This is a genomic window from Pseudomonas sp. H11T01 (genome assembly GCF_048515765.1).
Classification (GTDB): domain Bacteria; phylum Pseudomonadota; class Gammaproteobacteria; order Pseudomonadales; family Pseudomonadaceae; genus Aquipseudomonas.
Genome location: NZ_JBLYED010000009.1, coordinates 170,974 through 226,477, shown reverse-complemented (window position 1 = coordinate 226,477; position 55,504 = coordinate 170,974). Strand labels below are relative to the sequence as shown.

At 56.7% G+C, this 55,504-nt stretch carries 55 protein-coding genes and 1 pseudogene (2 of these 56 running past the window's edge); 22 read left to right on the top strand and 34 right to left on the bottom strand.

The genetic code is table 11. The features are described 5' to 3' along the window. On the top strand, nt 1-115 hold the final stretch of the coding sequence (locus ACN1C3_RS14650; protein WP_419116523.1) for a thiopurine S-methyltransferase. 542 nt of this gene lie to the left of the window's left edge; only the last 115 of its 657 coding nucleotides appear in the window; its start codon lies beyond the left edge, outside the window; its stop codon occupies nt 113-115. An 82-nt stretch (nt 116-197) separates the two neighbouring features. Here ACN1C3_RS14650 and htpX read toward each other — a convergent pair whose 3' ends face one another. Together htpX and ACN1C3_RS14640 are read right to left on the bottom strand one after the other, a co-directional pair. Beyond that, entirely contained in the window at nt 198-1,085 is an 888-nt protein-coding gene (htpX, locus tag ACN1C3_RS14645) for a protease HtpX (RefSeq protein ID WP_419116522.1), read from the bottom strand. Nucleotides 1,086-1,402: 317 nt separating this feature from the next. Then, nucleotides 1,403-2,614, bottom strand: coding sequence for a pyridoxal phosphate-dependent aminotransferase (locus ACN1C3_RS14640; RefSeq protein ID WP_419116521.1), 1,212 nt, complete (start codon nt 2,612-2,614; stop codon nt 1,403-1,405). A gap of 223 nt (nt 2,615-2,837) precedes the next feature. Between ACN1C3_RS14640 and msrB the strand changes: the two genes are divergently transcribed. The 3 genes from msrB (at nt 2,838) to ACN1C3_RS14625 (ending at nt 4,317) form a co-directional block, all read left to right on the top strand. After that, nucleotides 2,838-3,233 (top strand): peptide-methionine (R)-S-oxide reductase MsrB, encoded by a 396-nt coding sequence (msrB, locus tag ACN1C3_RS14635; RefSeq protein WP_419116520.1) that lies wholly within the window; start codon nt 2,838-2,840, stop codon nt 3,231-3,233. Between the two features lie 140 nt (nt 3,234-3,373). After that, nucleotides 3,374-3,859, top strand: a complete 486-nt coding sequence (locus tag ACN1C3_RS14630; RefSeq protein ID WP_419116519.1) for a glutathione peroxidase — start codon at nt 3,374-3,376, stop codon at nt 3,857-3,859. Next, nucleotides 3,856-4,317 carry a MarR family winged helix-turn-helix transcriptional regulator gene (locus tag ACN1C3_RS14625; protein WP_419116518.1) on the top strand — a complete coding sequence of 154 codons (462 nt, stop codon included), beginning with the start codon at nt 3,856-3,858 and terminating at the stop codon, nt 4,315-4,317. Before ACN1C3_RS14630 ends, ACN1C3_RS14625 begins: the two co-directional genes overlap by 4 nt. On the opposite strand, the gene ACN1C3_RS14620 is transcribed toward ACN1C3_RS14625, so the two are convergent. Next, nucleotides 4,301-6,622, bottom strand: a complete 2,322-nt coding sequence (locus ACN1C3_RS14620) for a response regulator (protein WP_419116517.1) — start codon at nt 6,620-6,622, stop codon at nt 4,301-4,303. The genes ACN1C3_RS14625 and ACN1C3_RS14620 overlap by 17 nt on opposite strands. Nucleotides 6,623-6,787: 165 nt before the next feature. Between ACN1C3_RS14620 and ACN1C3_RS14615 the strand changes: the two genes are divergently transcribed. Continuing rightward, nucleotides 6,788-7,678: an ATP-binding protein gene (locus ACN1C3_RS14615; protein ID WP_419116516.1), complete on the top strand. Its 891-nt coding sequence runs from the start codon at nt 6,788-6,790 to the stop codon at nt 7,676-7,678. Further along, complete coding sequence (locus tag ACN1C3_RS14610; protein ID WP_419116515.1) at nt 7,675-8,157, top strand: GAF domain-containing protein; 483 nt, start codon at nt 7,675-7,677, stop codon at nt 8,155-8,157. Before ACN1C3_RS14615 ends, ACN1C3_RS14610 begins: the two co-directional genes overlap by 4 nt. A 62-nt stretch (nt 8,158-8,219) precedes the next feature. Here the strand turns inward: ACN1C3_RS14610 and ACN1C3_RS14605 are convergent, their stop codons facing one another. The 7 genes from ACN1C3_RS14605 to ACN1C3_RS14575 form a co-directional block, all read right to left on the bottom strand. Further along, nucleotides 8,220-11,864: a transporter substrate-binding domain-containing protein gene (locus tag ACN1C3_RS14605; RefSeq protein ID WP_419116514.1), complete on the bottom strand. Its 3,645-nt coding sequence runs from the start codon at nt 11,862-11,864 to the stop codon at nt 8,220-8,222. An 8-nt stretch (nt 11,865-11,872) separates the two neighbouring features. Next, complete coding sequence (locus ACN1C3_RS14600) at nt 11,873-12,499, bottom strand: response regulator (protein ID WP_419116513.1); 627 nt, start codon at nt 12,497-12,499, stop codon at nt 11,873-11,875. A gap of 344 nt (nt 12,500-12,843) precedes the next feature. After that, entirely contained in the window at nt 12,844-13,230 is a 387-nt protein-coding gene (locus ACN1C3_RS14595) for a response regulator transcription factor (RefSeq protein ID WP_419116512.1), read from the bottom strand. A gap of 302 nt (nt 13,231-13,532) precedes the next feature. Continuing rightward, on the bottom strand, nt 13,533-14,864 hold the full coding sequence (locus ACN1C3_RS14590) for a deoxyguanosinetriphosphate triphosphohydrolase (RefSeq protein ID WP_419116511.1): 1,332 nt from the start codon (nt 14,862-14,864) through the stop codon (nt 13,533-13,535). A gap of 202 nt (nt 14,865-15,066) precedes the next feature. Beyond that, nucleotides 15,067-15,408 carry a hypothetical protein gene (locus tag ACN1C3_RS14585; protein WP_419116510.1) on the bottom strand — a complete coding sequence of 114 codons (342 nt, stop codon included), beginning with the start codon at nt 15,406-15,408 and terminating at the stop codon, nt 15,067-15,069. Then, complete coding sequence (locus ACN1C3_RS14580; RefSeq protein WP_419116509.1) at nt 15,405-15,794, bottom strand: phage holin family protein; 390 nt, start codon at nt 15,792-15,794, stop codon at nt 15,405-15,407. The genes ACN1C3_RS14585 and ACN1C3_RS14580 overlap by 4 nt, the downstream gene beginning before the upstream one ends. A 1-nt stretch (nt 15,795) precedes the next feature. Next, the gene (locus ACN1C3_RS14575) at nt 15,796-16,110 is read right to left on the bottom strand and encodes a DUF883 family protein (RefSeq protein ID WP_419116508.1); all 315 of its coding nucleotides are present in this window, start codon (nt 16,108-16,110) and stop codon (nt 15,796-15,798) included. 335 nt (nt 16,111-16,445) lie between these two features. Here ACN1C3_RS14575 and ACN1C3_RS14570 point away from each other — a divergent pair, with 335 nt between their 5' ends. Further along, on the top strand, nt 16,446-17,654 hold the full coding sequence (locus ACN1C3_RS14570) for an ammonium transporter (protein ID WP_419116507.1): 1,209 nt from the start codon (nt 16,446-16,448) through the stop codon (nt 17,652-17,654). A gap of 38 nt (nt 17,655-17,692) precedes the next feature. On the opposite strand, the gene ACN1C3_RS14565 is transcribed toward ACN1C3_RS14570, so the two are convergent. Next, entirely contained in the window at nt 17,693-19,648 is a 1,956-nt protein-coding gene (locus tag ACN1C3_RS14565) for a monovalent cation:proton antiporter-2 (CPA2) family protein (protein WP_419116506.1), read from the bottom strand. A gap of 222 nt (nt 19,649-19,870) precedes the next feature. Here ACN1C3_RS14565 and ACN1C3_RS14560 point away from each other — a divergent pair, with 222 nt between their 5' ends. The 3 genes from ACN1C3_RS14560 (at nt 19,871) to ACN1C3_RS14550 (ending at nt 21,538) form a co-directional block, all read left to right on the top strand. Then, a complete protein-coding gene (locus ACN1C3_RS14560; protein WP_419116505.1) occupies nt 19,871-20,107 on the top strand; it encodes a glutaredoxin family protein in 237 nt (78 codons plus the stop codon). Nucleotides 20,108-20,246: 139 nt separating this feature from the next. Further along, a complete protein-coding gene (locus ACN1C3_RS14555) occupies nt 20,247-20,555 on the top strand; it encodes a transcriptional regulator (protein ID WP_419116504.1) in 309 nt (102 codons plus the stop codon). A 92-nt stretch (nt 20,556-20,647) separates the two neighbouring features. Beyond that, nucleotides 20,648-21,538, top strand: coding sequence for a pseudouridine synthase (locus ACN1C3_RS14550; protein ID WP_419116503.1), 891 nt, complete (start codon nt 20,648-20,650; stop codon nt 21,536-21,538). Between the two features lie 115 nt (nt 21,539-21,653). On the opposite strand, the gene ACN1C3_RS14545 is transcribed toward ACN1C3_RS14550, so the two are convergent. Continuing rightward, nucleotides 21,654-21,875 carry a YgdI/YgdR family lipoprotein gene (locus ACN1C3_RS14545; protein ID WP_419116502.1) on the bottom strand — a complete coding sequence of 74 codons (222 nt, stop codon included), beginning with the start codon at nt 21,873-21,875 and terminating at the stop codon, nt 21,654-21,656. Between the two features lie 69 nt (nt 21,876-21,944). Further along, nucleotides 21,945-22,553 (bottom strand): molybdenum cofactor guanylyltransferase MobA, encoded by a 609-nt coding sequence (mobA, locus tag ACN1C3_RS14540; protein ID WP_419116501.1) that lies wholly within the window; start codon nt 22,551-22,553, stop codon nt 21,945-21,947. Between the two features lie 79 nt (nt 22,554-22,632). Here mobA and moaB point away from each other — a divergent pair, with 79 nt between their 5' ends. Beyond that, nucleotides 22,633-23,172, top strand: coding sequence for a molybdenum cofactor biosynthesis protein B (gene moaB, locus ACN1C3_RS14535; RefSeq protein ID WP_419116500.1), 540 nt, complete (start codon nt 22,633-22,635; stop codon nt 23,170-23,172). Nucleotides 23,173-23,194: 22 nt separating this feature from the next. Next, nucleotides 23,195-24,382 carry a gephyrin-like molybdotransferase Glp gene (gene glp, locus ACN1C3_RS14530; protein WP_419116499.1) on the top strand — a complete coding sequence of 396 codons (1,188 nt, stop codon included), beginning with the start codon at nt 23,195-23,197 and terminating at the stop codon, nt 24,380-24,382. A 173-nt stretch (nt 24,383-24,555) separates the two neighbouring features. On the opposite strand, the gene ACN1C3_RS14525 is transcribed toward glp, so the two are convergent. Continuing rightward, nucleotides 24,556-24,711: a hypothetical protein gene (locus ACN1C3_RS14525; RefSeq protein ID WP_419116498.1), complete on the bottom strand. Its 156-nt coding sequence runs from the start codon at nt 24,709-24,711 to the stop codon at nt 24,556-24,558. A 289-nt stretch (nt 24,712-25,000) separates the two neighbouring features. Here ACN1C3_RS14525 and yegS point away from each other — a divergent pair, with 289 nt between their 5' ends. After that, nucleotides 25,001-25,906 carry a lipid kinase YegS gene (gene yegS, locus ACN1C3_RS14520; protein WP_419116497.1) on the top strand — a complete coding sequence of 302 codons (906 nt, stop codon included), beginning with the start codon at nt 25,001-25,003 and terminating at the stop codon, nt 25,904-25,906. Here yegS and ACN1C3_RS14515 read toward each other — a convergent pair. The 3 genes from ACN1C3_RS14515 to ACN1C3_RS14505 form a co-directional block, all read right to left on the bottom strand. Continuing rightward, a complete protein-coding gene (locus ACN1C3_RS14515) occupies nt 25,903-26,562 on the bottom strand; it encodes a response regulator (protein ID WP_419116496.1) in 660 nt (219 codons plus the stop codon). The genes yegS and ACN1C3_RS14515 overlap by 4 nt on opposite strands. Further along, on the bottom strand, nt 26,559-27,452 hold the full coding sequence (locus ACN1C3_RS14510) for a sensor histidine kinase (protein WP_419116495.1): 894 nt from the start codon (nt 27,450-27,452) through the stop codon (nt 26,559-26,561). Before ACN1C3_RS14510 ends, ACN1C3_RS14515 begins: the two co-directional genes overlap by 4 nt. A 447-nt stretch (nt 27,453-27,899) precedes the next feature. After that, nucleotides 27,900-28,370, bottom strand: a complete 471-nt coding sequence (locus ACN1C3_RS14505; protein ID WP_419116494.1) for a hypothetical protein — start codon at nt 28,368-28,370, stop codon at nt 27,900-27,902. A gap of 561 nt (nt 28,371-28,931) precedes the next feature. On the opposite strand from ACN1C3_RS14505, the gene ACN1C3_RS14500 reads away from it, so the two are divergent. Both ACN1C3_RS14500 and ACN1C3_RS14495 read left to right on the top strand, forming a co-directional pair. Then, the gene (locus tag ACN1C3_RS14500) at nt 28,932-29,867 is read left to right on the top strand and encodes a chemotaxis protein CheV (RefSeq protein ID WP_419116493.1); all 936 of its coding nucleotides are present in this window, start codon (nt 28,932-28,934) and stop codon (nt 29,865-29,867) included. 91 nt (nt 29,868-29,958) lie between these two features. Then, on the top strand, nt 29,959-30,765 hold the full coding sequence (locus ACN1C3_RS14495; protein ID WP_419116492.1) for an MOSC domain-containing protein: 807 nt from the start codon (nt 29,959-29,961) through the stop codon (nt 30,763-30,765). A gap of 81 nt (nt 30,766-30,846) precedes the next feature. Here ACN1C3_RS14495 and ACN1C3_RS14490 read toward each other — a convergent pair whose 3' ends face one another. The 8 genes from ACN1C3_RS14490 to ACN1C3_RS14455 all read right to left on the bottom strand — a co-directional run bounded on the left by ACN1C3_RS14490 (nt 30,847) and on the right by ACN1C3_RS14455 (nt 40,383). Next, a complete protein-coding gene (locus ACN1C3_RS14490) occupies nt 30,847-31,131 on the bottom strand; it encodes a pyrimidine/purine nucleoside phosphorylase (RefSeq protein ID WP_419116491.1) in 285 nt (94 codons plus the stop codon). A gap of 273 nt (nt 31,132-31,404) precedes the next feature. Beyond that, nucleotides 31,405-31,953, bottom strand: coding sequence for an exonuclease domain-containing protein (locus ACN1C3_RS14485; RefSeq protein ID WP_419116490.1), 549 nt, complete (start codon nt 31,951-31,953; stop codon nt 31,405-31,407). 51 nt (nt 31,954-32,004) lie between these two features. Further along, nucleotides 32,005-33,981: an acetyl/propionyl/methylcrotonyl-CoA carboxylase subunit alpha gene (locus ACN1C3_RS14480; protein WP_419116489.1), complete on the bottom strand. Its 1,977-nt coding sequence runs from the start codon at nt 33,979-33,981 to the stop codon at nt 32,005-32,007. A 139-nt stretch (nt 33,982-34,120) separates the two neighbouring features. After that, a complete protein-coding gene (locus ACN1C3_RS14475; protein ID WP_419116488.1) occupies nt 34,121-34,918 on the bottom strand; it encodes an enoyl-CoA hydratase/isomerase family protein in 798 nt (265 codons plus the stop codon). Beyond that, the gene (gene atuD, locus ACN1C3_RS14470) at nt 34,915-36,072 is read right to left on the bottom strand and encodes a citronellyl-CoA dehydrogenase (RefSeq protein ID WP_419116487.1); all 1,158 of its coding nucleotides are present in this window, start codon (nt 36,070-36,072) and stop codon (nt 34,915-34,917) included. The genes ACN1C3_RS14475 and atuD overlap by 4 nt, the downstream gene beginning before the upstream one ends. Nucleotides 36,073-36,090: 18 nt before the next feature. After that, complete coding sequence (gene atuC, locus ACN1C3_RS14465; protein ID WP_419116486.1) at nt 36,091-37,707, bottom strand: geranyl-CoA carboxylase subunit beta; 1,617 nt, start codon at nt 37,705-37,707, stop codon at nt 36,091-36,093. Between the two features lie 3 nt (nt 37,708-37,710). Then, the gene (locus tag ACN1C3_RS14460) at nt 37,711-38,580 is read right to left on the bottom strand and encodes an SDR family oxidoreductase (RefSeq protein ID WP_419116485.1); all 870 of its coding nucleotides are present in this window, start codon (nt 38,578-38,580) and stop codon (nt 37,711-37,713) included. A 12-nt stretch (nt 38,581-38,592) separates the two neighbouring features. Beyond that, nucleotides 38,593-40,383, bottom strand: coding sequence for an acyclic terpene utilization AtuA family protein (locus tag ACN1C3_RS14455; RefSeq protein ID WP_419116484.1), 1,791 nt, complete (start codon nt 40,381-40,383; stop codon nt 38,593-38,595). A gap of 155 nt (nt 40,384-40,538) precedes the next feature. Between ACN1C3_RS14455 and ACN1C3_RS14450 the strand changes: the two genes are divergently transcribed. Both ACN1C3_RS14450 and ACN1C3_RS14445 read left to right on the top strand, forming a co-directional pair. Further along, complete coding sequence (locus ACN1C3_RS14450) at nt 40,539-41,171, top strand: TetR/AcrR family transcriptional regulator (RefSeq protein ID WP_419116483.1); 633 nt, start codon at nt 40,539-40,541, stop codon at nt 41,169-41,171. A 90-nt stretch (nt 41,172-41,261) separates the two neighbouring features. Beyond that, on the top strand, nt 41,262-42,062 hold the full coding sequence (locus ACN1C3_RS14445) for a substrate-binding periplasmic protein (protein ID WP_419116482.1): 801 nt from the start codon (nt 41,262-41,264) through the stop codon (nt 42,060-42,062). Nucleotides 42,063-42,081: 19 nt separating this feature from the next. On the opposite strand, the gene dsbG is transcribed toward ACN1C3_RS14445, so the two are convergent. The 3 genes from dsbG to dsbD are packed head-to-tail and all read right to left on the bottom strand — an operon-like array spanning nt 42,082 to nt 45,433. Beyond that, nucleotides 42,082-42,849: a thiol:disulfide interchange protein DsbG gene (dsbG, locus tag ACN1C3_RS14440; RefSeq protein ID WP_419116481.1), complete on the bottom strand. Its 768-nt coding sequence runs from the start codon at nt 42,847-42,849 to the stop codon at nt 42,082-42,084. Continuing rightward, nucleotides 42,825-43,697: a prolipoprotein diacylglyceryl transferase family protein gene (locus ACN1C3_RS14435; protein WP_419116480.1), complete on the bottom strand. Its 873-nt coding sequence runs from the start codon at nt 43,695-43,697 to the stop codon at nt 42,825-42,827. Before ACN1C3_RS14435 ends, dsbG begins: the two co-directional genes overlap by 25 nt. Further along, nucleotides 43,697-45,433, bottom strand: coding sequence for a protein-disulfide reductase DsbD (dsbD, locus tag ACN1C3_RS14430; protein ID WP_419116479.1), 1,737 nt, complete (start codon nt 45,431-45,433; stop codon nt 43,697-43,699). Before dsbD ends, ACN1C3_RS14435 begins: the two co-directional genes overlap by 1 nt. Before the next feature lie 175 nt (nt 45,434-45,608). Between dsbD and ACN1C3_RS14425 the strand changes: the two genes are divergently transcribed. The 4 genes and pseudogenes from ACN1C3_RS14425 to ACN1C3_RS14410 form a co-directional block, all read left to right on the top strand. Continuing rightward, entirely contained in the window at nt 45,609-46,283 is a 675-nt protein-coding gene (locus tag ACN1C3_RS14425; RefSeq protein WP_419116478.1) for a response regulator, read from the top strand. 2 nt (nt 46,284-46,285) lie between these two features. After that, on the top strand, nt 46,286-47,611 hold the full coding sequence (locus tag ACN1C3_RS14420) for an ATP-binding protein (RefSeq protein WP_419116477.1): 1,326 nt from the start codon (nt 46,286-46,288) through the stop codon (nt 47,609-47,611). Nucleotides 47,612-47,715: 104 nt separating this feature from the next. Further along, nucleotides 47,716-48,201: a GNAT family N-acetyltransferase gene (locus tag ACN1C3_RS14415; RefSeq protein ID WP_419116476.1), complete on the top strand. Its 486-nt coding sequence runs from the start codon at nt 47,716-47,718 to the stop codon at nt 48,199-48,201. Between the two features lie 23 nt (nt 48,202-48,224). Next, nucleotides 48,225-48,329 (top strand): annotated as a pseudogene (locus ACN1C3_RS14410) (MbtH family protein); the annotation flags it as partial. Between the two features lie 223 nt (nt 48,330-48,552). Here ACN1C3_RS14410 and ACN1C3_RS14405 read toward each other — a convergent pair. Further along, nucleotides 48,553-48,921, bottom strand: coding sequence for a DUF6124 family protein (locus ACN1C3_RS14405; RefSeq protein ID WP_419116475.1), 369 nt, complete (start codon nt 48,919-48,921; stop codon nt 48,553-48,555). A gap of 324 nt (nt 48,922-49,245) precedes the next feature. Continuing rightward, the gene (locus ACN1C3_RS14400) at nt 49,246-49,572 is read right to left on the bottom strand and encodes a helix-turn-helix domain-containing protein (protein WP_419116474.1); all 327 of its coding nucleotides are present in this window, start codon (nt 49,570-49,572) and stop codon (nt 49,246-49,248) included. 269 nt (nt 49,573-49,841) lie between these two features. Between ACN1C3_RS14400 and ACN1C3_RS14395 the strand changes: the two genes are divergently transcribed. After that, the gene (locus tag ACN1C3_RS14395) at nt 49,842-50,537 is read left to right on the top strand and encodes an HAD-IA family hydrolase (protein ID WP_419116473.1); all 696 of its coding nucleotides are present in this window, start codon (nt 49,842-49,844) and stop codon (nt 50,535-50,537) included. Between the two features lie 80 nt (nt 50,538-50,617). On the opposite strand, the gene ACN1C3_RS14390 is transcribed toward ACN1C3_RS14395, so the two are convergent. The 4 genes from ACN1C3_RS14390 to ACN1C3_RS14375 all read right to left on the bottom strand — a co-directional run. Further along, nucleotides 50,618-51,364, bottom strand: coding sequence for a 3-oxoacyl-ACP reductase family protein (locus ACN1C3_RS14390; protein WP_419116472.1), 747 nt, complete (start codon nt 51,362-51,364; stop codon nt 50,618-50,620). Between the two features lie 533 nt (nt 51,365-51,897). Next, nucleotides 51,898-53,865, bottom strand: coding sequence for a hypothetical protein (locus ACN1C3_RS14385; protein WP_419116471.1), 1,968 nt, complete (start codon nt 53,863-53,865; stop codon nt 51,898-51,900). After that, entirely contained in the window at nt 53,862-54,833 is a 972-nt protein-coding gene (locus tag ACN1C3_RS14380; protein ID WP_419116470.1) for a TniB family NTP-binding protein, read from the bottom strand. Before ACN1C3_RS14380 ends, ACN1C3_RS14385 begins: the two co-directional genes overlap by 4 nt. Next, a protein-coding gene (locus ACN1C3_RS14375; RefSeq protein ID WP_419116469.1) for a DDE-type integrase/transposase/recombinase crosses the window boundary here: on the bottom strand, nt 54,830-55,504 show its final stretch. It continues 1,215 nt past the right edge of the window; 675 of the gene's 1,890 nt are visible here — the last part of the coding sequence; the start codon falls outside the window, past its right edge; the stop codon is at nt 54,830-54,832. The genes ACN1C3_RS14380 and ACN1C3_RS14375 overlap by 4 nt, the downstream gene beginning before the upstream one ends.

The window sequence follows — 55,504 nt, the reverse complement described above, 5'->3', positions numbered from 1 at the left end:
TCACTGGCAGCTTCGAGTCGAGGAAGAACGAGACGTCCTCGGTGAGAGCTGGAAGTTCCTCCAGAGCGGTGTCTCCCGCCTGGATGAGCGGGTTTATAGACTGCTAAAGAACTGACCCACGTTGCAAGCGTTGGCGTGGTCGATTTCTCTACCAACGCAAAAGGGCGACTTGCGTCGCCCTTTTGGAATAAAGGCTATCAGCCGCGACGACGCAGTGCGTCGATGCGCTCTTCCAGCGGCGGGTGGCTCATGAACATGCGAGCCAAACCCTGTTTGATGCCGCCGTTGATGCCGAAAGCACTCAAGGTGTCCGGCATGTGTACCGGCAAGCCTTGCTCCGAGCGCAGGCGCAGCAGGGCGCCGATCATTGCGTTGGTGCCGGCCAGGCGGGCACCGGCTTCGTCCGCGCGGAATTCGCGTTTGCGCGAGAACCACATGACGATCGCGCTGGCCAGGAAGCCCAATACCAGTTCGGCGAAGATGGTCGCCACGTAGTAGGCGATGCCTTGGCCTTCTTCGTTCTTGAAAATCACCTTATCGACGAAGTTGCCGATGATTCGCGCGAAAAACATCACGAAGGTGTTTACCACGCCTTGTACCAGCGCCAGTGTCACCATGTCGCCGTTGGCCACGTGGCCGATTTCGTGGGCCAGCACGGCTTTCACTTCATCCGGCGAAAAACGCTCGAGCAAACCCTGGCTGACAGCGACCAGCGCGTCGTTCTTGTTCCAGCCGGTGGCAAAGGCGTTAGCCTCGTAGGCCGGAAAAATCCCGACTTCGGGCATCTTGATCCCGGCTTCCCGAGACAGTTGCTCGACGGTTTGCAGCAACCATTGTTCATGGCGAGTGCGTGGCTGGCTGATGATTTGGGTGCTGGTGCTCATCTTCGCCATCCACTTGGAGATGAACAGCGAGAACAAGGAACCTGCGAAACCAAAGACCGCACAGAAAACCAGCAGCTGATTGAGGTTGAGGTCAACCCCGTTGGCCGCCATGAACCCGTTAAAGCCGAAAAGGCTCAGGGTGATGCTGGCAATCAGCACGACCGCCAGGTTAGTGGCCAAAAACAGCAAGATGCGCATCATGGTTGTAGAAATCTCCTCATGCTAAATATGTAGCGTACTGCGGGGTATATAAGGTGCTGCACCAGGCTATTCAACCGGGTGACTATTTCAAACTGTGTCTTACAGTCAGATATTAGACGCTTGTAGGGTTTTTCTGACGTTGATCAGGCGTGGGTTTGACGGCTTTTTTTGCGCTGCGGGTCCCGTCGCTGTTGGGTGTGCTGGCGGACCATGGAAACATAAGGGCACAGGAGGGTAGGTGTTGTACGGGAAATAAAGATGTGTTGCTGAATTAATCGCCGTGCGACTTTACAAACAGTCGCACGGCATAACAGCGCTTACTGGCGATAGGACTTCAGGAAGTTCCCGATCCGGCCAATGGCTTGGTCCAGGTCATCCAGTCGTGGCAGCGTCACGACGCGAAAGTGGTCCGGCCATGGCCAGTTGAAAGCAGTGCCCTGGACCACCAGCAGCTTTTCCGAGAGCAGCAGATCGAGAACGAATTTTTCATCGTTGTGGATCGGGCAAACTTTCGGGTCGATCCGAGGGAAGGCGTACAGCGCGCCCATCGGTTTGACGCAGCTGACGCCAGGAATGTCGTTAAGCAGTTCCCAGGTACGGTTGCGCTGTTCCAGCAGACGGCCTGCCGGCAAGACCAGGTCATTGATGCTCTGATAGCCGCCGAGGGCGGTCTGGATCGCGTGTTGGCTCGGTACATTGGCGCACAGGCGCATGTTGGCCAGCATGTCGATGCCTTCGATGTAGCTCTGGGCATTGTGTTTAGGACCGGAAATGGCGACCCAGCCAGAGCGGAAGCCCGCCACGCGATAGGACTTGGACAGGCCATTAAAGGTCAGGCAGAGCAGGTCGGGGGCCAGCGAAGCGGTGCAAATATGCACGGCATCGTCGTAAAGAATCTTGTCGTAGATTTCGTCGGAGAACACCACCAGATTGTGCTGACGGGCCAGTTCAAGCATGCCCAGCAGGACTTCTTTGGAGTACACCGCGCCGGTCGGGTTGTTCGGGTTGATGATCACCATTGCCTTGGTGTTCGGAGTGATCTTGGCCTTGATGTCGGCCAGATCCGGCCACCAGTTGGCTTGCTCGTCGCACAGGTAATGCACCGGATTGCCGCCGGCCAGGGTCACGGCTGCGGTCCACAGCGGGTAGTCGGGTGCCGGGATCAGTACTTCGTCACCGTTGTTGAGCAGGGCCTGCATCGACATCACGATCAGCTCGGAAACGCCGTTACCCAGATAAATATCTTCAATGCCGACGCCTTCTACCTGCTTTTGCTGGTAGTACTGCATGACGGCCTTGCGGGCACTGAACAGGCCCTTGGAGTCGCTGTAGCCTTGCGCAGTCGGCAGGTTGCGGATGACGTCCTGAAGGATTTCGTCCGGTGCTTCGAAACCAAAGGGCGCCGGGTTGCCGATGTTCAGCTTGAGGATGCGATGGCCTTCCTCTTCCAGGCGTTTGGCGTGCTTGAGCACTGGGCCGCGAATGTCATAACAGACGTTGGCGAGCTTGTTCGATTTGCTGACCTGCATGGCGATGTGTTCCTGAAAATGAACGATCCAGGCGGTGTATGAACTACCGTACTGGGAATCCTGCGTTTTCACACAGGCCTGTAACCGGCGTCGCAGCGTGAAAATCCGTTTGAATGCGCGTTACACGGCTGCCAGACTGGCGTTTAACGAGGCGCAATCATACGTGCCGCCCGATCCGTGGAAAAGATACAGATCAGGCTTTTTCAGTTGCAGAGGTAAGACAATGGATAAGTTGGAAAAAACCCTTAAAGAATGGCGCGACATGCTCGACCCGGAGCAGTACAACGTTTGTCGCCTCAAAGGCACCGAGCGACCGTTCTCGGGCGAGTACAACGACACCAAAACCGACGGTGTTTATCACTGCATTTGCTGCAATGAGCCACTGTTCGACTCTAAGGCCAAATTTGATTCTGGCTGTGGCTGGCCAAGTTTCTACGAACCTATCGGCGAAAGCGCGATGGTCGAAATTCGCGATGTGAGTCACGGCATGGTTCGTACCGAAGTGGTCTGCGCCAAATGCGATGCGCATTTGGGGCATGTGTTCCCTGATGGTCCGCCACCGACTGGTTTGCGCTATTGCATCAACTCGGTGTGCCTGGACCTCGTTCCGCGAGCTTGATCGGGCCCCGTAGTGTGCACCCGTGAAATTCCGGGTGTACACCTTCCAGAGAACGTCGGGCTTCGTGTCTATAATTAAATTGCACGCAATTCAATTGCTCGCTATGTTTGTCTTTCATTTCCGTTTCAGGAGTCTGCGCCATGACCGACAACCTGCTGAATATCCCGTGCATCACCATTAAAGGTGAGCAAAAGACCCTGGCCGACTTTGCTGGTAAAGCAGTTCTGGTGGTCAACACGGCGAGCCAGTGCGGTTTCACGCCGCAATACAAAGGTCTGGAGGAGCTTTGGGAGAGTTACAAGGACCAGGGACTGGTGGTGCTTGGCTTTCCGTGTAATCAGTTCGGCAAACAGGAGCCGGGGAATGAAGGGGCCATTTCCGAGTTTTGCGAGTTGAATTTTGGTGTCAGCTTCCCGCTGTTCAAAAAAATCGAAGTCAATGGAAGCGACGCCCATCCGTTGTTCGTGCAGTTGAAGAAGCGCGCTCCTGGTCTGCTCGGCACTCAACGCATCAAGTGGAACTTCACCAAGTTCCTGATCGGCAAGGACGGCCAGGTCGTCAAACGTTTTGCTCCGGCGACCAAGCCACAGGATCTGACGGGCGAGATTGAAGCGTTGCTGAAATGAATGAGCTGGCAGCCGATTCGCTCAAGCTCGACAGCCAGCTGTGCTTCAAGCTGTACGCCGCTTCCCGAGCGGTCATTCGCGCCTACAAGCCGATGCTCGACCAGTTAGGGCTGACCTATCCGCAATATCTGGCAATGCTGGTGTTGTGGGAATGGCAGGACTCGCCGCCCGAGCAACCGACTGTGAAAGCCCTTGGTGAGCGACTGGCCCTGGACTCCGGGACTCTCACGCCGCTGCTCAAGCGTCTTGAACAGATGGCATTGGTGCAGCGCCGGCGTTCGGCGCGCGATGAGCGTGAGGTGCACTTGAGCCTGTCTGGAGCCGGATCCGTCCTGCGCGAGCAGGTCGTGCCACTCAAGGCGCGGCTGCTGTGCGACAGCGGTGTCGATCTGGATCGCTTGAGTGAGCTGCGTAGCGGTCTGGACCAGCTATTGGGGCAGATCAAAGCGCTGTCGTAACGGGCACCCAAAGGTCAAGCAGGGCCGCCAGCTCTTCGCGCCGGAACGGTTTAGCCAGATAGTCGCTCATGCCGGCCGCGCGGCAGCGCTCTCGCTCCTCGGGCATGGCGTTGGCGGTCAGTGCGACGATCGGCAGGTCTGGCCAGCGACCACTACGGCGGATCTGCCGGCTGGCTTCATAGCCGTCCATGACCGGCATGTTGCAGTCCATTAACACCAGATCGAAACTGCTGCGCTCAAGCTGGTCAAGGGACTCGGCGCCATGGGCTGCCACGGTTACCACGCAGCCAAGCTTGCTGAGCATTCCTTTTGCGACGAGCTGATTGACCGGATTGTCTTCCACCAACAGGATACGTGCCCGCCGCTGGGGCGACAGGGTTTCCAGTTGTGCGTCGTTGATGGTGGTGGTCTCGGGCTGCAAGGCCCGTCGCAAGGTTTGATACAACGCGTTGCGTGCCAGTGGTCGTGCCTGCTGCTGCAAAGGCGCCAGAGCATTGGCTTGTTCGGTTGGCATGAAACTGCCGTAGGCGGTCACCAGCAGAATCGGTGCCTGGAGGGTGGGACGTATCCCGAACAGGCATTCAGGGCAGTCGGTGATCAACAGATCAGGTGTGAGCCCAATCAGCGAGTCGTCGATGCTGCGTTGTTGATAGTCCAGCCCCCAGCCAGGCAGCAAACTGTTTAGTAGTTCGGCCAGACCACTACTGGCGGTGGTAATCGCTATGACGCTCCCTCGCAGTGGCACCGGAGTGGCAGCCGGGGTATGGCAAGGCAACGGCAGATCAGCGCAGAACCGGCTGCCGAAACCCGCCTCTGAACTGATGGTCAGGCGGCCCTGCATGGCCTCGCAAAGGTTGTACGTCAGGGCGAGACCCAGACCGGTGCCGCCGAACTGACGGGTGATACCGGCTCCAGCCTGGGTGAAAGGCTGGAAAATTTTAACCTGGGCGTCCTGTGCGATACCGATGCCGGTATCGCAGACCTCGATTCTCACGCCGTCGTCATGAGTGCTCAGGCGTACATCGACGCGACCGAAACGGGTGAACTTCAGGGCGTTGGACAAGAGGTTGCTGACGATCTGTCGTACCCGTGTCGGATCCCCCAGTACCAGTGTCGGAAACTGTGGGTCGATCAGGCAGGCCAGTTCAACGCTTGGCGCGGCGTTCTGCGACAACAGGTTGGCCGTGTCCTCGACCAGCACGCCGAGGTCAAAGGGGATGTGTTCGAGTTCCAGTTGACCGGCATCGAACTTCGATAGGTCGAGAATATCGTTGAGCAACTCCACCAACACCTTGCCGGAGTCGTGGGCAATCGACAGTTGCTGCTGTTGTTCGGCATTCATCGGGCTGTCCAGAGACAGGGCGATCATCCCCAGCAATCCGTTGAGCGGAGTGCGAATTTCATGACTCATATTGGCCAGAAATACCGAGCGTGCCTCAGCCATGTCGAGTGCTGTGCTGCGGGCTATTTCGAGTTCGTCGTTGGACAAGCTCAATCGGTTGTTGATTGCTTTCAGTTCGGCGGTGCGCGCGGAGACGATGTTCTCCAGTTGCCCGAGATAATCGGTCAAACGGTTCTCGGCATTGCGTCGTTGCTGAATCTCGGTGGCCATGTTTTCGAATTGCTGGTTGGCGACTTTGACCAGTACGCCGATTTCGTCGTGTTCATGGCCCTGCGGAAAATCCAGTCGCCCCAGGTCGCTGCTTCGGGGGTCGCTGCTGCTGAGTGCGCGGATAACCCGAACCAAGGGTTTGGTCAGCATGACGTAAAAGAGTGCCAGTAGAATTCCGGTCAAGATCACGCTGCGGACGAAGCCGTTGAGCAGAGTGACTTCGGCCCTGCGCAGGAAGCGGCTGCCGAATGCGTAGGTATCAACCTCCAGTTGCAAGGTGCCGAGGGATTCGTCGGGCATGTGATCGAGATAGAGCCGATCTTCGAACTGCCGTTCGGCGCCGAAGAGGAAGTCGCTGATCAGCCGATAGCCGCTTTCCATTCCGGGGCGTTTTACGCTGGCAAGGGTCGTGTTGTGGTTATCAGTCAGTTGCGCGCTGATGACTGCGGGGGAGCGGAGCAGGCCGAGGGTCAGCTCTTGGGCGAGCTCGGCGTCGATGTTGTAGGCGATCCGCGAGGCCGGGTTATGGCTGATTTCCAGAAGAGAGCGTATTTCCCGGTTGATGGAGGCGTCTACGCTGGCATAATCGATACCGATTTGCAGCAGACTGAGCAGGGTCCCGAGAATGAAACCGACCAGCACAGTGAGCCTGGCTTGTTTATAAGACAGGCGGTGGGTGAACTTAATATCCATGGGGGGCTGAACCAATTCCGTTTCCCTTCGCTGATCAAGCATAGCTGATCGGCAGTGATTATCGGCAGGACCTGACATCAGTCGGCCATTGAACTATGGAACTGGCGCTCGATGCTGTGTTTGTCTGGATACCATCATTACTGTGAAAGTGCCTGAGGAGAAGTCGTGGATTCCCGATTGAATGCTTTTCTTGAACGCGCCGATGCGGTTCTGGCTCGTTTAGAGCCTTTGTTGCCCGCGCCGCGACAAACCATCGACTGGACTCAGTGCCTGGCCGCCCGCTGGCAGCGCGAAGGGCGCAGCGGTTTTCTATTGCCGCTGGAGGTCAGTCTGGACATGCGCTTGTCCGATCTTATCGGGGTAGATAAACAGCGTGAGCAGTTGGGGCGCAATACCCAGCAGTTTCTGGATGGCATGCCGGCTAACCACGCATTGCTCTGGGGCTCGCGCGGGACGGGTAAATCCTCGCTGATTCGGGCATTGCTGGCCGAGTACGCCAAGGCAGGGTTGCGTTTGATCGAGATTGAGCGCGATCACTTGGCTGATTTGCCGCGAGTGGTCGAGCAATTACAACAGTTGCCGCAGCGGTTCGTTTTGTTTTGTGATGACTTGTCGTTCGAGGCGGGCGAGGGCGACTACCGCGTCCTCAAGAGCGTTCTCGACGGTTCGCTGGAACAGGCTCCGGACAATGTGTTGTTGTACGCGACTTCTAACCGTAGACATCTGGTCCCGGAGAGGCAGAGCGACAACGAGAACTGGAAGATGGTCGATGGTGAACTCCATCCCAACGAGGCGGTGGAAGACAAGATTGCCTTGTCGGACCGCTTTGGTCTGTGGCTGTCGTTTTATCCTTTCACCCAGGAACACTTTCTCAATGTGGTCGAGCATTGGATAGGCGAACTGGCGGGTAAGGCCGGCCTTGAGTGGCAGCGCACTGAAGAGCTTGAGATTCTGGCGGTCCGCTGGGCGACCGGGCGGGGCAATCGCAATGGACGTTGCGCGTATCAATTTGCGCGGTATTGGGTAGGGTTGCAGTTGTTGGAGCGAAAAGCATGATCGATTTGCAGAAAAGCGGCGCGGGGCTCGATGGCTACGCGATGTTGCGTGCACAGCTGGAGTCGTTACTGGCGGATGAGCGTGACTTCATTGCCAACGCTGCGCAGTTCTCGGCCTTTTTGTTCAACCAGCTGGATGACCTGAACTGGGCCGGGTTCTATCTCAATCGCAATGAGGAGTTGGTGCTCGGACCGTTCCAGGGCCAGATCGCTTGCGTGCGAATCCCGTTTGGCCGCGGTGTGTGCGGGGCTGCCGCGGCGACTTTGCAAACCCAGCGGGTCGAGGATGTGCACGCGTTTGCCGGACATATCGCCTGTGACAGCGCGTCGAGCAGCGAGCTGGTGGTGCCGCTGGTCAAAGACGGTCGGTTGATTGGCGTGCTGGATCTGGACAGTCCGAAGCTGGCGCGCTTTACCGAGCAGGACCAGACTGGCATCGAGCAGTTGGCGGAGATTTTCCTGCGTTTGAGCGACTGCTGATCAGGCACTTGGCCCGATGGGCATCGCGGCACATGGTCGCCATGATGCCCAAGGTTCCATCCTCAAATTTCGGGACTGGGGACCTGAGTGTTCCGCTGGATGTGTTCGCGCAAGGCTCGTTCCAGCTCAAGCATGGACTGCACTATGGCGTTCCTGCAGGCGTTGATGTTCTCTATTCCGGCGTCTTCGATACAGGATTGCTCAAGTGCTTCGCAATGATCGGTCAGCGCAAAGGCTTGCACCATTCGAGCAGCACCTTTGATCTTGTGTGCAATATCGATCAGGGATTGCTGCTCACCCTCATGGGGAAGTGCTAACAGTTCTTGTCGATCCTGGCGGGTGCTGCTCAGGAGTTCAGCGAGTAAACGTTGGACAAGTTGTGGATCCCCGCCCGTTATCAAGTGCAAGCCATCCAGATTGAAGGCATTGCTGGAGGGAAGTGGCTTGAGTTCTGCCAGTCGTTGATTCAGTGCGGTAAGACTGATGGGTTTGAACAGGCAATCGTTCATCCCGGCCTCTTTGCAGCGATGCTTTTCCTCTTGTTGAGCGTTGGCGGTGAACCCCAGAATTGTGCAGGGGGACAACTGAGCCTGTTGTTCGTTCTGGCGGATAGCCCGGGTGAGTTCATAGCCATTCATAATGGGCATGTTGCAGTCGGCGATCACCAGATCGAAGTGCCCGTCTTCCCACGCCCGTAAGCCCGCAGCGCCCTGATGGGCGGCCGTAGAGTGATGACCCAGGAATTCAAGTTGCTGACACATGAGCAAACGGTTGGCCGGGTGATCGTCGACCACCAGAACGTTCAATGCGGCACACGCGGCCGCAAGAGCTGGAGTGACTTCATCTATAACCAGGTTGGGCGGCAGGCTGGTCATTTTCAACGAGACATGAATTTGAGTACCCACCCCGGCCTGGCTGGTCAAGTTCAAACGCCCACCCATCATTTCACACAGGCTGCGGCTGATGACCAGGCCTAGTCCTGCTCCACTTCTGGCCAGATGACCAGGACTATCGGCCTGAGCAAAGGGTTCGAACAGACGCTGCTGGTCATCTTCACTAATACCCATTCCTGTGTCCTGAACCAGCAACTCCATTTGAATCTGCTGTGGTTCTTCATTGGGGTGTACGGTGACTTGAATTTTGACCTGGCCGTGCTCGGTAAACTTGATCGCGTTGCTGACCAGGTTGGTCAGTATTTGTTTGAAGCGCAGAGGATCAATCAGTACATCGGGGTCCTGCACATTTGAATTGAACTCCAGAAGCAGGCAGAGGTTTTTCTGCCGGGCCAGCCCGTCGAACACCCGAATCACCGACTCGACGATGTCGCTCAAGTTGACTCGCTCAGGGGCAAGGCTCAAACGGCCTGACTCTATGCGGGCGATATCGAGAATATCGCCGATCAATTCCAGTAGATCCTTTGCCGAGTCGTACGCCACCTCAATGGCCGGGCGATCAAGATGACCCTGGTCAGCACGTTTCAGGGTTAATTCGAGCATGCCAATGACGGCATTCATCGGTGTACGGATTTCATGACTCATGGTTGCCAGGAATGTACTTTTCGCACGGTTTGCGGCATCGGCTTGTTCTTTAGCCGACCCTAGCTCATCGAGCAATTGGCGGCGTTCGCTGATGTCGATCCAGCCGCCAATAATGCCTTGTACTTCTCCCGTCGAGTCACGGTAGGGAAGAACCCAATGGTAGATCGTCAGATTTTGCTCACCAATGTGCAGTGGGCGATCGAGGAGCAAAGGAATACCCTCGGCTACCACACGCTGATAATCAGCCTGGTATTCGCGGGCTTCAAACTCGTTGCTCAACCCGCCTTGCATGACGCTTTTGCCGATGACGTCTTCTCGCTTGGCGCAAAAGGCTTCCAGATAGCTATCGTTGCAGCTTTGCAGGAGCCCTTCACGATCACGGACGTAAATGGGATGCGGTGTTCCGTTAACCAGGGCTTGCATGAACTCAAACTGATCATTGAGCGCGCGCTCCGCCATTTGCCGTTGTTTGATTTGCCTGCGCATGTAGGCATTCCAGGCCAGGGAAATCAGCAACAGCACGCCGATACCTATGACAATCTGGTAAAACAGACGGTGATAATTGCGCCAGTAACTGTCTGGAGCCGCCGTGTAACCACGCCAGCGACTGTTGATGATTCCAAGTTCGTCCGGCGCGATGCTCAACAGCGCCTTGTCGATGATGGAGCTCAGTTCTGTTGCACTTCGTGCTGTCGCCAATGAGAAGGCTGCTTGCCGGGTACCGATAGTGGTGCTGATCTGGAGCTTGTCCTGGAACACCTGCGATGAGATGAAGTAGTTGGCGATCACCAGTGAGTTCACCGCACCTTCGACCTGGCCCTGGGCGAGTAACTCCGTGGCTCTGAAGGTGTCACGGGTCTCAACTAAATGGATGAGCGGATAATCGCTGCGCAGAAAATCCACCAAAGGGTTGCCTCGAGTGATCGCCAGACGCTTGCCTTGAAGTTGCTCAAGACCACCAAAGCTTGCGGAACCCTTTTGGGTGAGGAGCACAAATGAGTTTTCCAGGTAGGGGCGACTAAAGTTGAGTGTGGTCGCGCGTTCATTGCTGGGCAGGATGGCGGCAATGATGTCGGCTTTGTTCTCTTCGACCTGGCTGATCATTTCGCTGACGCCGCGGCTGCGTTGAACCTCAAAGCGCAAGCCAGTGCGAAGCCTGATCAGTTCAAGCAGGTCCGCGGTGATGCCGCGCAAGTTGTTGTCGGCGTCGAAGAAAGTAAGCGGGGCGAAGGTCTCGTTCACGACGACGCGAACAATGGGGTGTTGTGTCAGCCAGCGCTCCTCTCGAGAAGTCAGTTGCAGCTTGTGATCAGTGAGAAGAATGTCGCTTCCGGCGCTCCAGCGCTTTGCGATATTTTCTCGTTCGCCGGTTGGAATAGCCTTGAGCGTAGCGTTGATGATGCCAAGCAGGTGATGGTCGTCTTTACGTACGGCAAAGCTGAAACCATTGGCTTCGTGTTTGCCAAAGCTAGCCATCTGAATGTTTTTCAGATAACCCTTGTTGATCATGTAGTGAGTCGAAATGGTATCGCCCAGAAAAACGTCTGCCTGATCAAAGGCAACGGCATTGATTGCATTCTGGTACGAGGGGTAGGAGGTGATGATGGCCTTGGGGTATAGCGCCTTTACTTCTGCCAGCGGCAGGTAGTGATACACCACACTCAGGCGCATGTTCGCGAGGCCATCGGTCAGCGACCGGCGTTCTCTTTCCCGGGTCACCAGGACCGGTTGGTCAACGGCATAGGGCGTAGAAAGCAAGAGATTCGGATTGCCCGCTTCAAAGCCGTTAGCGGTGCCGAGCAGGTCGATGTGGCCCTTCTCGAGTGCCTCTATAGCACTTTCTCTTGAGGCGAAACGCAGTACTCTGACGGGCAGGGCCAGCGTTCTGGCAAGGATGCCTGCATAATCGGCTGTGAGTCCTTCATAGTCATGACCGCTGATGGTCAAATCAAAGGGGGGGTAATCCGGAGCAGAAGTACCGAGCACCAGTTCGCGTTTGTTCTGGGCCCACTGCAGTTGTGTTCTGTCCAGTTGGATTTCCATGTGGCCTGTGCTTGAGCGACTGAGCAGCGTGTAGTTCTCAGTTCCGAGGGGGGCTGCGGACACAGAGGTGCTCAGGTATAAACCTGCGCTCAATAATATTAAATAGTCCTTTAAACGCCTGGGCATCCTGTTTCTCACACTAGCGCGTTACGTTTTGCCATCTCGATAAGCTCTACCAAGGACTTGGCTTTGAGTTTTTGCATGAGTCTTTTTTTGTAAGTGCTGACGGTTTTGTTGCTGAGAAACATTCCCTTGGCGATTTCCTTGTTTGTACGGCCTTGAGCAAATAGTTGCAGTACCATGAGCTCCCGGTCGTTGACGGATTTAAACAAGTCTAATTCAATCGCTACGTCACCCTCTCCGCGAACAGGATTCAATGCCTGACTGGGGAAGTAGTTGTAGCCGGAAAGAACTGCTTTGATGGCACTTAGCAATTCGCTCAAGTCTTCCTGCTTGCAGACATAACCGGATGCTCCGGATTGCATACAGCGGATGGCAAAAAGAGAGGGCGATTGTGCTGTCAGGACCAGCGTCTTCAGGGGTGTATTCATCGCATTAAAGCGGGAGAGAACTTCCAGGCCGTCGAGTTTAGGAATGCTGATGTCGAGAATGATCAGGTCCGGCATACATTCCCGGACCATTTGCATGGCATCAACCCCATTATCAGTTTCACCGACTACTTTATAGCCTTCATGTTCTAACAACATACGGAGTGCAAGGCGGATAACGGGGTGATCGTCGACAATAAAAACTGAGTTCATAATCAAATCCCATACGAGCGCAAATAAAGCGCGCACCTTAGCTCAGATAAGGGTGCACACGCATGAACTGACTGGCTTGCAGGCGTAATATAGGATAAGTCCTACATAAAAAAAGGCCGCGGATTACGCTTGGACTAGGTTGGGTGACAGCGGGGCTTTATTTAAAATGATATGTAAGTGGGCGTGAATTCAAGTGGCGTATTATTTCGCGGAGTGTTCGTAAGTATTCCTACTTAAGAGGTGGCTGATTTCTTGGTTGGTTGGGCAGATACATGTTGTTGATTTTTTTTTTGGTGAGCTTTTGTGAGGAGGTGTATTGCCCAATAAGAGTGGGGAGGTTTTTGCTATGCGCAGATCAGTAGTGTTTTCAGGTCCCAGTGGTTTAGCGGTTTGGTCAAATAACCAAGTAGTGGCAGGCCGCGTTCGCTCGCCTGGTTCTTCAGTTCGTCCAGTTCATTCAAAGTGAGGCTGCTCAAAATGATGGCTTTTTGTATAAGCCCTTGTCGGCTTGCGCGGTCAATCAGTTCAAGGCCCTGAAGGTCTGGTAAACATTGGTCACACAGTAAAATTTCGAATGGCATTTTTGCCTGTTGCATGAGTCGCAATGCACTCTCGGCATCGTAGGCCGAGGTCAGTTGGTGGAAGCCATAACTGTTAAGCAGACATTGGGTTGCCATTAGCTGAAATGGATGATCTTCCACCAGCAGGATGCGCACGTCGTGTTTGAACATATCGTTTCCATGCAGAAGAACTCACCTTGGTCGAGTTTAAAGGCCAGGGTCGTGGCTGAAAGTGCAGCGTCTTGGTTGCTTCACTGAATGTCAGAAGACGATGCCGGCGGTTCGTTATGTCCGACAGGACGGTAGGCGATTATTCCGCGAATACGAGACCAGTTCGATCAGTTTGCTCTGGACAGAGTGTAGGGGGATTCTCTAGGTACCGAGATGTACTCGGATTTTGGGAGAATTCGATCAGCCGCAGAGGGAGAATCTGACACGGCTGACCGATAAGTTTTACTGTGGGTTAGGGTCTGTCAACAGATCCTGGGGCGTCCGGTCATCTCTCGTGCCATCTCGCTGGCGTAACTGTCGGTCATGCCTGCGATGAAATCGATCATGCGCAGGAAGGAAGAATGCAAAGACCAGCTCGGGTCGGGGGCATTGTTGCCCAGCAGATCGAGGATACGTCGGTTCTTGAAGGATGGCGTGCGACCACCATGCTGTTCCAGCGCGGCACCGCAGAAGGCATTCAGCAGAATCTCCAACGTGGTGTAAGCCCCGATTTCATGCAAGGTCTTGCGCTTGTCCTGGAAGATTTTCTTGCGTGCCATGTCTTTGGCATTCAACACGCAACGCTTGGCTGGACCGTGCATATGCTCGACCAGGTCGCCATGGAGAGTGCCGGCCAACAGTGCATCCTGCTGTTCAACAAAGGCGCGTGCGGCGGCATTGGTCAGGTGCTCGATTGCTTTGCCGCGCAGGATCGCCAGCTTGCGTCGGCGGGAGTCTTGCGGCCCGAGCTGGCGATAGGTTTCCGGCAGGTCATCACCGACCAGCCCAAGTAGCAAGGACTCGACTTCGGCGTATTCCAGCAAGTCCATTTCCAGGCCATCCTCGAGGTCGATCAAGGCGTAACAAATGTCGTCGGCAGCCTCCATCAGGTAGACCAGCGGATGACGAGCCCATCGTTGCTCTTCAAGTTGAGGCAGGCCGAGTTTATGAGCAATCTGCTCCAGCAGCGGCAACTCACTCTGATAGCAGCCGAACTTGTGTTTCTTGTAGCCCAGCGAATCGGCGTGGCGTGCAGTCCAGGGGTATTTCAGGTAGGTGCCGAGGGTCGCGTAGGTCAGCCGTGTACCGCCGTCGAACTGGTGGTATTCCAGCTGGGTGAGTACTCGAAAACCTTGGGCGTTGCCCTCGAAGTTGAGGAAGTCGTTGCGCTCGGTATCGCTCATGTCATCAAGCCAGCCACGGCCGGCGGCTTGCTGGAACCAATGGCGGATCGCATCCTCACCCGAGTGACCGAACGGTGGGTTGCCGATATCGTGAGCCAGGCAGGCAGACTGCACCACCATGCCCAGGTCGCTGGGTTCGCACCAATCGGGCAGGGTGCCGCGGATTGTTTCTCCGACCCGCATGCCCAATGAGCGACCGACGCAGCTGACTTCCAGCGAGTGGGTCAGGCGCGTATGGATATGATCGTTGCTGGAAACCGGATGCACCTGGGTCTTGCGGCCCAAGCGGCGGAAAGCACCCGAGAAAATGATGCGGTCGTGGTCTTTATGGAAAGGGCTGCGGCCGAGTTCTTCCGGGCTGTGCAACGGCTTTCCGAGTCGTTCGCGGGTAAGCAGGGTTTGCCAATCCAAGGCTGGTTCTCTCCGTCAAGTGACTGAATTGCTAGCTTCCCGGTTCGCGCACCTCGCTGCAAGGGGAACTACAGCCCGGCAGCGTCAATATCGATCAGCAGTAAACGCTGGCCGTTGTCGAAGAATTGACAGACAGGATCAAACCTCTCGACAAAGAGGTTCGATCCCTGCGCTTGGAAAGAATGTAGCCAGATGCGGCTGACTAGTTTTTACGGGAGGAGCCTTGCATCACCAGCTTGATCAGCGGCAACAGGCTGGTGCTGAGACTGACCAGCCGGGTGAGGCTGCTGACGCCACCGCCCTTGGCTCCTCTACCGGTCAGAAACCCCAGCAAGGTCACCGCGGCAACGCCCCAGAGCGGCGCGTGCTTGATGCCGAAGCCTTCCTGCCAGCCTTGCGTCATCCCGCGTACGCGCTGCAAGGGCAGCAGCAGGTTCTGGGACTCGTGGCGAATTTCCTGACGGTGCATTTCCATGCGCAGCCGAATCAGCGCCTTGCGCATTTCACGCCGCGAACTGTTTTGTGGTATGTCAGACAGACTCATGGCAGCAGGCGCTCCCTGTCGTTGGCCAATTCTTCAAGGGTGGCACTGAAGGGTGATGACTCGTCGAAGATGGCTGCTTTCAAACGCAGGGCGCAAAACAGCGCGGCAAGCGTATAGAAGACACAGAGGCCGATGATCCCGGCCAGGCGATAGGTGTCCCAGAGCAGAATCAGCACCAATGCCGAGAGCCCGACCAACAGCAGCAAGGCAAAAACCAGTGCCAGCCCGGCGAATAGCACCAGGCTTAGGGTTCGTGATTTTTGCTCTTGTAACTCGATGCCGAACAACTCGACATGGCTGTGCAACAAACCCAGGAAAGCGGCACCCAGGCGCCGCGATGAGGAGCTTGGGCCCGTGTCGGATGAGCCAGATTCGCCAATAGCCATATTAACGCCGCGTCGCCAGCAGGCCGATCAGAAAGCCTACGCCGGCGGCAATGCCCACTGATTGCCACGGGTTGGCCTGTACGTAATCTTCGGTGGCAGTGACCGCTGCTTTGCTGCGTTCGCGCAGGGAGTCTTCGGTCAGTTGCAGGGTTTCGCGGGCGCGCAACAGGCTGTCGTGGATCTGGGAGCGCAATTCATCAGCTTGATCACCGGCCAGTGTCGCGGTGTGCTCCAGCAATCTTTCGGTGTCATTGACCAGTGTTTGAAAATCCGCCATCAGTATTTCTTGAGCAGTCTTTGCTGTTTTGCTGGCCATGGTTATCTCCGTAGGTGGCTTCTGATTGTTTCGAGTATGAGGCTTGCTGGAAGGTTCAGTGCAATTGCCTGGTACAGCTTTTGCTTTGTCGTGGTGCGTCGGTGAGCGATTTTGCGCTGAAGCTGGGCGTAAATGCGGCGCGAGCCATGAAAACCTTAACCTAAAAAATTAAAACCCGCGAAAAACCCCTAGCGGCAATTTGCCTGTTCGTGATTCCTGCGCCAAAACGGTTCACCTCTATAAAAGCCGATACTGAGGCGGGGGCTAATTTGGTGCGCAAAAGGAGTCTTTGAACTGCTTTGGTGCTTTTTCCTGCATTCAGGTCTGCCAACTCCATGGAAAATTTGCAAAGCGCTGTGGACAGTCTGGTCCATAGCTCCAATACGCTGTTCATTCTGATGGGTGCGGTCATGGTTCTGGCCATGCATGCCGGTTTCGCTTTCCTTGAAGTGGGCACGGTCCGGCAAAAAAATCAGGTCAACGCTTTATCGAAGATCCTCAGCGATTTCGCCATTTCGACCCTCGCCTATTTCTTTATAGGCTATTGGATTTCCTATGGTGTGAGCTTTATGCAGCCAGCGGCGGTGATCAGCGCAGATCATGGCTATGGGCTGGTGAAGTTTTTCTTCCTGCTGACCTTTGCCGCGGCCATCCCGGCGATCATCTCCGGGGGGATCGCCGAGCGCGCCAAATTCGTCCCGCAGCTGTGTGCAACGGCGCTGATCGTGGCGTTCATTTACCCCTTCTTCGAAGGGATTGTGTGGAACGGTAATTTTGGCCTGCAAGCCTGGTTGCTGGCGAGCTTTGGCGCGGGTTTCCATGACTTCGCAGGGTCGGTGGTAGTACACGCTATGGGCGGTTGGTTGGCGCTTGCGGCGGTGCTGTTGCTGGGGCCGCGGCAGGGCCGCTACCGCGATGGACGATTGGTGGCGTTTGCACCGTCGAGCATTCCGTTTCTGGCGTTGGGTTCGTGGATTCTGATTGTCGGTTGGTTCGGCTTCAACGTGATGAGCGCGCAAACCCTGCAAGGGGTCAGTGGGTTGGTCGCGGTCAACTCGTTGATGGCGATGGTCGGCGGCACCATGGCGGCGCTGATTGTCGGCCGCAATGACCCTGGCTTTTTGCATAACGGCCCATTGGCGGGGCTAGTGGCGATTTGCGCGGGCTCCGACCTGATGCACCCGGTTGGGGCTCTGGTGACCGGCGTCATCGCCGGGGCGTTGTTCGTTTGGTGCTTCACTGCGGCTCAGGGGAAATGGAAAATTGATGATGTGCTCGGCGTCTGGCCGTTGCATGGGTTGTGCGGTGTCTGGGGCGGGATCGCTTGCGGCATTTTCGGTCAGAGCGCTTTAGGCGGCCTGGGTGGGGTCAGTCTGATCAGTCAGTTGATCGGGACTTCTCTGGGTGTCGTCGTCGCCTTGGCCGGGGGCTTTGCGGTGTATGGCACGATTAAATACTTCCATGGTCTGCGGTTGAGCCAGGAAGAGGAGTATTACGGGGCTGATTTGTCCGTGCACAAAATCGGCGCGGTGAGTCTGGATTGATTGTGCGTGCCCCAAAAGATCGCAGCCTGCGGCAGCTCCTACCCGCCCAGTAATCGCGCTTCGCAGGCTTCGACGGCCGACAATGTGCCAGACATCAGTACCTTGTCACCCGCGTGCAAATGGGTGGCGCTATCCACCGCCAGTTCGTTGCCACCGCGCTGCACGGCCTGAATGTCTACGCCCAATTGGTCCAGAGCCAGTTGGCTTAATGATTGACCGCAGGCGTAGGCATCGGCGCCAAGATTCACCGCGTGCATCAGCACTTTGGGCTGCCCCCGATTGTCCAGCAGGTTGCTCTGTGCGCCGTGATAAAAACCATGCAGCAGGCGATAGCGGTTGTGCCGGACTTCGTTGACTTTGGCCTGGACCTGTTGCTCGGGCAGTCCTAGCATGATCAGCGCATGAGAAGCGAGCATCAGGCTTGACTCGAGCAGCTCCGGGACCACCTCGTTGGCGCCTGCGGCTTTCAACTCTGCCAGTAGGCTGTCATCCCGGGTCCGAACCAGAATCGGCACTTCACCGTTGATTCGGCGAGCCTCCTTGAGCACGATCAAGGCGATGTCGGTTTTGTCCACGGCAATCACCAGCAACCGAGCCCGTTCGAGTCCGACGGCGGCGAGCAGATCGCCGCGACGGGAGTCACCATAATGCACGCAGCTTTCACCGGCCGCGGCTTCCTGGACCCGCACCGGGTCGTCATCCAGCGCAATGAATCGCTGTTGTTCACGCCGCAGGAAGCGACCGATGGACTGGCCCACGCGACCATAACCGCAAATCACCACATGCCCATGCAACTGGGCATTGAGCTCGGTGATCTCTTCCAGTTTCGCCTCCTCATTGGGTTTGCGGTGCAAGCGGGCGGCGATGCCTGGGGCGGCGCGCAATAGCAGTGGCGTCAGCAGCATCGAACAGAACGTTGCCGCCAGCAGCAGACCACCGATGTCGGCAGGCATCAGTTTGCTCTGTTGCATCTGCGCCATGAGCGCGAAGCAGAACTCACCGCCTTGAGCCAATGCCAGTCCGCTGCGCCAGGCTGTTTCGCCGTCGCTGCCACGCCACTTGACCAGAGCCGCCACCACCACGCCCTTGATCAGCAACAACGCCAGCGTCAGCCCGAGGATGAGTAGCGCATGCTTGGCGAACAACTGCAGGTCGATCAACATGCCGATGCTGACGAAGAACAGCCCCAGCAAAATGTCACGGAAGGGCCGTATATCGGCTTCGATCTGATGCCGGTAATGGCTTTCCCCAAGCAGCATGCCAGCGAGGAAGGCGCCAAGGGCAGGGGAGAGGCCAAGCAGGTGAGTCAACCAGGCTGTCAGCAGGACGATGACCAATGCCAGCAGGACGAACAATTCGGCGGAGTGGGAAGCCGCGACCTCATGGAACAGCCGCGGCAGCAGCCAGCGACTGGCCAACAACAGGCCGACAAACAGTACGACGGTTTTGCCCAGAGTGACCGGTAATGCCCAATACCAGGCCTGGTCACTGCTGCCGGCAAACACGGGAACCAGAGTCAGCAAGAGCACCGCGACCACATCCTGGAACAACAGCACACCGATTGCATTCTGGCCGTGGCTGCTGAAAATCTCACCCAGACTGGTCAATTCTTTACTGACGATGGCGGTCGAGGACAATGCCAGGCCAGCCCCGAGCAACAAGGCCGAGGTGTTCGACACGCCAAGCAGCAATAACACGCCCCCCAGCAGTACACCTGAAACCAGCACCTGCTGGCTGCCCAGGCCGAATACCACGCGACGCAACGCGAGCATTTTCGACAGGGAGAACTCAAGTCCCAGGGAAAACAGCAGGAAGACCACGCCCAACTCAGCCAGATCCGGTAGTGCTTCGCTGTCGTTCACCCAGTCGAATGCCATTGGCCCCACCAACAGGCCGACGCACAAATAGCCCAACACCGGTGGCAGTTGCAGGCGCCGGAACAGCGCAATCACCACCAGTGACGAGGCAAGGATGATCAACAAATTTTCAAACACGGAAGTCTCCGGTCAGGGGGGCTTGGAATAACAGAGCGTAGAGGCAAAAAGGCTGCGAGCATCGCGCAATTGGCTCTGAGGGAGAATGATTTACGTCATTCTTTTGTGGAGCTGTCTGATGTTGGCCATTGCTGGCTATGTACGGGCAAGAATATCCATTGGCTCGACGAGTTTTCCTGTCGGGCCTAGAATGAACGCCTATTCCTTGTTGGTCTGTGTGTCATGCCTTCTGAATGCCAGCTGTTCGGTACCCTTGGTTGCCATCTCTGTGAACTTGCCGAAGCCGAAGTCATGCCGTTGGTCGAGCACGGTTTGGTGGTAGAGCTGGTCGACATTGCCGAAGACGAAGCCTTCTTCGACAGCTACTCGTTACGTATTCCGGTCCTGCGACGCATAGATACCGGTGCCGAACTGGATTGGCCCTTCGATTCCGAGCAGGTCGTGGCCTTTCTGCGTTAGCGACAGGCTCCCCCGCTTGTCGCTCCTTCTGTAATCCGTTGGCGAGAGACGTAACATTCGGTTACTGTATGTCTATACAGCTATCGAGTGTTCTGCCATGTCTCTCTCCTGGCGAATCAAGAAAACAGAAGGATCTACCATGGTCAATGTCGAACAATTGAAGGGCAGCGTGAACCGGATGTCCGCTGACGTCGTCCGCGAGGCCGTACTCGAATTGCGTCTGGTTGGGCTGGTCACCGAAGGCAAAACCCCCTTCAACAAGTTGCATTTCAATACCTGCTTCGCCGAAATCGAAGCCTTGTTTCAGCGTGCCGGTTACCACCGCCAGCTGGATGTCGTGGGTTACCAAGGTTTGCTGTACGCGCTTTATGATCCCGCTCGCTGGGAGGCTGTCGATGTGCTGCGCTGGCTCAAAGAGTTTACCGAAGCAGCGGCGCAGCCTGCCTGATGGCCGTGAGTTGTCTGTGACGCAATCTCTCCTAGGCTCGCCCGGGTCCTTGTTGGATAATGCCGACCTGCACCAATGGCCCGAGCCCCTGTATGTCTACGTCATCTTTTAGCGCTGCACACAATCAAGCGAGCACCTTGTATTTGCCTCCGGGCTCATGGTCGACCGTGCTCGAATGTCTGTGTGAACACTTCAGCGCCATCGACCGCGAGCAGTGGCTGGACCGGATCGCTCGTGGGCGTGTGCTTGACGGGAACGGCGTGGCGATTGCCGTTGGCTTGCCTTACAAGGAAGGCCTGCGGATACATTATTTTCGTGAGGTACCTGACGAAAAGCCGATCCCGGTGCTGGAGTCGATTCTCTATGCCGATGAACATCTGGTCGTAGCCGACAAACCACACTTTCTGCCAGTCACCCCGGCAGGTGAGTATGTCGAACAGACCTTGCTGCGACGCCTGATCCGTCGCCTGGACAACCCGCATCTGGTGCCATTGCATCGAATAGATCGGCATACGGCGGGGCTTGTATTGTTTTCGGCTAACCCCGAAAGCCGTTCGGCTTATCAGTCGTTGTTCCCTACCCGCAAAATCGAGAAGCGCTACGAGGCTATCGCCCGAGCGTTGCCTGAGCTGTCATTTCCGCTGGTGCACAAAAGCCGACTGGTCGATGGCGAACCCTTCTTCCGCATGCAGGAAGGCCCAGGCGTCAGCAACACCGAAACCGCTGTCGCGGTCAGCGAGAAAAACGGCGAGCTTTGGCGCTACGCGTTGTCTCCCGTTACAGGCAAGAAGCACCAGTTGCGGGTACACATGAGTGCGTTGGGGGCGGGTATCTGCAATGACCCGTTTTATCCCGATGTCCTGAAGGGGGCCGAGGATGACTATGCCAACCCGCTGAAGCTGCTGGCTCAAGGTTTGCGCTTTATCGACCCGTTGACGGGGCTGGAGCGTCATTTCGACAGCGAAATCACCTTGCAGTGGTGAGTCCGGGACGCCGTTGCGCCGGATTTTTCAGGCACTGATCGGGATTTTTTCCCCAGTAAAAACGATAAAACCCACACAAGGCGGGCTTATCTGTATTTGCCTGTAGCCGTTCGGCTTACAGATCTTTAACAGTACGAACCTGATCTTTGTTGATGCGGGTTTCTTTACCGTCCAGCTGTTCGAACTCGTAGAAGCCCGAGTCTTTATCGAATCTAGGCGTGTCGACGGACTGGATTTCGCGACCATCATTCAGGGTGATCACAGCAGGCGATGCGCAGCCGGCGAGAGTGGCGAGGCCCAGTGCAAGCATCAGAGTGGCGAGGGTCCGTTGAGTCATTGTGTTCTCCGAAATGAATTCTTTTGATTACTGGTCTTCAGACGTATACCGCGCGGGCAAGTTCCTTGGCTAGTGTCTTTCTGGCACGGGGTTATGTTGGCTTAGCAGTTCAGGGGTATTGAGGTTAGCCAGGCGTTGATCATTTTCGGGACATTGCAACGCCACGGCACCTAGCTTGCGCATGACTCTCCCCGGGCTGCGTTCACCTTGCGCCCAAGCGCTTTCGAAAGCCGCTGCAAGTGCCGTCGGGATGACACACAGCAGCGGTTCCCAGTGCTCCCCCTGACGGACCATCAACGGTTTGTCTGGATGCTGACTGGCGGCTTCTCGCATAGCGTTGAGCAGGCTGGCATCGATTTGCGGTACGTCGCAGGGCAATACCATCAGATGAGTATGTCGAGCCACCGCCAGCCCGGCGCGAATGCCGGCCAATGGGCCGGGGAAGTCTGCGTGGTCGTCCTGGACCAGTTGGTCGGCGAACGCCGCGTACTTCTCCTGATTGCGGTTGCAGGAGATGATCAAGTCGTCACTCAAGCCACGGGTCTTGCGGTGCAGATGAGCAATCAATGGTTGGCCTTGCCACTCCAGTAGTCCTTTATCCTGACCGCCCATGCGTTGGCCACGTCCGCCCGCCAGGAGCAGAATGGAGCATGGCGACAGCTGAGTGTTCGAGTTCATGGCGCGTCTCCGCAGAGGCAGCAAAATGGGGCGCTGTGATATAACACCGGGCTGTTTCTCCTACAACTGGATCGAGCCTATGAAAGCCAAGGCTGATGTGCCTTTTGCACCCTTGAACATCGCGGTGTTGACTGTCAGTGACACCCGCACCCTGGAAACCGATACGTCCGGACAGGTCTTCGTCGACCGTCTGAGCGCCGCTGGCCATAACCTGGCCGCACGGGTTCTGCTTAAAGATGACCTTTACAAAATCCGTGCGCAAGTCGCGACCTGGATAGCCGAAGACGTCGTACAGGTGGTGCTGATCACCGGTGGTACCGGGTTTACCGGCCGCGATAGCACTCCGGAAGCCGTCAGTTGCCTGCTCGATAAACAGGTCGATGGTTTCGGTGAGCTGTTCCGGCAGATTTCGGTCGCGGACATCGGCACCTCGACTGTGCAGTCCCGGGCCCTGGCCGGATTGGCGAATGGCACGTTGGTGTGCTGCCTGCCAGGTTCGACCAATGCTGTTCGCACCGGCTGGGACGGGATCCTTGCCGAGCAACTGGACTCACGGCATCGGCCATGCAACTTCGTTCCTCATCTGAAACAGGCCGAACCCTGTGAATCCCGTGGGTAAGCCGGGCAAGACTGGAGCCTTGATGCCGGTCGAGGTCGCGTTGGCCCGCTTGCTGGCAATGGCTGAAGCCGCGCCGATTCGCGAGTGCGAGCAACTGCCGTTGGCGCAGGTTCAAGGCCGCGTGTTGGCTGACGATTTGATTTCGACCCTGGATCTGCCGCCCTGGCCTAACAGTGCGATGGATGGCTATGCCCTGCGCGTTGCTGACTGGAACGGCGAAGCACTGGCCGTCAGCCAGCGGATATTCGCGGGTCAAGCGCCAGAGCCTTTGGCGCCTGGCACCTGTGCGAGAATCTTCACCGGCGCTCCCGTGCCTGCCGGCGCCGACTGCGTCGAGATGCAGGAGAACGCTGAAGTGTTGGCCGATGGCCGGGTGCGCTTCACCGAGACGTTGCACGCCGGACAGAATATTCGCCCACAAGGCCAGGAAACCACCGTTGGTGAAGTGGTGTTGTCGGCGGGCACTCGCTTGGGGCCAATTGAGCAGGGTTTGGCGGCTTCTCTGGGCTGCGCGCAGTTGAATGTGATTCGCCGGGTGCGGGTGGCAGTGCTGTCCACCGGCGACGAGTTGATCGAGCCAGGGCAACCGCTTGGGCCAGGGCAGATTTACAACAGTAATCGCGTGTTGCTGTGCAGCTGGTTGCAGCGCCTGGGTTGTGAAGTGATTGATGCCGGGATCTTGCCTGATGATCTGCCGACCACCCGCCACCGACTCGCCGAGTTGGCCGATGTTGACCTGATCCTTTCCACGGGCGGCGTGTCGGTGGGAGAAGCGGATTTCCTCGGCATCGCCCTGCGTGAAGAAGGTGAACTGGCACTGTGGAAACTCGCTATCAAGCCTGGAAAACCGCTGACTTGCGGACACTTCCGGGGCGTGCCGGTGATCGGGTTGCCGGGCAATCCTGCATCGACCCTTGTGACGTTTGCCTTGCTGGCCCGGCCTTATCTGCTGCGCCGTCAGGGCGTGGAGGCGGTGCGGCCGCTGCAGTTTCAGGTGCCCGCAGGGTTTGTCTGGCCCAAGCCGGGTAATCGTCGAGAGTACCTGCGGGGGCGCCTTGAGCAAGGGCGAGCAATCATCTATAGAAATCAGAGCTCTGGGGTATTGCGCAGCGCGGCCTGGGCCGAAGGCCTGGTCGAAGTGCTGGAGGAATGCACGCTGGTTGAGGGCGACTGGGTGAACTTCATTCCGTTGAGTGAAGTGCTGGGGTGAGCCTTGCCGTAGCAGCTGGCGAAGCCTGCGTTCGGGCGCGTAGCGGTCGCAAATAGGCGATTGCGGTCCTCCTGAAAGGACGAACTCTGTCATTTTGCGAGCGCTACGCACTCGAACGCCGCCTTCGGCAGCTGCTACAAGGGGAATGTGCGCCTCAGCCCGTCTGGTGCGGGCTACTGAATCAGCACCTGCAGAAGTTGGCCGAAACGGCTGTTGGAAATCCAGGCCAGGAGAGCAATCAGCACCAGCATCGCTGCTGTTATACCCGAGCAGGCGAGCTTGCTCTTGACGGATTTAGCGTTACCAGAAAAAAACCTCTCATTGTTCATGTCAATGCACTTCCTTGTGTGAGACGTCGTTCGCCCGAAAAACAATGGCTTACGAACGTTCTTCGATTGCCTCTCTCAGGTCAATTAAGCCGATTCGCCGTGTGCAGTCAGAAAGGTTACTGGCGGGTGTAGCTGCTTCGTCACTAATGGCCCTACGCCGCCGGTTACCGGCCATTTTCCGTGGCCGAAGGCATGCCGATTCGAATTAATTCTGTTGGTGTCGGGCTTTTTTTCGACCGGAACGGGTCAACATCTTTCAATGCCCTTCCAATGAATGGAGAGATGATTGATGAGTGAGCGCAAGGCACTGTTGATTTTGCATGGCAAACAGGCACTCAACGAGGAGGTGCGAGAAGCCGTAAAAATCAAGCGAGCAGAAGGTTGGGAGTTGGCGGTGCGCCTGACGTGGGAGACAGGCGATGCTCAACGTCTTGTCGATGAGGCGCTCGCAGCGGGTTTTACACAGCTGATTGCTGGAGGCGGCGATGGCACCTTGCGCGATATTGCCGAGGCGATAGCCCTGAACGCCAGTGACGCTAGCCTGGTGCTCCTGCCGTTGGGCACCGCCAACGATTTTGCTCGCGCTGCGGGTGTGTCACTGGTCCCGCAAGAGGCTTTGCAAATGCTCGATGTGCCTGCCCGGGCAATTGACTTGGGTGAGGTCGATGGTCAGGTTTTCCTGAATATGGCCACAGGCGGATTTGGCAGTCAGGTCACGGCCAATACCTCCGAAGATTTGAAGAATATTCTCGGTGGCGCGGCTTATCTGTTCACCGGATTATCGCGTTTCAATGAGCTGCATGCGGCCTATGGCGAACTGCATGGGCCGGATTTTCATTGGCAAGGTGATCTTCTGGCGCTGGGCATTGGCAACGGCAGGCAGGCCGGTGGCGGTCAATTGTTGTGTCCGGACGCATTGGCCGATGACGGTTTGCTTGATATCAGCATTCTGCCGGCGCCGCGGGAAGTGGTAGGTACCCTGAGGGATCTGCTGACAGGTGGCTTGGGTATCGACAACATGTTCGTGCGGGCGCGCCTGCCTTGGGTCGAAATCAAGGTCTCGGAAGGCTTGTACATCAACCTTGATGGCGAGCCCATGCAGGGCGACAACCTGCGCTTTTCGATTCGTCCGGCCGCGTTGCGGGTCCATCTTGCGTCAGACTCACCCCTGCTTGGGGGATCAAGAATCGGTTAATCATCGAGGCTGATTATCTGCTCGCGTACGGCAAACAGTACCAGGCCCGCGACGTCGTAGATCTGCAAGCGTTTCATGATCTGCGAGCGATGGGTTTCGACCGTCTTGATGCTCAGACCCAGGCCGTTGGCGATTTCCCGGGTGGATTTCCCCCGGACGATCAGCCGCAAAATCTCAAGCTGGCGTGCAGTCAGGTTGTAGGTTTGTGCTTGTTCGGACTGGGTTCTCTGGACACGGGTCAGCGCCTGGGTAATCACCGTATGGGCGATGGCCGGGCTCAGGTAACGCTCGTTATTGCGCAACGCCTCAAGCGCATGTTCGAGCTCGTTGGCTGTGGTGTCCTTGAGCAGGTAGCCATGAGCGCCTGACTCCAACGCCTGCATGATCAGCGCGGGGTCAGTGTGCATGGACAGGATCAGCACCTTGCTCTGCGGACGTACCGCTTTGAGCCTCTGCAATGCCTCAAGACCGCCGGTGTGTTTCATGGAAATATCCAGAAGGATGATATCCGGGCACAGTTTCTCAACCATCTCCAGCAGCTGTGCGCCATCGCTGGCTTCACCGATCACGTCGTAGCCGGGAATGTCCAGGACCAGTGCGCGTACGCCAGCCCTGATGAGCGAGTGGTCATCCACCAGAAGTAAATTACAGGTCAATGTAAAACCTTATGGGTACTGGCTCGTTCAAGGGCACGGGGCGCCCAAGGGAACAATGCTTCGATCTGAGTGCCTTTGCCGGGCTCGCTGGTGACGGTCAAGGTGCCGCCCAATTGATCGATCCGCTCCGACATACCCGCCATTCCGCGTTGACCTTCCTGACCCGGATTCAGGGCCGGAGAAAATCCTGCTCCATCGTCACTGATGAACAGTGCCAGGCCTTCGGGCAGACGTTGCAGGCGTATCAGCAAATTCGTCGCTTGGGCGTGGCGCAGCATATTGGTGATGGCTTCCTGAGTGATCCGAAAGGCCGCAACCGCCATCTCTTCCGGAATGCCGGTCAAGCGTTGCTGGCATTCCAGGCTCCAGTGCACCGCAGTATTGGCCAGGGTCTTGAGCAAATGCGCGCGCAAACTGGCTTCCAGCCCAAGGCTCGCCAACTGCCTGGGGTTAAGAATGGCCGATACATCGCGGACTTTTGTCAGCGTTTCTTCCAGCGTGTCGCAGAGTAGGGCGCATTGGCCTTGCAAGTCTTCGGGCAGGCGTCGTTTTAGCCATTCGCTTTGAAGTTTTGCCGCGGTCAGCAGTTGGCCGATGTCGTCATGCAGTTCGCGACTGAGCCGATGACGTTCGTTTTCCTGAACTTCCAACAGTCGGTCGGCCAATTCCTGGGGCTGAAACCTGATCGACTTCAGCGAGTGACGATGCTGAACCCAGACGCTGGTCAGCGCTGCCAGATTCAGCGCCAGCAGGCTCAAGGGTAATGTGCTGGACTGGACGTAAATCAGCAGGCTGCCGATGGCGGAGCAGATACACAGCAACAGGCTGAACTGGCGCGCGTTTTTTCGAGAGGGTGGCCAGGCGATGAATGACTTGAGGCTAGCGTACATAGCGGATGGAGCCAATAAATGTTCGCTGCGGTTGGACCGGTCCTGGCGGCTGACGGGCCCCTGTCTGGAAAAGGGTGCTGTTTGAATGGTTAGCTTCAAATGGGTGCAATCTGTTCGTCTGTAATGAGCCTTGTACTGACTCCAGATCTGGAGCCGATCTGGAATCACGGCGTTATTAAACGTCAGCTAGTGGCCGGCATGGTACCACCTAAGATACCGTTGGTCGCGTTCTGGATAGAGGTCCAAAACGTCAGGAATTCAAGGTTTTTTTGGACACCGATACCCGGTTTTAGCGGGTATTTACTAAAGACTCGGCATGAGGAAGTGCGTAGCCAGGAAGTTGTGTTTGTCGGTATTGGATATGAAGTATTCAATGGCGACATTGCCGGGTAATGCTCAAGTTGTAGAGCGATCCTTCGGCAATAAATATCCGGATTTTTTATGCCGTCACACCTGGTTATCTGCGAGAGAAACCAACGTAAACGGCTTGGGATTATAGAGTGCACGAGAGTGACTCTGGCCTACCTGGAAGGCAAATGCGTTGATCAGAGAGACTTGTTCACTGTCATCCAGACAGAGCTTGCCGGTATTAATGTCGATGAGCTCGAGTTGCCAGGCCATCAAGGTGAGGCAGTCTTTCAGGGCATCCAGGGCCTGATCGTGCAGGTCCATATGGTTTTGCGCTAGGCTTAGCAAACTGTGAATGTGCCGCGAGAATTCGGAAACCGCCTGAATCGCCAGCACATCAGCCTTGTTGGCAAGCTTGAGCAGGGTACTCAGCATGCAATCGATGGCGTCCTTGTCATTTTTGATCAACTGCAGATGACTCAGGCATTCTTCTGACTTGGCCAGTAGCGTCTCGGCTTCGAGGAGAAACTCGGGAAGTCGCTGATACCACTCTTTTCCGTCGTTCAGCATGCTTTTCTCCACAGCGTCATGTCAGGTGGGGGAGTTTCGCGTGTGGCGAACGACCATAAGTTAATGCTGACGTGTAATAGGTGTCTGTAGTCTGTTTCTGATTGTTGATGACCTGAAATAAACACCCTGTTCATTCTCGATGCATCACTGCGCGAAGCCGGACGGGCAATGTTGAACTGGCCGAAGATAGCTAGGTGCAGGGCTCTGATGGCGCAGGCTCGGAAATTCGAGAGGGCGCCTAACCACGGTCCTGCGATTACAAACAAATGCCTGACTCCATTCATGCAGTGAGAATGGCGTCACATTAATGGCTATTAGATATTGCGAATATCAGGTCGGACCTGATTGTCACTAGGGGATTCCCTTAGACAAGGGAACCTTGCGCAGAAACCGGGGTCGCGCGATGGGCAGTGCAGCGGATTGAATGACGAAGCCAGTAAAGCATGATGTCAATGTGGCATCAATGACCTTGCATGGCATTTTGCTTAAGGGTCAAGATCCGGCGAAATCCGCCGATAACTCTCTTTAGTGAATTCATCAGAACACGCCCAGGAGTCATTAATGGCTGGCATTCTCGACACGGTAGATCAACGCACGCAGCTGGTGGGTGAGAATCGCCTGGAAATTCTCATGTTCCGCCTGGCCGGTCGGCAGCTTTTTGCAATCAACGTCTTCAAGGTGCAGGAAGTGCTGCAGTTGCCCAAGTTGACGCTGATGCCTCAGCGCCATCCGTTTGTTTGCGGCGTGGTCAATCTGCGGGGCCAGACGCTGCCGGTGATTGACCTGTCTCAGGCGATCGGCATGCGGCCGTTGGTGCCGGGCCCCAACAGCACCATCATCGTGACCGAATACAACCGTTCGGTGCAGGCGTTCCTGGTGGGTGGCGTCGATCGTATCGTTAACATGAACTGGGAAGCGATTCTGCCACCGCCGACCAGTGCCGGTCGCCAGCATTACCTGACTGCCATCAGCAAGGTCGATGATCAACTGGTCGAGATCATCGATGTGGAAAAAGTACTGGCCGAAATCGTGCCGTACAACGCCAAGGTGTCCCGCGACAAGCTCGATGACCCGTTGCTTGCGCGCGCTCGCGGTCGCGAAATGCTGTTGGTCGATGATTCCAAGGTGGCTTTGTCGCAGTTGCGCGACACCCTGGGTCAGCTTGGGGTGAAAATGCACATCGCCAGCGACGGCCTGAAGGCGCTGAACATGCTCAAGGCCTGGGCCGACACCGGTGTGGTCATGACCGACAAGCTGCTGATGATCTTCACCGATGCGGAAATGCCAGAGATGGACGGCTATCGCCTGACCACTGAAATCCGTAACGATCCGCGCCTGCGCGGTTTGTATGTGGTCTTGCACACGTCGTTGTCCGGCAGCTTCAACGATTCGATGGTGAAGAAGGTCGGTTGCGACAACTTCCTGTCCAAATTCCAGCCAGACAAACTGGTCGACGTGGTCCGCCAACGCTTGATGCTGGACGAAGTTCCTGCCTGATGACCTGACAATAGGCAGACTTCACGTCTGCCTTTGATTCGACGATCAAGCTCGTATAGGGTGGCGTTTTGACCCAACAGGGAGCTGGCTCATGCTGCGTCTTAGCGCGCTTTATCGTTACCCACTCAAGTCCGGCAAGGGCGAACCGTTGCAACACATCACCCTGGATAAACTGGGGCTGGACGGAGATCGACGCTGGATGTTGGTGGATGAGGCCAGCGGGCGTTTCCTGACCCAGCGTGCGGTGCCGGAAATGAGCCAGCTCTCGGCCTTGTGGAATGCCGCTGGCGGCCTGACCCTCAGCGCCCCCGGTCGTTCGCCCATCGATGTCCCTTTACCCACCAACGAAGCCGAGCTGCGCGGCGTGACCATCTGGCGCGACACCTTGCGAGTTCCGGATGCCGGCGACGAGGCGGGTGCCTGGCTGAGTGAGTTCATTGGCAAACCCACGCGGCTGGTGCAAGTGCCGGTCGAGCGTGCTCGGACCACTCAGGCGGGCTATGGCAAGGATGATGATCGAGTGGGTTTTGCCGACGGTTTTCCGCTGCTGTTGATCGGCCAGGCTTCGCTGGACGATTTGTCGAGCCGCGTCGGTCGCCCGCTGGAAATGCTGCGTTTTCGCCCCAATCTGGTGATCGAAGGCAGTGAAGCCTTTGCCGAAGACGGCTGGAAGCGGGTGCGCATCGGCGATGTCGAGTTCCGCGTGGTCAAGCCTTGCTCACGCTGCATCCTCACCACCATCGATCCACAGACCGGCGAGCGCAGTGCTGATCGTGAACCCTTGGCCACCCTTCAAAAATACCGGGCTCAAGAGGAGGGTGCGATGTTCGGCCAGAACCTGGTCAATGACGGCAATGGCCGGCTCGAAGTCGGCATGTCGGTGACCGTTCTCGAATGAACGGCCCAAAATGAAAAATGCCCGTATCGCAAGATACGGGCATTTTTGTTTTCACGGTAAAACCTGGGGTTCAGGTCGGGTTTAGCCGCGGTATTCGCACAGATAAGCGGTGTCGACGGTGACCTTCAGCTGGAACTTGCTGTTGGCCGGGACATTGAACTGGCTGCCGGCGGGGAAAGTTTCCCAGTCGCTGCTTTCCGGCAGTTTGACGGTCAGTGCACCGGAGACTACGTGCATGATTTCCCGTTGGCTGGTGCCGAATTCGTATTCGCCCGGTGCCATGACGCCGATGGTGGCCGGACCTTCAGTGGTTCCGAAGGCAATCGACTTGACGGTGCCGTCGAAGTACTCGTTGACTTTAAACATGGGCGATTCCTCGAAATGGGCTAAAAAGGTTGGCCAGTATGCACAAGCCTAAATAGCTCGTCACCCCTCTAGACCGGAAGAATCAGCGGCAATAAGCGTGCTGTGTTACGCGCATCGTAGCAGCTGCCGAGCCTGCGAGGCTGCGTTCGAGGACGAAGTCCTCGCCAATCCGGTGTACGCGGTTTGCTTGAAAGAACCCATTGCCTGATTTAACGACCGCTTCGCAGTCGAACGCAGCCTCGCACGGCTCGGCAGCTGCTACGGCGAGGTATTTCAGCTCTGGAGCGGAAGACTCAGCGGTAACAGGCGTGCGGTATTGCGCGCATCTTCCAATGCCCGATGCTGTTGACCAGTGAACTGCATCCCGGCCAGTTGCAGCGCACCATTGAGCCCTAGCGGGCGCTCCAGTCGACGGGCCTTGGCAAAGCGCTGTTTGAGGTTTATGTGGGGCACCCGGCTCAGCGCACTGTGCAACTGCAGGCGTTGCCATTCCTGTTCCAGTTGCTTGCGATCGTAATCGCCCCAACTGGCCCAACCGTCCAGACGCGATGAATGCTGGCCGAGCCAGCGTTCGAACAGCGGCCAGACTTCGGGCAAGGTCAGCGCAGAGTCGATATTAGCCTGGGTGATATGCGTCAACTCGCGACAGAACGGCGTCAGCAACGGCCGTCGCAAGGGGCGTACGAACCGTTGGAAGCTATCCAGCTCCCGACCTTCGCGGTTCACCAAGGTGGCGCCGATTTCGATGATTTCCATTTCGGCCACAGGCCAACCGCCGTCATCGGTTGTGGCTTCAAGATCAATAACCAGCCAGTGAGTCATCGCAGGCTTCCTGATATCCGCGTCCTGATGAGGCTGAGCGTAGCTAGTTGCTTATTCGACCTCCAGCAGAATTTGTCGGTTTTTTACCTGATCCCCCAGGCGTACCTGGATGCACTTGATCACCCCGTCGATACCGGACTTGAGCGGATGCTCCATTTTCATCGCTTCGAGCACCAGTAATAGCTGACCCTTGCTGACCGGGCTGCCTTCGCTGACCAAGACGTCAACAATAGCCCCATCCATCGGCGCTTTCAGGGTGTGGGTGCTGACGCTGACCTGACTGCTGAACTGACTGTTAACCAATGCCGCCCGGGTTTGATCGCACAGGTGCAGGCTGCCGGGGCGGGTGAACAACCACAGCTGCCCGGCCTCGAGCCGGTAGGCGTAACGGCGGCGGATACCGTTGATTTCAAGGCTGGCCCAGCGTCCGTCGCTATCGAGCAGTTTCAGTTCGAGTTTTTTTTCGGCGACCTGAATATGCAAGTGCCCTGAGGGCAGGGCGGTCAGTTCCAGTGTCCACTGCGCATCCTCTTGGCCGATGCGGTAGTGCAGCGGCACACTGGCGTTGTTGCGCCAACCCGCGAGCGCGGTTGAATGGATGCTGGCCGAATGCTGATAGAACAGCGCGGCGGCGATGGCCAGTTCTTCGGCGGTGGGTGTATGGGGGTGCAAGCTGGGGGCGTCGGTGAAGTGCTGAGCAATGAACGCCGTACTGAACTCGCCAGCAATGAACTGCGGGTGTTCAAGCAGATTGGCCAGCAAGCGCTGATTACTTTGCAGGCCCAGCAACACGCTGTCCTCGACCGCTCGCAGCAACTTGCGCCGCGCCTCTTCGCGGGTGGCGCCGTGGGCGATGATTTTGCCGAGCAGCGGGTCATAGAACGGGCTGACAGTCTGGCCTTCGAGCAGGCCATGGTCGATGCGCACGCCGTTCTGCACGGCAGGTTCCCAGCGCACGACCTCACCGGTCTGCGGCAGAAAATCTTCGGCTGGGTCCTCGGCGTACAAGCGCACTTCGATCGCATGGCCTTTGAGTTCGACCTGCTCCTGGCGCAACGGTAAGGGCAGTCCGGCGGCGACGTGCAGTTGCCAGGCCACCAGATCAAGGCCGGTGATCAGCTCAGTCACCGGATGCTCGACCTGCAAGCGGGTGTTCATTTCCAGAAAGTAAAACTGCCCACGCTGATCCAGCAAAAATTCCACGGTGCCGGCGCCGACGTAATGCACCGCGCGACCGGCCTTGAGTGCCGCGTCCCCCATGGCCTGACGCAACTCGGCGGTCATCACCGGGCAGGGCGCTTCCTCGATGACTTTCTGATGGCGGCGCTGGATCGAGCAATCGCGCTCGCCAAGATAAATCAGGTTGCCGTGCTGGTCGCCAAACAGCTGGATTTCTACATGTCGCGGTTCGATCAGCGCTTGTTCCAGAATCAGTTCGTCGCTGCCAAACGCGTGCAGGGCTTCGGAGCGGGCCGTGCGGATTTGCTTGCGCAGTTCGCGGGCTTCGTGCACCAGGCGCAAGCCGCGCCCGCCACCACCGGCGCTGGCCTTGATCATCAACGGATAACCGATGCGCTCGGCTTCGCGGCTCAGGGTTGCATTGTCCTGTTCGGTGCCTTGATAGCCACCGATGCACGGCACGCCCGCGACGAGCATGGCGATTTTCGACAGCCGTTTGCTGCCCATCAATTCGATGGCCTCGGGGCTGGGACCGATAAAGGTGATTCCGGCTTTCTTGCAGGCTGTGGCGAATGCGGCGTTTTCCGAGAGAAAGCCATAACCGGGATGGATCGCATCAGCACCGCTGCGCTGTGCCGCGTCGATGATCGCGGCAGCGTTCAAGTAGGACTGCTGCACGGGCGCGGGGCCGATGTTCACCGCTTCGTCGGCCAGTTGCACATGGCGTGCGTTGGCATCGGCATCACTGAACACCGCGACTGTGCGGTAACCCAGCGCCTGAGCGGTGCGCTGGATGCGACAGGCGATTTCACCGCGGTTGGCGATCAGGATTTTGCTGAAGGCGGGCATGGGTCGATTCCGTTGTGTTTTGCAGTGTCTGTTAGGGCCCTATCGCGAGCAGGCTCGCTCCCACCCTGGATCTGAGGTGATCACCCAATCATGTTCACACTGAAGATCCCCTGTGGGAGCGAGCCTGCTCGCGATGCTTTTAGGGGGCCCAACTCGGTGGGCGTTTCTGTAAGAAAGCCGTGGTCCCTTCGATACCTTCCGGCCCGGTCACGGCAGCGCTGAACCAGTCGGCGGCTTGATCGAGCAACAGCCCCTGAGGCTGTTCGGCGCTGGCCAGCAGCAGGGCTTTGGTGGCGGCATTGGCACCGGGGGCGCAACACAAGACATGAGCGAGCACTTCGTCGAGGCGTTCGGCCAGGGCTTGCGGATCGTTTTCGACAAAATGCACCAGACCCAGACGCCCGGCTTCATTGCCGTCAAAACGTGCTGCGGTCAGTGCCAATCGGCGAGCCTGGGTCAGACCGATGCGCTTGACCACGAACGGCGCTATTTGCGCCGGCAGCAAGCCGAGGCTGGTTTCCGGCATGCCGAACTGCGCTTGATGATCGGCCATCGCGATATCGCTGACGCAAGCCAGGCCGAAACCACCGCCCAGAACGGCACCTTGCAACACCGTGATCACCACTTGCGGCGCTTGTTCGGTCTCTTCCAGCAGGGCGCCGAAGGTGCGGTTCAACTCTCGATAAGCCGTCGGGCCCTGGCTGCGGGCGTTGACCATGTCTTTCAAGTCCGCGCCGGCCGAGAAGTGGCCACCAGCGCCGCTGATCACCAGTGCGCGCATCTGGCGATCGTCACGCACAGCGGCTAGCACGGCACGCAATTCCGCGACCATTTGCAGGCTCATGGCATTGCGGCTTTCAGGTCGGTTCAAGGTGATATGCAACACGCCGCTGTGGGGTTCCAGCAACAGCGTTTCGCAGGCGGGTAGTGGGCTCATGGTTTTTTCCCCGGCAGGATACCCATCAGTTTGCAGATGATGCCCAGCATGATTTCGTCGGCGCCGCCGCCAATCGAGACCAGCCGCACATCGCGATAGGCACGGGCCACCGGGTTGTCCCACATGAAGCCCATGCCGCCCCAGTATTGCAGGCAGCTGTCGCTGACTTCCCGACCCAGCCGTCCAGCCTTGAGCTTGGCCATGGAAGCGAGGCGAGTGACGTCCTGACCTTTGATGTATTGCTCGGTGGCCTGATAGACCAGCGCGCGCAAGCATTCGATTTCGGTTTGCAGCTCGGCCAGGCGGAAATGGATTACCTGGTTGTCGATCAGGGCGTTGCCGAATGTCTTGCGCTCTTTGCAATACTCGATGGTGCTGTCGACGCAGTATTCCAGGCCTTTGATCATGTTCGCCGCGCCGAACAGCCGTTCTTCCTGGAACTGCAACATCTGCAACATGAACCCCGCGCCTTCATGACCGATGCGGTAACGCTTCGGCACGCGCACGTTATCGAAAAATACCTGTGCGGTTTCCGAGCTGCGCATGCCGAGCTTATCCAAGTGCGAGCTGAGGCTGATGCCGGCGTTGTTCATCGGCACCATGATCAGCGATTTGTTGACGTGGGGTTTGTCGTCCGAGGTGTTGGCCAGCAGGCAGATAAAATCGGCGCTTGGCGAGTTGGTGATCCACATCTTGCTGCCGTTAATCACATAGTCGTCGCCGTCCTTACGGGCGGTGGTTTTCAGCCCGGCAACGTCGGAACCGGCACCGACTTCCGAGACGCCGATACAACCGACGTATTCGCCACTGATGGCCGGGCGCAGGAACTCATCACGCAGCTCATCGGAGCCGAACCGCGCCAGCGCCGGGGTGCACATGTCGGTCTGCACGCCGATGGACATCGGGATGCCGCCGCAATGGATGGTGCCGAACTCTTCGGCGGCGACGATCGAGTAGCTGTAATCGAGGCCCATGCCGCCGAATTTTTCCGGTTTGGAAATCCCCAGCAAACCCAAGTCGCCGGCCTTGCGGAAAATCTCATGGATCGGAAAACGCCCGGCCTTTTCCCATTCGTCGACGTGGGGATTGATCTCGCGATCGACAAAATTGCGTACCGTGCGACGCAGTTCTTCGTGTTCCTGGGTGAAGATCATTTTTTATTGTTCTCCTGATCAAAAACGCGCCACACCAAAGCTATTGGGTTGTAGTCGACGCACCTGCGCCTCGTGACAAATATCCAGCAGATAGCCCAACAATATCCGCGTATCCCGTGGATCGATCAGGCCGTCATCCCACAGATTCGCGCTGCCGTACAGCGCAGTGGACTGGCTGTCGAGTTTTTGCGCAGTGACCTGTTCGAGCATGTCGAGCATCTTCGGGTCGGCGATCAAGCCGTCCTTGGCCTGCTTGGCTTCGGTGACGATGCGCAGCACCTTGCCGGCCTGGGCGCCGCCCATCACTGCGGTGCGGCTGTTGGGCCAGGCGAAGATGAAGCGTGGATCGAGGCCACGGCCGCACATTGCGTAATTGCCCGCGCCGTAAGAGCCGCCGACGACAATGGTCAGTTTCGGTACGCGGGCATTGGCCACGGCCTGAATCATCTTCGCACCGTGTTTGATCACGCCCTGTTGTTCCGACTCGGTGCCGACCATGAATCCTGTGGTGTTGTGGAAGAACAGCAGCGGCGTTTGGCTCTGGTCGCAGAGCTGAATGAACTGTGCTGCCTTGCTCGCGCCTTTGGGCGTGATGGGGCCGTTGTTGCCGATAAAGCCACAGGGCCGGCCCTGGATCTGCACGTGGCCGCAGATCGTTTGCTGATCGAACTCACCCTTGAACTCCAGGAAGCTCGAACCGTCTGCCAGCCGGGCGATGATTTCCCGAACGTCATAGGGCTTTTTCGGATCGTTGGGGATCAATCCCAGCAACTCGTCGATTGGATAGAGCGGCTCGGCCCAGGTCCTGACTGATTGCCCTGGCAGCTGCGCGTTCCACGGCAACAGGCCGACAATCTCGCGGACGATGCGCAAACCGTCGGCATCGTTCTCGGCCAGGTACTCGGCGGTACCGGCGGTTTGCGCGTGCATTTCAGCGCCGCCCAGTTCTTCGTCAGTGGCGACTTCGCCGGTGGCTGCCTTGAGTAGCGGGGGACCTGCGAGAAACAGCTTGGCCTTGCCGCGCACCACCACCACGTAGTCCGACAAACCGGGTTGATAAGCCCCGCCGGCCGTTGCCGAGCCGTGCACCACCGTGATCTGCGGCAGGCCCATGGCCGACATCCGCGCCTGGTTGGCAAAACTGCGGGCGCCCTCGACGAAAATTTCCGCCGCGTAATTAAGGTTGGCGCCGCCGCTTTCGGCCAGCGTCACCACCGGCAGTTTGTTTTCCATGGCGATCTGCTGCAGGCGAAGGGACTTTTTCAGGCCGCTGGGGGAGATGGTTCCGCCCTTGATCGCACTGTTGTTGGCGACCACCAGTACCCGCACGCCGGACACATAACCAATCCCGGCGATCAACCCGCCACCGGCCTGGCTGCCGTCCTTGTCGTCGTGCAATTTATAGCCGGCCAGGCTCGCCAATTCGAGAAACGGCGCGCCAGGGTCAAGCAGCAGATTCAGACGTTCGCGGGGCAACAGTTGCCCGCGTTTGTCGAACCTCGGTTTGGCCTCGGCCGCTTTGCTCAGCAGGTTCCGCTCCAACTGGCGGACCTGCGCGACAGCGGCCAGCATCGCCTCGCGGTTCTGGGCGAATTGCGCGCTGTGCGGGTCGAGCAGGGACTGAATCACCGGCATGGGCTATTCCTTACCCTTGAGCACGTCCGGCAATTCGGCACGGTGAAAACCATTGAAGGATTCACTGGGTTGCGCCTTGTGTATGGGCCATGCCCGACCGCCGAGGCTGGCCGCACCGTCGATGCGTAAGGTACTGCCGCTGATGAAGGCCGCAGCCGGGCTGAGCAGGAAGACAATCGCCGCGCTGATCTCCGACTCAGTGCCGATGCGCTTGAGCGGCACATGTTCGCGCAAGGTTGGAATCACTGCTTTGTACGCGCCTTCATAGGTGTCCATCCCGCTGGAAGCGACCCAGCCCGGTGCCACGGCATTGACTCGCACCCCGGCGTAACCCCATTCGAAGGCGGCAGTCTTGGTCAAGTTGTCCATACCCGAACGCGCGGCGCCGGAGTGGCCCATGCCGGGCATGCCGCCCCACATGTCGGCGATCATATTGACGATGGCCCCACCGTGTTTGCTCATGGACTGGTTGAACACTTCCCGGGCCATCAGAAAACCGCCCACCAGATTGGTCCGCAGTATGGTTTCGAAGCCCTTCTGATTGATCGACGCCAAGGGTGCCGGGTATTGCCCGCCGGCATTATTGACCAGACCGTGAATCGGTCCGTGCTTGCTGATCAGTTGCCTGATCAGAATCGTGACCGCGTCTTCGTCGCGGATATCGCAGGTCTGGTAACTGGCTCTACCGCCGTCTTCGAGAATTTCCGCAGCGACGGTTTTCAGCTTGTCTGCCTTGCGTCCGACCAACAGCACATGAGCGCCAAGGGCTGCCAGTTCGTGAGCGGTGCAACGGCCGATACCGCTGCCGCCGCCGGTGACGATAATGGTCTGGCCGGTGAACAAGTCGGGTTTGAAGATGGAGTTGTAGGCCACGGCGGCAGTCCTCTAGTTGACAAGGTCGGCGATGCTTTGCGGCACCGGAATCTGGATTTCCAATAGCTGCTGGGCGAAGGCCTTGCCTTGCGGGTCGATCCGCAGGCTGGCGACACCGCCGCCACCGAGGGCGTTTTCCAGTAAAAAATTCAGGCTGTGAGTGCCTGGTAAATACCAGCGCTCGACTCGCCCGTGTACCGGATCGAGGACGTGGCTCATCCAGTCGACGATCACTTCGGGGGTCAGTGCTTCAGCAATCCAGGGCAGGTATTCAGGCTTGCGCGCCATAACCCCGATATTGCTGTGATTGCCCTTGTCGCCGGAGCGCGCGACCGCCAGCTTGACCAGCGCCACGCTGGCGTCGGCACGGCCCTGGGCTTTTGGCGGATCGAACGGAACCGGGAGGGCGGCAGAGTCGAGGTGATCGAGCTCGGGCAGGGCACAGGCATGACGTTGCCCGGTCATTTCAATTTTGAGCTCGCAGGCGGATTTGTCGATCAGAAACGAAAACAGCCGGATCAGTGGATACACCGTTGGCCGCCCGCCGACGATCCCGGTCAACCCCGGCGCCATGCCAGTGGCTGCCTGGGCGATTTCCCGGGAGAACAGGATCAGCGCCTGTTTATTCGGATGACGCACCGCCAGCTTGATGACCACTTCGCGGCTGTCCTGGCGTTGGCCATGAGGACCGTAGGTGGCCTCGCTGCCGAGCAGTTCGATATTCACTTCGGTGTAAGGCGCCCAACCGCGCAGGCTGAGCATTTGCGACGTCTTGTCGATGATCGCCTGGCTGACTCGACGCGCTTTGGCGACGGCATCGATCCCGGCAATCAGACAACTGGCGGTGCAGCGAAAACCATCCAGGTAGGTGGCGCTGACTTTGTACTGGTCGGTGGGCGGCAAACCTTTTGCGCCGTGAACCTGCACGACGTTCTTGCCTTGTTGCTGGAGTTTGACCTGGGTGAAGTCGCAGACCACGTCGGGCAGCAGATAGGCTCGCGGGTCACCGATTTCGTAGAGCAACTGTTCGCCGACGGTGAGCGCTGTGATTAGCCCGCCGGAGCCTTCAGGTTTAGTGACGATGAATTGGCTGTCGGCGCTGAATTCGACAATAGGGAAGCCGATGTGCTCGTAATCCGGCACGTCGCGCCAGTCGGTAAAGTTGCCGCCAGTGCAGTGGGCGCCGCATTCGATAATATGCCCGGCCAGTGCGGCCTGGGCCAATTTGTCGTAGTCCTGCCAGGACCAGCCGAACTCATGCACCAGCGCGGCGCTGACCACGGCGCTGTCGACCACTCGCCCGGTGATGACGATATCCGCTCCCAGACGCAGCGCTTCGACGATACCCGGAGCGCCAAGATAGGCGTTGGTCGAGACACACATTGCAGGCAGTGGCGCACCGTTGAACATCTCATGAATGCCGCTGCTGCTCAGCTGTTTGAACTGCGGTTGCAGGTCATCACCGAGCAGCACGGCAATCTTCAGTTTGACTCCCGCTTGATCGCAGGCCGCTTGCAGGGCTGCAGCGCAGGCGTGCGGATTGATCCCGCCGGCATTGCTGATAACGCGGATATGTTGTCGGGAAATTTCTGATAACAGAGGGCTGAGGATTTCGACGAAGTCGGTGGCGTAACCGGCCTGAGGGTCTTTCATTCGCGCGCCGGCCAGCAGCGACAGGGTGATTTCGGCCAGATAATCGAACACCAGGTAGTCCAGACGGCCACCTTCCACCAACTGCCCGGCGGCGGTGGAGGTGTCGCCCCAGAACGCACTGGCGCAACCGATGCGGACGGTTTTACTCATGGCAGCCTCCGACAGAAGTCAATTGAGACTACCAAGCAAGCGCTTGGTTTGTAAATGCTGAGAATATCTTCGGCCCAAGCGCTTGCTTGGTGCTCTTGGCCAGCTTAAATTGCCCGCGCAACCAAGGTTTCTGAAGTGAATGTAGGAGAGAACGCGTGGACGAGCAAAAAGCCCTGCTGGTAATGCGCGACCTGGTCGACAACGGGCAACTGACCGACCCGGAAAGTGCCCGCGGCAAACTGCTGCAAATGGCCGCTCACCTGTTTCGCAACAAGGGCTACGAACGCACCACCGTGCGTGACCTGGCCAGCGCCGTGGGCATTCAGTCCGGAAGCATTTTTCATCACTTCAAAAGTAAAGATGAAATTCTGCGCGCAGTCATGGAGGAAACCATCCGCTACAACACCGCGTTGATGCGTGCTTCGCTGGCTGAAGCGAGCACCGTGCGCGAGCGAGTGCTGGCGCTGATCCGCTGTGAACTGCAATCGATCATGGGCGGCAGCGGCGAGGCGATGGCGGTGCTGGTGTATGAGTGGCGTTCGTTGTCCGAAGAAGGCCAGGCCCAAGTGCTGGCGCTGCGTGATATCTATGAACAGATCTGGCTGCAGGTGTTGGGTGAGGCCAAGGACGCCGGCTATATCAGAGGCGATGTGTTTATCACCCGACGATTTTTAACCGGCGCCTTGTCCTGGACCACCACCTGGTTTCGCCCCGAGGGCAGCATGAGCCTTGATCAGTTGGCCGAGGAGGCGCTGATTCTGGTGCTTGGAAATAACGCAACTAATTAATTACCGGGCACAACGTTGTCTAAGTGGGCGAAACCGCCTAGCTTGGTTGTATTGATTGTATTTCCATATTTCCAGAGGTGTGTGGCCTTGATGTTTTTGCCAATGCGGATGGCTTCGCGGATGTTGCTGGTGGCGCTCGGTGCGCTATTTGTCCTGCCCGCCTGGGCTGCGGATCCGGTCGAGGTCAAGGTGGGCGCTGCACATTTCCCGCCGTACACCGTCCGCCCGGAAAAGGGCGACGACACAGGTTTGCTGCCGCAATTGGTGGCAGCCTTGAACCAACTGCAAAGCGACTATCTGTTCAAGCTGGTGCCCACTTCGATTCCTCGACGCTTCACTGACTTCAGCGAAGGCCGGACCGACATGGCGATATTCGAGAACCCGGACTGGGGTTGGAAGGATATCGCACATACCAGCGTCGATATGGGGCTCGAAGACGCGGAAGTGTTTGTCGCGCAGCGCAAACCCGGTCGTCAACAAAACTACTTCACCGACTTGAAAGGCAAGCGTCTGGCGCTGTTCAGCGGTTATCACTACGCCTTTTCCAATTTCAACGCCGATCCCAAATTCCTCGCCGAAAACTACAATGCCACGCTCACCTATTCCCACGACAGTAACCTGTTGATGATCCTGCGCGACAGGGCGGACATCGCGCTGGTGACCCGCTCGTATTTGAGCGACTACATGTTGCGCAATGACAAAGTGGCGGATCAGTTACTGGTGTCCGAGCGTATCGATCAGGTGTATCACCACTACGCCCTGATTCGTCCGACGGCGCCGATTACTGGTGAGGCGTTCGGCAAGCTGCTTGCGCGTCTACGGGAAAACGGCGAGATGCTGAAGATTTTCGATCCATACAAGATCACCGTCATGTCGGTGACGAAAAACTGAATTAGCGCCTCAAACACGGTTACTTCGGCCCAAGAATCTTCAGCAATTTGTCCGGCGATGGCGCCCCTTGCTGCTGTTGCAGCTCGCCTTTTTCGTCCATGTAAAAAATCGCCGGGGTGGCAGACAGCTCAAGGTCGTCCATCAACTGCATGTTGGCGGCGAGCTTGGCCTGGATCGCAGCGGGGACGGTTGTCAGCGGTTTCAGCGAGCTGTCTTTGCCGGCCTTTTCGTGTTCTGCGAGGGCTTTTTGCGGGTCTTTACTGGCCAGTAATGCGGCAGATTTCCCCGGGCTGTCTTCGCGGATGATGCCGACCATGATGTGCCGCAGCTGAACCTTGCCGGCTTTCACCCAAGGTCTTGCTTGTTCCCAGAACATATTGCAGTACGGGCAGTTGGGGTCGCTGAACAGGTAGACGATGCGCGGTGCATCCTTGCTGCCATCGGCGATCCAGTTGCTGCCTTCCATCTTGCCCCAGACTTCCTTGGCCATCGGGGCGTAAACCAGTTTTTGCAGCGGCGCCTGGCTCAAGTCTTTACCGTCGGCGTCGTACAGATTGCCGACCACCACATGTTTACCGTCCGGGGTCAGGTACAAGGCCATGCCGCGGTTCTGGTATTGCGCGGCATAACCACGCAGGCCATCGGGTGCGTCGAAGCTGCCGATGATTTTTGCGCCTTTTGCTTCGATCTGGCGGATGGGCGCAGGCAATTCTTCGGCATGGACCATCGGTATTTGTAGCAGAGCTGCGCCCAGCGTCAGGGTCAGCAAGTTGCGGATGCGGGGCATGGCAGTTTCCTTGAAGGGGCGGCCTGCGTGGCCGAGGTCGAATTCGGGGTGTCAAAATTTTCCAGCGCGCGAGCCAGGCTGGCTTCGGACAATTCGCCCAAATGGCTGGCAAGCAGGCGTCCGTCGGCGCTATAGAACAGCGTAGTCGGCAGCGCCATGGAACCGACGGCCTGGCCTAATCGGCCGCCGCCATCGAACAGTACGTTAGTCAGGCTCAGGCCCTGAGTGGCGAGGAAAGTGCTGACGCTTTGCATGCTTTCGGCCTGATTGACGAACAGAAAGGTCAGGTCCGGGCGTTGCTGCTGGGCATTCTCCAGTACCGGCATTTCCCGTCGGCAGGGCGGGCACCAAGTGGCCCAAAGGTTGATCACCAATGGCCCGCCCTGATAACCGGTCAGTTGCACCGTTTCACCCCTGACATTGCGCAGGGCGACGTCGGGCAGACGGGTGCCTTGCTCGTAGATGTTCAGGGAAAAACTCGCCAACAGCCAAAACAGCAACCCGCTGCCCACCCCGAAGCCCAGTGGCCGCCGAAGTACAGGCCGTCGCCAGCACCAAACCACCGCGCCAAGCAGCAGGACAATGACGCCCGGCCAGGCCAGGAAACCGCCGTCGCGAACATCGATGACCTGCCACAGGTCATCACGGTAATGGGTCCAGTAGGCGATGACAAACCCCACACGAGCGGCCAACATCCCCAACAGAAACAGGCTGAACAGCACCGACTCAGGATTCTCGCCACCGCGCTTGGCGACACGCCAACCCACCAGCGTGGCCAGTGCCAGGGCACTGATCAGTAACAAATGGTTGAGCGCGATGGCAAACGTGCCGATGGTAAAAGTCAGCATTAGCGGGCTTCCTGGGTGATAGTCCAGCGTTGCAGGAACGCTTGAGCATCGACCTCACCGGTAATGCGCTGACCGCGGCGTTCTTCACCGTTCGGGCCGATCCATAACAGGCTCGGTGGCCCCGGCACTTTGTAGCGACTGAGCAATTCGCGGCTGGCGGTGTTGTCGGCGGTCACGTCCAGGCGCAGCAGGTGCACGTCTTTCAGGGCCGCCAATACCTCAGCCTTGGCGAATACCTGTTTTTCCATGATTTTGCACGACACGCACCAGTCCGCGTAGTAGTCCAGCAACACCCATTTACCTTGGGCCTTGGCGGTGTCCAGTTCGCTTTGCAGGGCCGCAGGGTCTTTGACAGTGATAAAAGCCTCGTGTGCCGTGGGACCGGCGACACTGACTGAACGAGAAGCGCTGTAGACCTGCAACGGCCGCCACACATCATCGCTACCACCAGCGGCACCGATCAACAATACGCTGCCCCACAATCCGAACAGCACCGAACTCGCGCCGAACACATGGGTGGCGTGCCCGTAGCCAGCAGTTTGCCGCCAACCGGCATAGGCCATGATCAGCAACAACGCGCCCCACAAACCGATCCACAGCGACTCATCGAGCACTGGGCGAAGCATCAGGATAGCGGTGCCCAGGAACAGGAAACCGAAGATGCCCTTGAGCAGGTTCATCCAGGTGCCGGGCTTGGGCAGGAAGCGATTGCCGACGGTGACCAGCAGCAACAGCGGCACGCCAATGCCGATGCCCATGGCGAACAGGATCAACCCGCCATGCAGCGCATTACCGCTCTGGGCGATGTACAGCAAGGCACCGGCCAGCGGCGCAGTCATGCACGGGCCCACCAACAGACCGGACAAGGCTCCCAGCACCCCGGCGCCGATCAGGCTGCCGCCGCGGCGTGTGCGCCCTACGTTCTCCAGACGATCACGCACCGCGACTGGCAGTTGCAGTTCAAAGAAGCCGAACATCGGCAGTGACAGCAGGACGAACACCGCCGCAAAACTGCCCAGTATCCAGGGTTGCTGCAACAGCGCCGGCAGGTTGGCGCCGAGCAGGGCGGCGAGAACACCCATCGCGGCGTACACCAGCGCCATGCTGATCACGTAACTGCCGGCAAGGGCAAAACCACGCTTGGGACTGGCGCCACTGCCGACGATCAAGCCGGCGAGAATCGGCAACATTGGAAGTGAACACGGGGTGAACGCCAGCAGAAGGCCCAGGCCAAAAAACACCAGCAAACTCCAGCCCAGCGCCCGTTGTTGCAGGCCGCTGGCAAGTGCCTGATCCGGCGCTTGCGTTGCGTTTGCTACCGTCGTGCTGCCACCCAGGTCGACGACCTCGGTTTGCGGCGGATAACACAAACCGGCATCGGCGCAGCCCTGAAAGCCGACCTTGATCTGACCGCTGGCTCCGGCCGGGATCCGCAGTTCCAGACCTTGGCGATAGACCTGTTGTTCGCCGAAGAACTCGTCGCTGTGGGCTTCGCCCTCGGGCAGCGGTGGCTTTTGTGCATCGGGTAAACCGTCGAATTTAAGTCGTTGTTGGTACAGGTAATAGCCGTCGGCAATTTGCCAAAAGAGCTGGGTTTCCCCCGACTCAAGTCGTTCAGAGGTGAACATGAAGGCTTTGCTGACCGGCAGGAATTCGGGTTTGGTCTCGAACGGATTTGACCCCGCTTGAGCCAGGCCTGAGATAAGCATGAAAAAGAAAACAAACAGTCGACGCATGAAATAAAGCCTTAGAGCGGTGCAGTTGATGAGCACAATGGGTGTCGGCGATTAACCGGTGATTAACCCGTCTATCGTTGGGTTGTAGGACTTTTCCTAATGTTTGCAGAGGGCAGGGCATAATGCCCGCTTAATCCGGTACGGTCTTAATCAACGCTTTTCTACAGGGCTCACCATGCACGTACTTGTCTGTGAAGATGATGAGCTGATCGCCAGCGGTATTGTCGCCGGTCTCACCGCCCAGGGCTTGACGGTGGAGCACGTCGCCACGGCGGGCGCCGCACGGGCAATGCTGAAGGTGGCCGAGTTCGACGTCATGGTGCTCGACCTCGGCTTGCCGGACGAGGACGGCCTGAAGTTGTTGCAGCAGCTGCGCCATCAAGGGCTGGAGCTGCCGGTGCTGATTCTCACCGCGCGCGATTCGGTGACCGATCGGGTCGACGGCTTGCAGGCCGGTGCCGATGACTACCTGCTCAAGCCCTTTGACCTGCGCGAACTGGCCGCTCGCCTGCATACCCTGTTGCGCCGGGTCGCCGGGCGCAGCGTTAATCTGATCGAACATGGGCGTCTGACCTACAACCCCAGCAGTCGGGAAACCTTTTTGGCCGGCCAGCCGGTGGATCTGTCGCGGCGTGAGCAGTCGCTGTTGCAGGCGTTGTTGCACAATCGTGGGCGGGTGCTGTCCAGCGAGCAGCTGAAAGACAGCGTCTACGGCTTCAACGATGAATTGGAAAGCAACGCCCTCAACGTGCATATCCACCACCTGCGGCGCAAACTCGGTAACGGTATCGTCGAAACCGTGCGCGGTCTGGGCTATCGCCTGGGGCCGGCGGACGGTGGGGAGCAATAGCCGTGATGAGTTTGCGTTTGCGCCTGAGCCTGACCCTCGGTGTTGCCTTCGCCCTGATCTGGGCCTTGGCCGCGGCCTGGATGCTCAGTGATCTGCGCAATCAGATGATGTTTTCACTCGACCAGCGGCTGGTGGCCTCGGCACGTATGGTCGCCGGGCTGCTGGAACAACTCCCGGCGTTGCCGAGCAAAGGCGAGGGCACGCATTTCAGTGCCGAACAACTGAACATTCCCGGAGGCATGGCCTGTCAGGTCAGCTCCTTGCGCGGCGAAATTCTCGCCCGCAGCCACAGCACCCCTGAGCAAAAGCTGGAAGCCGCGAAGATGGGCTTCCATGACCAGATGATCGACGGCGCGCGTTGGCGCAGCTTTACCCTGGACAGAGGCGATCTGCGTATTACCACCGCAGACCGTCAGGTCGAGCGTGAGGCGCTGAACCTTTCGGTGCTGCTCGCAGCATCGGTACCGGTAGGCGTGGCGTTGTTGGGCTGCCTGTGCCTGCTCTGGCTGGGCATCGGCCAAGGTCTGGCGCCGCTGAACCGCATGCGCGATGCTTTGATGCGGCGCAGTGCCGATTCTCTCGAACCCTTGCAGATTCAGCCGCTGCCCAGCGAGCTGCAACCGTTGCTCGATACCCAGAATCAGCTGTTCCAGCGGATCGGCAAAACCATCGAACGCGAACGCCGTCTCACCGGTGATGCCGCCCACGAACTGCGCAGCCCGCTGACGGCGATCAAGACCCACCTGCAGGTGGCGCGGATGACCGAAGGCGCGGCGCGGGATCAGTCCTTGGCCCGGGCTGAAGAAGGCGCTGATCGTTTGCATCGAACCCTTGAGCAATTGTTGCTGCTGGCCCGGGTCGAAGGCAGCCTGTCGTTCGATGACGGGGTGCAGTGCAACGCCGAGCAGGTGGCGCGTCTGGCCATTCAGGATGCGGCCAGCGGCGATCGCCAGCGGATCAAATTGCACCTGCCCGACGACTGCTCTTGCGCACCCGTAGAAATGCCGTCCGTATTGTCGATTGCCGCCTTGCGCAACCTGTTGGACAACGCTTTGCGCCACACCCCGGGCGATGCTTCGGTCGAGCTGACGCTGGAAACCATCGGCAATCGCGTGTGCTTTCTAGTGCGTGACCATGGCCCCGGCATTGCTCAGGAAGACCTGCAGCACCTGACTCAACGCTTCTGGCGCAACGGCAAGAGCACCGGTTGCGGCCTTGGTCTGGCGATCGTGCAGGCGATTGTTCAGCGTTGCGACTGCGTTCTGCATTTTGACAGCCGACCCGACGGCCTGCGGGTCGAGCTGACCATGCCGTTGCAGTCTGTTTAAACGCTACGTCGCACAAGAAATGTAACCTCAATCCATTCGCTATTGCGGGCGTTGTGACGGTAATGTCCACCGCGCCTGACTCAATGGATTGAGGTTATAGCGCTATGGATGTACCGATAGAAATCTGCAAGGCAAAACCTGCCGATGCCGGCATTATCAGCCGGATACTCGAGCGCTCGATCAAACTGGGGTGTGCGGTCGATCACCGCAACAACCCGCACATCGTCGCTGCCTGGACGCGCAACAAAACCGTCGACCATGTTTTACCCTGGCTGACCGACCAGCGGCGGTACTTGAATGTGGCTCTGCTTCACGACAAACCGATCGGGGTCGGTATGGCCGCGGACTCTGGCCGCATAACTTTTTGTTATGTCCAGCCCGAGTGGTTTCGACGCGGTGCCGGGCTGGCGTTGGTACGTGATCTTGAAGCCTGGTTGTCAGGGCAGGGATGGACAGAAGCAACCCTGAGCAGTACCCGCACCGGCCTGGATTTTTATGCCCGGCTGGGGTACCGACAATCGGCTGAAACCTTCACCGTCGCCGGGCTTACGGCGACGCCCATGCATAAGCCATTGGCACCGCCCTCATAGAAAGCCCCTTGAAGGTGTAAAGCTCCGTCGGCAAAAGCGGTTTCAAGAAAGAATGCCTGGCCTACATCGAAGAGGTGTGGACCGACATGCGCCCCTTGAGCTTGCGCCAGAAAATGCAAGAACAGGCGGCAGTGGGCAACGGAAGTTGCCCCAACAAAAAGCCCACTGAACCTGAATGGTCAGTGGGCTTTTTGCTGAATGAGTCAGGCTTTCTACATGTATCGCCTGCCAGACCGCTATCGCGAGCAAGCTCGCTCCCACAGGTTTTGTGGTCTGACACAGATCCAATGTGGGAGCGAGCTTGCTCGCGATGGTCTTCCATTCAACAAATATTTAGCTGACAAACGCGCTCTACAACTTGACCGAATACTCTCGATCCAGCGCCTTGTCGATCAACATTAACCCCAACTCCATCAACTGCTGAATCGCCAGTGCGAGGTTGCGGTGCTTACCTTCGAGGTCATCAGAAAGGTCCAGGGCCAGGATGCTCGATGAAGAGAACGTCTCATAGGCATTGATCAACAGTGTCTGGGTGTTGATGTCCGGGGCGACGACGAAGATCTGTTCCGGACGGTCAACGCAGGCTCGAGGATTGCCAACTGGCGGCGTCAGGTAGTGATCGAGGGCACGAGGTGCGGAGTCGTGGAGTTTTTTCGAGTCGAAGGATTCGTAGGGGGAAACGTTTTCGGTTTCAGGGGGATCGGGGGTGACTTTGATCATGGTGACGCTCCTAGAGTAATGGAGCTGCCACGGTTCGCTGCGAAACGAAAGTAGGGTGGCAGCTGTACGCGGGTTCGCAGACCGGGACTCTAGGAACCCGGCAGACCCGAAGGTCTCCCACGCACAGCCGCCATAACACGAAATGACAGACATAAAAAAAGCGTCTGCTTTCGGACGGTGGACGCTATGCGCCTAGAGTTGATCCGGGCTGCGAAACCCGTTCGCTGAATTGGCAGCGACCCGCGAAGGTTAGCCGCGCACCGTGCTCAAAGCAACCCCGAAAACTTGTCGGAAAAGTCCCAATCTGCACGTTTTCTTTTGATCTTACACCTCCAGCTGATCCGCCTTGATCCCGAACGCCAATGCAATTTTCTCCCGTGTGGCGCGGCGCGGTTTGTTCACCGCTTCCTGTTGCGCAAAAGCTGGTTGTGAAATCCCCATGCGTTTTGCCACTTCTTCCTGGGTGAGGTTCAAGTGTTCGCGCCAGGCGCGAATCGGGGTGGCGCCATCCACCATGCGGCTGACCACTTCGTGCGGGATCAGATCGGCTTCGCCTTGTTGAGCCTTGTATTGCTCATAGGGAATGACGACGAAGGCCGGTTTACCGTCCGGGCCGTTGATGATTTGTACGTCAGTAGGTGCGTTCGTCACGGCTTTTCTGGACCAGTTGATTTGATTGAAGGGATGGTAATAAGTTTTTTATAAGGCTTTAAGAGGGGTTTTATAAGTAAATGTGACGAAAACCCTTGGTTTTTGCCGTGAGCCTGAAAGCCCCACGGTCGCGTCCCGAGACTCAGTTGCCCCAAACTGTTGCCGCATGTGGACCGTGCTCGTTATCCTGCTGAATCCTTTAATCGTTCAACACACTGGCCGTACCTGAGCCGCCCCTGGGATGTATTTTGATAAACGGATCAGATGCGATGAATGCACAGTTGAATGCGTTGGGCCCGATCAAGGCCGTGATTTTCGATATGGATGGTTTGTTGCTCGATACCGAGGGGATTTACACCGAGGTCACGCAGATTATTGCCGATCGTTATGGCCGGATTTTCGACTGGAGCATCAAGCAGAACATCATTGGCCGTGGGGCGGGTGATCTGGCGCGGTATGTCGTCGAGGCGCTGGATTTACCGATTACCGCCGAGGAGTTTTTGCGGGTGCGTGAGCCGCTGATGCGCGAACGTTTTCCGGGGGCGTTGGCGATGCCGGGTGCGCAGGAGCTGGTTCGGCATTTGAAGGCCCATAACATCCCGATTGCGGTGGGCACCAGTTCTTCGCGGCAGTCTTTTGGGCAGAAGACCACGTCGCACGGTGACTGGTTTGCGCTGTTCGACACCATCGTCACGGCTGACGATCCAGAGGTGGCCGCTGCCAAGCCGGCACCGGATATCTTCCTGACGGCTGCGCGGCGACTGGGCGTGGCACCGCAGGATTGCCTGGTGTTCGAAGATTCGCCCTTTGGCGTCACGGCGGCGAAAGCGGCGGGGATGACAGCAATTGCGGTGCCCGACGCGGCGATGGCGGACGCAAAGTATGCCCACGCTGACGGGATTATTCGGACGTTGAAGGCTTTCCAGCCTGGGGCGTGCGGGTTGCCAATACTTGAGTGGGCATGATCGGGAGCGGGTAATCACTGACACAGCAAAACGCCGGACAACGTGATCAAACGTTGCCCGGCGTTTTTTATGGCGATGAATCAGGCGCCAAAACCACCGTCGATGGTCAGGCTGGCACCGGTGATGTAGCCGGTTTCCGGGCCTGCCAGGTAGGCGACGAAGCTGGCGATTTCGTCGACCTTGCCGTAGCGACCGACAGCCATGTAGCCCATCAGGGTTTCAGCAAAATCGCTGTCAGCCGGGTTCATGTCGGTGTCGACCGGGCCGGGCTGCACATTATTGATGGTGATGCCTCGCGGGCCGAGGTCGCGGGACAGACCTTTGGTCAAGCCGACCAGCGCGGCTTTGCTCATGGCGTACGGGCCGCCACCGGCGAAGGGCATGCGGTCAGCGTTGGTGCTGCCGATGTTGATGATGCGGCCGCCTTCGGTCATGTGTTTGGCGGCTTCCTGAGTCGCGATGAACACGCTGCGCACGTTGATGGCCAGGGTTTGATCGAAGTCTTCTAGTTTGAAGTCTTCCAGTGGTGCGACAGCCAGCACGCCGGCGTTGTTGACCAGAATGTCCAGCCGACCAAAGGTTTCGACGGTGCTGCTGACAGCGTTGCGGATGGCGACGGCATCGGCACTGTCGGCCTTGATAGCCAAGGCTTTGCCGCCGGTCGCGGTAATGCTGTTCTGCAACTCTTCAGCCTTGGCCGTCGAGCTGACGTAGGTGAAGGCAACGGCTGCGCCTTGAGCGGCCAGGCGTTTGACGATAGCGGCGCCGATGCCGCGTGAGCCGCCCTGGACTAGAGCTACTTTGCCGCTGAGGTTCTGAGTGGTCATGTCATTCTCCAAAAGTTCAAGGCGGGCTGCCTTGTTGTTGGAGTCGAGTATCGACCTCGGATTACCCGCTGACTTCGGTGGTCATCAGAAAATAAAATTGCCTTGTTTCAGATCAATGGGTTGAGGCCCGTAGATCATTAAAGGGTAAAGAAAAAAAGCATTAGTTTATAAAAAAATAATATCCGGAGTCATTTGAAGTTAAAGTTCTGAGAGCGTCAGATATGATGTTTTTAATGATTTTATAAGTTGAAATCTGGGCATAGAAATTTGATTGAGGGTGGTTCAAAAAAGCGACTCTATGTTGCTATGGATAACGTTGAAATTTTCTTTGGAGGCGGGAGGAGAAGGAAAAGTGTACGATGATAGGGGGGAGGAGGTAAGCCAGTGAATAGAAATGTATTTATCCGCGGAAGTCCGCACATGTCTCTACAGATTGCGTGTGGGGTGAGCTTCTCATTTGGAATTGTTTAAGTAGATTGTAGTTTGCTCTGAATTGATGTATGTGTTGCATTGAAAAATAATGTCAATGTTGTCTAGTAACGAGGCGGTGGGGGGCAGTCATAAGTAGAAGTTCGTTTTTTTAGATTGCTCTTGCTCTTGCTCTTGATCGTTCCTTTGCGTTTTTTTGTTGTTGGGCGAGTGCTAAGATCATAAATGTCAGATTTGCTGTAAAGTGATTGTTTGTCTCCGTTAGAATAAAGTAGTATGCACGACGGTTTGAGGTTGAATGAATTCAGCAGTCTGTTGGTTTTATTTCGTCCACATCTAAATACTCTAGTGATCTGTTCGATGGATAGGTGTTGCTGTAAGTGGCTGTTCATAGTGTTTATGTGAGCTAATGAATAACGGGGGGTGTGATCGATAAATTCTGGTGTAATTAGCCCTGTAAGAACAAATCGATACTGTAAAAGTTTGCCTGAGATATTTAAAAATGTAGCAGCTTCATTGGTTGTGTAGCAGCACTTGTTATCTTCGGGTGTGCGCTCTGTAATAAATATAGGCTGCAGAAGCAAATCTTCCTCAGTGACGTTTTTACTCAAGTCAATTGTTTTAAAGGAGTTGTGGACGCCTTGAGTCGGAGACAGAACGATTGGGAAAAGGGAAGGGGGATTTTTCAACGCCTTCTCTAATTTATCCCAAGCGGTATGTATTATATATTGCTCGTAAACATACGGGCCGAGTTTGTCATGATTCGAAGAGATACCAAGTTGATTAAGTAAGCGAACTGTTTTTATCGGCGTTGTTTTCAGAAGATTTGAGATCTGTCCCACGAGGATGAATTTGTCGCGAAAGTGCTTTACCGAGAGTTTAGTGATTAAAGCGCGATGCCCGCTTCCTGATTTTTGATTTTGGCTGGATCTCTGTAAGTATCCCAATTCGGCTAACTGCAGTACTGTCCCGCTGCTGCATTGTAGTAGTTTGCCCGCTTCTGGTGTAGATAGATAATTTAATTCGCTGATTTCCTTTTTGGATTTAAGATGAAGTTTGCTTTCGCTTAAAAAATGGATAATCCTACAGATAGGAGTAAAACTATGATAGTAACATTTTCCTGTGGGGCGCCGATTTAGATGAAAATTTTTATAGACGAAAGATCTGTCTTTTGGCCAATCTTCCCAGTTGCCTATTGAGTAAATAATTTCATTTATGGTTAGTTGGACGTCCGCGCAGCATCGTCCGGTAAGGCATATTTTATTGAAGGTTGATTTTTCTGTAATCATGCCACCGGCGATTTCTGCTAACAGAGGGTGACCTGAAACCCAGGGTGATAAGTGCATCGTGCGTGTGAATCCAGGGTATTTCGCTACTTGTGTCGTGATCATCGTCGTTGCATGTTGCCGAACAGTGTCTAGGAGAAAGCAAGGTTTTTGTTCATTTTCAGATTGTCTTGAGTACCATATATTTTCACATATTTGTGCTATCTCGGTTATTCGTGAAAGCTGTGGTAAGTAGGTGTCAGGGCCAAATGTCTCGAGGTTCTGCTCTTGGAGTAATTTAGCGTTTTTGCATGTGGTATTTCGCCGGTCAGATCCACACTTGCAGAATAACAAATTAGCCGTTGTCCAATGTTCAGTCTGATGGCAGTCAGGGCACTTTGTGATAATTTGCGTTCTATGGATAGGGCAAATGGTTAATCCATGGATGTCTTGAAATACGGTAATAAGCTCTTCACTCAAGCATTTCGGGCAGTACGCGAAGTGATGTAGAAAATTCGAGCGGCAGACGGAAAGCTCATCAATAATCCATAGTGCAGCCTCAGTATTTTTCACCGCGTAAGTATTTGCTATGATTGATTGCTCGATTGTTGGCGTAACCATAGCTAAAATTTTCATGATAGGTGATTCTTCTGTCAATAAATCTAGTCCGTCCCCAGTACAAGGAACTTTCAGCGCCGTACACATAAGTGCGACATTTCGGTAACCGTTGTGAAGTGCTGTGCGCATTAGAACGCCTTTGGGACTTTCCCACTGCTGAGGTTTTGCAACGTAACAAAGCTTGTTCATTTTTTAGCCTTCAATAGTTGGTTGGCTTTGGCTTTTAATTCTTTATTAAGTTGTTGAGAGTTCATGCGAAAATAGTTTGGGCTACAACAAAATGCCAGGTCATCAGCAGCATTCGCAAAATCCGATATTGTCAGGATGAAGTCCCCTCGAATCAGGGCGAGTCGGAAGCTATCATGTAGCAAGTTACTTAATCTTCTAAAATTTCCCTGGGTTGCCAGGTATATGGCTTTGTAGTGGTTTGGATCCGTTAAGTGAGGGTAGCTTTTCAAACTTCCTAATCTGACAATTTCCCGTTGCAAACCTGCAAGTACACCAAGCAATACAGGTTTTGTTTGCTCTTCAGCTAAAGGAAGAGTTTTCAGGCGGGCGCGATAGGGGAAACGATCACTTAACTCTTGAATTGTATTGATAGTGCTTTCTGCTCCGGGCGATCCTGATATTAGAAACGGTATGCCTGAGTTGTTCATAAGTTTAATTAACCAGTTGCATAGCGAGTTTTTTGTTTTTGATCTGCCTTTTTCAGCAATATGGTGAAAATCATCAAATATCACCAGTTTTACTTCCATTGTAATAAGTCTTTCTATGATGATAACCTCTAGAGAGGTAACACTTTGCATGTCGTTTGGGTGCTCATTGAGAGTTCTGGCCATCACCATGGACAAGCTTCTTATCGTAGCGGATTCAGGTAGTTCAATATAAACGCAAGGACGTTTTTCTTTCACGCATTGGTCGTCCTCTACGTTATTAGCTAGTCCTAGCTGTTTTTCAATCATGTGGCATAGTCTGGTTTTTCCAACTCCGGTGGTACCTATCAACATGGCGGAAGAGGGGTCTTTTCGGTTATGTGTGGTATCGATGCATTTTGTAATCAGCCGCATGGCCTCCTGATAGTCCGGGTACCAAACCGTACAGGCGGATAGGGATTCCAAGATTTCGTTGATGTTGGTTTCTTGAGCAACATTGTTCATAACTTCTCTACCTCGAAGTTAGGGATATCCTCAACTTTATGCTGTGCATTGTCGGTCTCTGAAATATCAGTCTGGTTGTTCGCTGTCGGGTCTTTGGGTTTGGAAGCGTTTTGTTTTCTCGCCTTACTACACAGTCGACGTGTATCCCGATATTCCTCGGCCATTTGTTGTCGAAGCTCCAATAAGGCGGCGTCGGGATTACTGTCGTCGAATGTGCGACCCTCTGCCAAGTACTTCGCGTGCAAAGTCTGATGTTCTGAGAGAGTTAAATTATTTTGGTACTCAGGACGTGTGGCATACGCTCGCTCTCTCTCTCGAGGCCTATCCGGGTGCGCGATCCATATTTCGCCTAAATCTAAAGGGTTGTAATAACATATTGCCTTTTGCCCGCTTTTTAGTTTCGAACGGATTTCCTGAAGGCTCGGGCCGTACCAACTTAAGCATAAAAACTGTACTCGCCCGGCAGCGGTGATGTTGGCATACTGAACACCACGGCATAGGATATCTAGGTCTTCCTCGGAAAACTTTTCCGGCGGCAGCCGATTTTTCATTCCTCGTTCCCACGCAGTCGCCGGAGGCATATTCAACGTGCGATGCTTTCGTTGGTGGTAAACGTTCTCCAACCAGTATTCGACGTGTCGATTCAGACTCTCTACGGTGTACGCCGCTTC

Bases quoted from the DNA above. Each gene is read 5' to 3' on its own strand.
- ACN1C3_RS14545 (WP_419116502.1), bottom strand. From the start codon at position 21,875: ATGACTCAACGGACCCTCGCCACTCTGATGCTTGCACTGGGCCTCGCC.
- ACN1C3_RS14610 (WP_419116515.1), top strand. From the start codon at position 7,675: ATGATCGATTTGCAGAAAAGCGGCGCGGGGCTCGATGGCTACGCGATG.
- ACN1C3_RS14390 (WP_419116472.1), bottom strand. From the start codon at position 51,364: ATGACCACTCAGAACCTCAGCGGCAAAGTAGCTCTAGTCCAGGGCGGC.
- dsbD (WP_419116479.1), bottom strand. From the start codon at position 45,433: ATGCGTCGACTGTTTGTTTTCTTTTTCATGCTTATCTCAGGCCTGGCT.
- dsbG (WP_419116481.1), bottom strand. From the start codon at position 42,849: ATGCCCCGCATCCGCAACTTGCTGACCCTGACGCTGGGCGCAGCTCTG.
- ACN1C3_RS14425 (WP_419116478.1), top strand. From the start codon at position 45,609: ATGCACGTACTTGTCTGTGAAGATGATGAGCTGATCGCCAGCGGTATT.
- ACN1C3_RS14570 (WP_419116507.1), top strand. From the start codon at position 16,446: ATGGAAAATTTGCAAAGCGCTGTGGACAGTCTGGTCCATAGCTCCAAT.
- ACN1C3_RS14475 (WP_419116488.1), bottom strand. From the start codon at position 34,918: ATGAGCCCACTACCCGCCTGCGAAACGCTGTTGCTGGAACCCCACAGC.
- ACN1C3_RS14510 (WP_419116495.1), bottom strand. From the start codon at position 27,452: ATGTACGCTAGCCTCAAGTCATTCATCGCCTGGCCACCCTCTCGAAAA.
- ACN1C3_RS14385 (WP_419116471.1), bottom strand. From the start codon at position 53,865: ATGAACAAGCTTTGTTACGTTGCAAAACCTCAGCAGTGGGAAAGTCCC.
- ACN1C3_RS14435 (WP_419116480.1), bottom strand. From the start codon at position 43,697: ATGCTGACTTTTACCATCGGCACGTTTGCCATCGCGCTCAACCATTTG.
- ACN1C3_RS14575 (WP_419116508.1), bottom strand. From the start codon at position 16,110: ATGGCCAGCAAAACAGCAAAGACTGCTCAAGAAATACTGATGGCGGAT.
- ACN1C3_RS14445 (WP_419116482.1), top strand. From the start codon at position 41,262: ATGTTTTTGCCAATGCGGATGGCTTCGCGGATGTTGCTGGTGGCGCTC.
- yegS (WP_419116497.1), top strand. From the start codon at position 25,001: ATGAGTGAGCGCAAGGCACTGTTGATTTTGCATGGCAAACAGGCACTC.
- ACN1C3_RS14525 (WP_419116498.1), bottom strand. From the start codon at position 24,711: ATGAACAATGAGAGGTTTTTTTCTGGTAACGCTAAATCCGTCAAGAGC.
- ACN1C3_RS14485 (WP_419116490.1), bottom strand. From the start codon at position 31,953: ATGACTCACTGGCTGGTTATTGATCTTGAAGCCACAACCGATGACGGC.
- mobA (WP_419116501.1), bottom strand. From the start codon at position 22,553: ATGAACTCGAACACTCAGCTGTCGCCATGCTCCATTCTGCTCCTGGCG.
- ACN1C3_RS14505 (WP_419116494.1), bottom strand. From the start codon at position 28,370: ATGCTGAACGACGGAAAAGAGTGGTATCAGCGACTTCCCGAGTTTCTC.
- ACN1C3_RS14405 (WP_419116475.1), bottom strand. From the start codon at position 48,921: ATGATCAAAGTCACCCCCGATCCCCCTGAAACCGAAAACGTTTCCCCC.
- ACN1C3_RS14455 (WP_419116484.1), bottom strand. From the start codon at position 40,383: ATGAGTAAAACCGTCCGCATCGGTTGCGCCAGTGCGTTCTGGGGCGAC.
- ACN1C3_RS14630 (WP_419116519.1), top strand. From the start codon at position 3,374: ATGACCGACAACCTGCTGAATATCCCGTGCATCACCATTAAAGGTGAG.
- ACN1C3_RS14625 (WP_419116518.1), top strand. From the start codon at position 3,856: ATGAATGAGCTGGCAGCCGATTCGCTCAAGCTCGACAGCCAGCTGTGC.
- ACN1C3_RS14380 (WP_419116470.1), bottom strand. From the start codon at position 54,833: ATGAACAATGTTGCTCAAGAAACCAACATCAACGAAATCTTGGAATCC.
- ACN1C3_RS14490 (WP_419116491.1), bottom strand. From the start codon at position 31,131: ATGTTTAAAGTCAACGAGTACTTCGACGGCACCGTCAAGTCGATTGCC.
- msrB (WP_419116520.1), top strand. From the start codon at position 2,838: ATGGATAAGTTGGAAAAAACCCTTAAAGAATGGCGCGACATGCTCGAC.
- ACN1C3_RS14600 (WP_419116513.1), bottom strand. From the start codon at position 12,499: ATGAACTCAGTTTTTATTGTCGACGATCACCCCGTTATCCGCCTTGCA.
- ACN1C3_RS14395 (WP_419116473.1), top strand. From the start codon at position 49,842: ATGAATGCACAGTTGAATGCGTTGGGCCCGATCAAGGCCGTGATTTTC.
- htpX (WP_419116522.1), bottom strand. From the start codon at position 1,085: ATGATGCGCATCTTGCTGTTTTTGGCCACTAACCTGGCGGTCGTGCTG.
- ACN1C3_RS14585 (WP_419116510.1), bottom strand. From the start codon at position 15,408: ATGAGTCTGTCTGACATACCACAAAACAGTTCGCGGCGTGAAATGCGC.
- ACN1C3_RS14500 (WP_419116493.1), top strand. From the start codon at position 28,932: ATGGCTGGCATTCTCGACACGGTAGATCAACGCACGCAGCTGGTGGGT.
- ACN1C3_RS14605 (WP_419116514.1), bottom strand. From the start codon at position 11,864: ATGCCCAGGCGTTTAAAGGACTATTTAATATTATTGAGCGCAGGTTTA.
- atuD (WP_419116487.1), bottom strand. From the start codon at position 36,072: ATGATCTTCACCCAGGAACACGAAGAACTGCGTCGCACGGTACGCAAT.
- ACN1C3_RS14550 (WP_419116503.1), top strand. From the start codon at position 20,648: ATGTCTACGTCATCTTTTAGCGCTGCACACAATCAAGCGAGCACCTTG.
- ACN1C3_RS14555 (WP_419116504.1), top strand. From the start codon at position 20,247: ATGGTCAATGTCGAACAATTGAAGGGCAGCGTGAACCGGATGTCCGCT.
- ACN1C3_RS14415 (WP_419116476.1), top strand. From the start codon at position 47,716: ATGGATGTACCGATAGAAATCTGCAAGGCAAAACCTGCCGATGCCGGC.
- ACN1C3_RS14620 (WP_419116517.1), bottom strand. From the start codon at position 6,622: ATGGATATTAAGTTCACCCACCGCCTGTCTTATAAACAAGCCAGGCTC.
- ACN1C3_RS14560 (WP_419116505.1), top strand. From the start codon at position 19,871: ATGCCTTCTGAATGCCAGCTGTTCGGTACCCTTGGTTGCCATCTCTGT.
- ACN1C3_RS14580 (WP_419116509.1), bottom strand. From the start codon at position 15,794: ATGGCTATTGGCGAATCTGGCTCATCCGACACGGGCCCAAGCTCCTCA.
- ACN1C3_RS14640 (WP_419116521.1), bottom strand. From the start codon at position 2,614: ATGCAGGTCAGCAAATCGAACAAGCTCGCCAACGTCTGTTATGACATT.
- atuC (WP_419116486.1), bottom strand. From the start codon at position 37,707: ATGCCGGTGATTCAGTCCCTGCTCGACCCGCACAGCGCGCAATTCGCC.
- ACN1C3_RS14480 (WP_419116489.1), bottom strand. From the start codon at position 33,981: ATGCCCGCCTTCAGCAAAATCCTGATCGCCAACCGCGGTGAAATCGCC.
- moaB (WP_419116500.1), top strand. From the start codon at position 22,633: ATGAAAGCCAAGGCTGATGTGCCTTTTGCACCCTTGAACATCGCGGTG.
- ACN1C3_RS14595 (WP_419116512.1), bottom strand. From the start codon at position 13,230: ATGTTCAAACACGACGTGCGCATCCTGCTGGTGGAAGATCATCCATTT.
- glp (WP_419116499.1), top strand. From the start codon at position 23,195: ATGCCGGTCGAGGTCGCGTTGGCCCGCTTGCTGGCAATGGCTGAAGCC.
- ACN1C3_RS14495 (WP_419116492.1), top strand. From the start codon at position 29,959: ATGCTGCGTCTTAGCGCGCTTTATCGTTACCCACTCAAGTCCGGCAAG.